Annotated in this window: 54 protein-coding genes, 1 tRNA gene and 3 pseudogenes (1 of these 58 only partly in view); 27 read left to right on the forward strand and 31 right to left on the reverse strand. The window is 69.6% G+C overall.

The annotated features are described in order from the left end of the window. A protein-coding gene (locus tag IE212_RS13835) for a bifunctional polysaccharide deacetylase/glycosyltransferase family 2 protein (protein ID WP_190198106.1) crosses the window boundary here: on the reverse strand, positions 1–238 show its 5' portion. Its footprint begins 1,862 nt before the window's first position; the window shows 238 of its 2,100 coding nt (coding positions 1–238); the start codon lies at positions 236–238; the stop codon falls past the left edge of the window. 435 nt (positions 239–673) lie between these two features. Further along, positions 674–961 (reverse strand): DUF4190 domain-containing protein, encoded by a 288-nt coding sequence (locus IE212_RS13840; RefSeq protein WP_190198107.1) that lies wholly within the window; start codon positions 959–961, stop codon positions 674–676. A gap of 332 nt (positions 962–1,293) precedes the next feature. On the opposite strand from IE212_RS13840, the gene IE212_RS13845 reads away from it, so the two are divergent. Further along, positions 1,294–1,656 (forward strand): hypothetical protein, encoded by a 363-nt coding sequence (locus IE212_RS13845; RefSeq protein ID WP_190198108.1) that lies wholly within the window; start codon positions 1,294–1,296, stop codon positions 1,654–1,656. A 222-nt stretch (positions 1,657–1,878) separates the two neighbouring features. Here IE212_RS13845 and IE212_RS13850 read toward each other — a convergent pair whose 3' ends face one another. Then, complete coding sequence (locus IE212_RS13850) at positions 1,879–2,208, reverse strand: TfoX/Sxy family protein (RefSeq protein ID WP_190198109.1); 330 nt, start codon at positions 2,206–2,208, stop codon at positions 1,879–1,881. A 9-nt stretch (positions 2,209–2,217) separates the two neighbouring features. After that, on the reverse strand, positions 2,218–2,667 hold the full coding sequence (locus IE212_RS13855) for an SRPBCC family protein (RefSeq protein WP_190198110.1): 450 nt from the start codon (positions 2,665–2,667) through the stop codon (positions 2,218–2,220). Between the two features lie 276 nt (positions 2,668–2,943). On the opposite strand from IE212_RS13855, the gene IE212_RS13860 reads away from it, so the two are divergent. Beyond that, positions 2,944–4,092, forward strand: a complete 1,149-nt coding sequence (locus tag IE212_RS13860) for a right-handed parallel beta-helix repeat-containing protein (protein ID WP_190198111.1) — start codon at positions 2,944–2,946, stop codon at positions 4,090–4,092. A gap of 85 nt (positions 4,093–4,177) precedes the next feature. Here IE212_RS13860 and IE212_RS13865 read toward each other — a convergent pair whose 3' ends face one another. The 5 genes from IE212_RS13865 to IE212_RS13890 form a co-directional block, all read right to left on the reverse strand. Beyond that, a complete protein-coding gene (locus tag IE212_RS13865) occupies positions 4,178–7,396 on the reverse strand; it encodes an FG-GAP-like repeat-containing protein (RefSeq protein ID WP_229864287.1) in 3,219 nt (1,072 codons plus the stop codon). Positions 7,397–7,642: 246 nt separating this feature from the next. Next, a complete protein-coding gene (locus tag IE212_RS13870; RefSeq protein ID WP_190198113.1) occupies positions 7,643–8,416 on the reverse strand; it encodes a polysaccharide deacetylase family protein in 774 nt (257 codons plus the stop codon). A gap of 429 nt (positions 8,417–8,845) precedes the next feature. Beyond that, a complete protein-coding gene (locus IE212_RS13880; protein WP_190198114.1) occupies positions 8,846–9,019 on the reverse strand; it encodes a hypothetical protein in 174 nt (57 codons plus the stop codon). A gap of 367 nt (positions 9,020–9,386) precedes the next feature. Then, positions 9,387–9,608, reverse strand: a complete 222-nt coding sequence (locus tag IE212_RS13885) for a hypothetical protein (protein ID WP_190198115.1) — start codon at positions 9,606–9,608, stop codon at positions 9,387–9,389. Between the two features lie 157 nt (positions 9,609–9,765). After that, on the reverse strand, positions 9,766–10,110 hold the full coding sequence (locus IE212_RS13890) for a helix-turn-helix domain-containing protein (RefSeq protein ID WP_190198116.1): 345 nt from the start codon (positions 10,108–10,110) through the stop codon (positions 9,766–9,768). Positions 10,111–10,512: 402 nt separating this feature from the next. On the opposite strand from IE212_RS13890, the gene IE212_RS13895 reads away from it, so the two are divergent. Beyond that, positions 10,513–10,887: a GvpU-like protein gene (locus tag IE212_RS13895; protein ID WP_190198117.1), complete on the forward strand. Its 375-nt coding sequence runs from the start codon at positions 10,513–10,515 to the stop codon at positions 10,885–10,887. 130 nt (positions 10,888–11,017) lie between these two features. On the opposite strand, the gene IE212_RS13900 is transcribed toward IE212_RS13895, so the two are convergent. The 3 genes from IE212_RS13900 to IE212_RS13910 all read right to left on the reverse strand — a co-directional run bounded on the left by IE212_RS13900 (position 11,018) and on the right by IE212_RS13910 (position 13,328). Then, positions 11,018–11,323, reverse strand: a complete 306-nt coding sequence (locus IE212_RS13900) for a CBS domain-containing protein (RefSeq protein ID WP_229864321.1) — start codon at positions 11,321–11,323, stop codon at positions 11,018–11,020. Positions 11,324–11,456: 133 nt separating this feature from the next. Beyond that, positions 11,457–12,947, reverse strand: a complete 1,491-nt coding sequence (locus tag IE212_RS13905) for a DEAD/DEAH box helicase (RefSeq protein ID WP_190198118.1) — start codon at positions 12,945–12,947, stop codon at positions 11,457–11,459. Between the two features lie 177 nt (positions 12,948–13,124). Further along, entirely contained in the window at positions 13,125–13,328 is a 204-nt protein-coding gene (locus IE212_RS13910) for a cold-shock protein (RefSeq protein WP_028799214.1), read from the reverse strand. Between the two features lie 522 nt (positions 13,329–13,850). On the opposite strand from IE212_RS13910, the gene IE212_RS13915 reads away from it, so the two are divergent. Together IE212_RS13915 and IE212_RS13920 are read left to right on the forward strand one after the other, a co-directional pair. After that, entirely contained in the window at positions 13,851–14,288 is a 438-nt protein-coding gene (locus IE212_RS13915) for a phage holin family protein (protein WP_190198119.1), read from the forward strand. After that, positions 14,285–14,734, forward strand: coding sequence for a DUF3618 domain-containing protein (locus IE212_RS13920; RefSeq protein WP_190198120.1), 450 nt, complete (start codon positions 14,285–14,287; stop codon positions 14,732–14,734). Before IE212_RS13915 ends, IE212_RS13920 begins: the two co-directional genes overlap by 4 nt. 267 nt (positions 14,735–15,001) lie before the next feature. Here IE212_RS13920 and IE212_RS13925 read toward each other — a convergent pair whose 3' ends face one another. Genes IE212_RS13925 through IE212_RS13940 form a run of 4 tightly spaced genes read right to left on the reverse strand, consistent with a single transcriptional unit; the run spans position 15,002 to position 17,928 of the window. Beyond that, entirely contained in the window at positions 15,002–15,607 is a 606-nt protein-coding gene (locus IE212_RS13925; RefSeq protein WP_190198121.1) for a hypothetical protein, read from the reverse strand. Positions 15,608–15,623: 16 nt separating this feature from the next. Continuing rightward, positions 15,624–16,322, reverse strand: a complete 699-nt coding sequence (locus IE212_RS13930) for a hypothetical protein (protein ID WP_190198122.1) — start codon at positions 16,320–16,322, stop codon at positions 15,624–15,626. Next, positions 16,319–17,602: a putative T7SS-secreted protein gene (locus IE212_RS13935; RefSeq protein WP_190198123.1), complete on the reverse strand. Its 1,284-nt coding sequence runs from the start codon at positions 17,600–17,602 to the stop codon at positions 16,319–16,321. The genes IE212_RS13930 and IE212_RS13935 overlap by 4 nt, the downstream gene beginning before the upstream one ends. Then, a complete protein-coding gene (locus tag IE212_RS13940; RefSeq protein WP_190198124.1) occupies positions 17,602–17,928 on the reverse strand; it encodes a DUF6317 family protein in 327 nt (108 codons plus the stop codon). The genes IE212_RS13935 and IE212_RS13940 overlap by 1 nt, the downstream gene beginning before the upstream one ends. A gap of 347 nt (positions 17,929–18,275) precedes the next feature. On the opposite strand from IE212_RS13940, the gene IE212_RS13945 reads away from it, so the two are divergent. From IE212_RS13945 to IE212_RS13960, 4 genes are all read left to right on the forward strand, one after another. Next, the gene (locus IE212_RS13945; protein WP_190198125.1) at positions 18,276–18,722 is read left to right on the forward strand and encodes a hypothetical protein; all 447 of its coding nucleotides are present in this window, start codon (positions 18,276–18,278) and stop codon (positions 18,720–18,722) included. 117 nt (positions 18,723–18,839) lie between these two features. Further along, complete coding sequence (locus IE212_RS13950; protein WP_190198126.1) at positions 18,840–20,087, forward strand: PucR family transcriptional regulator; 1,248 nt, start codon at positions 18,840–18,842, stop codon at positions 20,085–20,087. Positions 20,088–20,115: 28 nt separating this feature from the next. Continuing rightward, positions 20,116–20,358 carry a helix-turn-helix domain-containing protein gene (locus IE212_RS13955; RefSeq protein WP_190198127.1) on the forward strand — a complete coding sequence of 81 codons (243 nt, stop codon included), beginning with the start codon at positions 20,116–20,118 and terminating at the stop codon, positions 20,356–20,358. A gap of 51 nt (positions 20,359–20,409) precedes the next feature. Beyond that, positions 20,410–20,811: a hypothetical protein gene (locus tag IE212_RS13960; RefSeq protein ID WP_190198128.1), complete on the forward strand. Its 402-nt coding sequence runs from the start codon at positions 20,410–20,412 to the stop codon at positions 20,809–20,811. Between the two features lie 123 nt (positions 20,812–20,934). Here IE212_RS13960 and IE212_RS13965 read toward each other — a convergent pair whose 3' ends face one another. Then, on the reverse strand, positions 20,935–21,780 hold the full coding sequence (locus tag IE212_RS13965) for a DUF4394 domain-containing protein (RefSeq protein ID WP_190198331.1): 846 nt from the start codon (positions 21,778–21,780) through the stop codon (positions 20,935–20,937). A 365-nt stretch (positions 21,781–22,145) separates the two neighbouring features. On the opposite strand from IE212_RS13965, the gene IE212_RS13970 reads away from it, so the two are divergent. Together IE212_RS13970 and IE212_RS13975 are read left to right on the forward strand one after the other, a co-directional pair. Further along, complete coding sequence (locus IE212_RS13970; RefSeq protein ID WP_190198129.1) at positions 22,146–23,399, forward strand: PucR family transcriptional regulator; 1,254 nt, start codon at positions 22,146–22,148, stop codon at positions 23,397–23,399. A 176-nt stretch (positions 23,400–23,575) separates the two neighbouring features. After that, positions 23,576–26,506 (forward strand): type 1 periplasmic-binding domain-containing protein, encoded by a 2,931-nt coding sequence (locus tag IE212_RS13975; RefSeq protein ID WP_229864291.1) that lies wholly within the window; start codon positions 23,576–23,578, stop codon positions 26,504–26,506. A gap of 154 nt (positions 26,507–26,660) precedes the next feature. On the opposite strand, the gene IE212_RS13980 is transcribed toward IE212_RS13975, so the two are convergent. Then, positions 26,661–27,185 (reverse strand): GtrA domain-containing protein, encoded by a 525-nt coding sequence (locus IE212_RS13980; RefSeq protein WP_190198130.1) that lies wholly within the window; start codon positions 27,183–27,185, stop codon positions 26,661–26,663. A 548-nt stretch (positions 27,186–27,733) separates the two neighbouring features. Here IE212_RS13980 and IE212_RS13985 point away from each other — a divergent pair. The 4 genes from IE212_RS13985 (at position 27,734) to IE212_RS14000 (ending at position 31,089) form a co-directional block, all read left to right on the forward strand. After that, positions 27,734–28,252 carry a hypothetical protein gene (locus IE212_RS13985; protein ID WP_190198131.1) on the forward strand — a complete coding sequence of 173 codons (519 nt, stop codon included), beginning with the start codon at positions 27,734–27,736 and terminating at the stop codon, positions 28,250–28,252. Positions 28,253–28,335: 83 nt separating this feature from the next. Further along, positions 28,336–29,184: a DUF4097 family beta strand repeat-containing protein gene (locus IE212_RS13990; RefSeq protein ID WP_190198132.1), complete on the forward strand. Its 849-nt coding sequence runs from the start codon at positions 28,336–28,338 to the stop codon at positions 29,182–29,184. A gap of 76 nt (positions 29,185–29,260) precedes the next feature. After that, positions 29,261–30,274 carry an ATP-binding cassette domain-containing protein gene (locus tag IE212_RS13995; protein WP_373301387.1) on the forward strand — a complete coding sequence of 338 codons (1,014 nt, stop codon included), beginning with the start codon at positions 29,261–29,263 and terminating at the stop codon, positions 30,272–30,274. Then, positions 30,271–31,089, forward strand: coding sequence for an ABC transporter permease (locus IE212_RS14000; RefSeq protein WP_190198134.1), 819 nt, complete (start codon positions 30,271–30,273; stop codon positions 31,087–31,089). Before IE212_RS13995 ends, IE212_RS14000 begins: the two co-directional genes overlap by 4 nt. Positions 31,090–31,106: 17 nt before the next feature. Here IE212_RS14000 and IE212_RS34925 read toward each other — a convergent pair. The 4 genes and pseudogenes from IE212_RS34925 to IE212_RS14015 form a co-directional block, all read right to left on the reverse strand. After that, positions 31,107–31,214 (reverse strand): annotated as a pseudogene (locus tag IE212_RS34925) (DNA-binding response regulator); the annotation flags it as partial. A 127-nt stretch (positions 31,215–31,341) separates the two neighbouring features. After that, entirely contained in the window at positions 31,342–33,324 is a 1,983-nt protein-coding gene (locus IE212_RS14005) for an APC family permease (RefSeq protein ID WP_190198135.1), read from the reverse strand. Between the two features lie 358 nt (positions 33,325–33,682). After that, on the reverse strand, positions 33,683–33,904 hold the full coding sequence (locus IE212_RS14010; protein ID WP_190198136.1) for a hypothetical protein: 222 nt from the start codon (positions 33,902–33,904) through the stop codon (positions 33,683–33,685). 17 nt (positions 33,905–33,921) lie between these two features. Next, positions 33,922–34,872, reverse strand: coding sequence for a helix-turn-helix domain-containing protein (locus IE212_RS14015; protein WP_190198137.1), 951 nt, complete (start codon positions 34,870–34,872; stop codon positions 33,922–33,924). Between the two features lie 66 nt (positions 34,873–34,938). Here IE212_RS14015 and IE212_RS35770 point away from each other — a divergent pair. The 3 genes and pseudogenes from IE212_RS35770 to IE212_RS14030 form a co-directional block, all read left to right on the forward strand. Continuing rightward, positions 34,939–35,264: pseudogene (locus tag IE212_RS35770) on the forward strand (tyrosine-type recombinase/integrase); the annotation flags it as partial. A gap of 878 nt (positions 35,265–36,142) precedes the next feature. Beyond that, a complete protein-coding gene (locus tag IE212_RS14025) occupies positions 36,143–36,931 on the forward strand; it encodes a calcium-binding protein (RefSeq protein WP_190198138.1) in 789 nt (262 codons plus the stop codon). 117 nt (positions 36,932–37,048) lie between these two features. Beyond that, a pseudogene (locus IE212_RS14030) lies at positions 37,049–37,721 on the forward strand (sensor histidine kinase); the annotation flags it as partial. Positions 37,722–38,052: 331 nt separating this feature from the next. Here IE212_RS14030 and IE212_RS14035 read toward each other — a convergent pair. Continuing rightward, a complete protein-coding gene (locus IE212_RS14035) occupies positions 38,053–38,688 on the reverse strand; it encodes a TetR/AcrR family transcriptional regulator (RefSeq protein WP_190198139.1) in 636 nt (211 codons plus the stop codon). Between the two features lie 280 nt (positions 38,689–38,968). Here IE212_RS14035 and IE212_RS14040 point away from each other — a divergent pair, with 280 nt between their 5' ends. Both IE212_RS14040 and IE212_RS14045 read left to right on the forward strand, forming a co-directional pair. Beyond that, positions 38,969–40,366: an MFS transporter gene (locus IE212_RS14040; RefSeq protein WP_190198140.1), complete on the forward strand. Its 1,398-nt coding sequence runs from the start codon at positions 38,969–38,971 to the stop codon at positions 40,364–40,366. Beyond that, entirely contained in the window at positions 40,363–41,583 is a 1,221-nt protein-coding gene (locus IE212_RS14045; protein WP_190198141.1) for an FAD-dependent monooxygenase, read from the forward strand. The genes IE212_RS14040 and IE212_RS14045 overlap by 4 nt, the downstream gene beginning before the upstream one ends. A 446-nt stretch (positions 41,584–42,029) precedes the next feature. On the opposite strand, the gene IE212_RS14050 is transcribed toward IE212_RS14045, so the two are convergent. Both IE212_RS14050 and IE212_RS14055 read right to left on the reverse strand, forming a co-directional pair. Continuing rightward, positions 42,030–42,344, reverse strand: coding sequence for a hypothetical protein (locus IE212_RS14050; protein ID WP_190198348.1), 315 nt, complete (start codon positions 42,342–42,344; stop codon positions 42,030–42,032). A 292-nt stretch (positions 42,345–42,636) separates the two neighbouring features. After that, on the reverse strand, positions 42,637–43,767 hold the full coding sequence (locus IE212_RS14055; protein ID WP_308430208.1) for a threonine synthase: 1,131 nt from the start codon (positions 43,765–43,767) through the stop codon (positions 42,637–42,639). Positions 43,768–43,910: 143 nt separating this feature from the next. On the opposite strand from IE212_RS14055, the gene lipB reads away from it, so the two are divergent. Both lipB and IE212_RS14065 read left to right on the forward strand, forming a co-directional pair. Then, entirely contained in the window at positions 43,911–44,612 is a 702-nt protein-coding gene (gene lipB, locus IE212_RS14060; protein WP_190198143.1) for a lipoyl(octanoyl) transferase LipB, read from the forward strand. A 465-nt stretch (positions 44,613–45,077) separates the two neighbouring features. Further along, positions 45,078–45,314 (forward strand): hypothetical protein, encoded by a 237-nt coding sequence (locus IE212_RS14065; protein WP_190198144.1) that lies wholly within the window; start codon positions 45,078–45,080, stop codon positions 45,312–45,314. A 559-nt stretch (positions 45,315–45,873) separates the two neighbouring features. Here IE212_RS14065 and IE212_RS14070 read toward each other — a convergent pair. Together IE212_RS14070 and IE212_RS14075 are read right to left on the reverse strand one after the other, a co-directional pair. Next, a complete protein-coding gene (locus tag IE212_RS14070) occupies positions 45,874–46,416 on the reverse strand; it encodes a flavoprotein (protein ID WP_190198145.1) in 543 nt (180 codons plus the stop codon). Continuing rightward, positions 46,413–47,627, reverse strand: coding sequence for a helix-turn-helix domain-containing protein (locus IE212_RS14075; protein WP_190198146.1), 1,215 nt, complete (start codon positions 47,625–47,627; stop codon positions 46,413–46,415). The genes IE212_RS14070 and IE212_RS14075 overlap by 4 nt, the downstream gene beginning before the upstream one ends. A 107-nt stretch (positions 47,628–47,734) precedes the next feature. Here IE212_RS14075 and IE212_RS14080 point away from each other — a divergent pair, with 107 nt between their 5' ends. The 3 genes from IE212_RS14080 to tgmB all read left to right on the forward strand — a co-directional run bounded on the left by IE212_RS14080 (position 47,735) and on the right by tgmB (position 49,926). After that, complete coding sequence (locus tag IE212_RS14080) at positions 47,735–48,316, forward strand: hypothetical protein (RefSeq protein WP_229864293.1); 582 nt, start codon at positions 47,735–47,737, stop codon at positions 48,314–48,316. Positions 48,317–48,592: 276 nt separating this feature from the next. Further along, on the forward strand, positions 48,593–48,904 hold the full coding sequence (tgmA, locus tag IE212_RS14085; protein ID WP_190198148.1) for a putative ATP-grasp-modified RiPP: 312 nt from the start codon (positions 48,593–48,595) through the stop codon (positions 48,902–48,904). Then, complete coding sequence (gene tgmB, locus IE212_RS14090; RefSeq protein WP_229864295.1) at positions 48,901–49,926, forward strand: ATP-grasp ribosomal peptide maturase; 1,026 nt, start codon at positions 48,901–48,903, stop codon at positions 49,924–49,926. Before tgmA ends, tgmB begins: the two co-directional genes overlap by 4 nt. Positions 49,927–50,222: 296 nt before the next feature. Here the strand turns inward: tgmB and IE212_RS14095 are convergent. Continuing rightward, a tRNA-Gly gene (locus IE212_RS14095) sits at positions 50,223–50,296 on the reverse strand. A 528-nt stretch (positions 50,297–50,824) separates the two neighbouring features. Between IE212_RS14095 and dcd the strand changes: the two genes are divergently transcribed. Beyond that, positions 50,825–51,400, forward strand: a complete 576-nt coding sequence (gene dcd, locus IE212_RS14100; RefSeq protein ID WP_030245554.1) for a dCTP deaminase — start codon at positions 50,825–50,827, stop codon at positions 51,398–51,400. Positions 51,401–51,412: 12 nt separating this feature from the next. Next, entirely contained in the window at positions 51,413–51,910 is a 498-nt protein-coding gene (locus IE212_RS14105) for a phosphoribosyltransferase (protein WP_190198149.1), read from the forward strand. Positions 51,911–51,976: 66 nt separating this feature from the next. Here IE212_RS14105 and IE212_RS14110 read toward each other — a convergent pair whose 3' ends face one another. From IE212_RS14110 to IE212_RS14120, 3 genes are all read right to left on the reverse strand, one after another. Further along, entirely contained in the window at positions 51,977–53,038 is a 1,062-nt protein-coding gene (locus tag IE212_RS14110) for a YIP1 family protein (protein WP_190198150.1), read from the reverse strand. 87 nt (positions 53,039–53,125) lie between these two features. Next, positions 53,126–54,556, reverse strand: coding sequence for a VCBS repeat-containing protein (locus IE212_RS14115; protein WP_190198151.1), 1,431 nt, complete (start codon positions 54,554–54,556; stop codon positions 53,126–53,128). Positions 54,557–54,599: 43 nt separating this feature from the next. After that, on the reverse strand, positions 54,600–56,033 hold the full coding sequence (locus IE212_RS14120; protein WP_190198152.1) for an FG-GAP-like repeat-containing protein: 1,434 nt from the start codon (positions 56,031–56,033) through the stop codon (positions 54,600–54,602). Between the last annotated feature and the right edge of the window lie 26 nt (positions 56,034–56,059).

The raw sequence follows: 56,059 nt of genomic DNA on the forward strand, positions 1-56,059 counted from the left end.
CCGCGGCGGACGACACCTTGTCGCCGTCGATACCGCGCAGCACGGGGCCGCTCTCGTCCACGGACTCGGGCACCGGTCTGGTGCACGGATGGCGCGTCTTGGCGGCGTCCACCTCGTGGATGGTCCAGCCTTCGAAGAGCAGGGTGACGAAGATGACGGGCAGGGTCAGTGCGAGCAGCCGCCAGTGTCCGCGGGGGTCGCGGGACCGGGCGTGCCGGCGTTGTGCCGTGCCGCTCACGCAGCCGTCCCGGGTATGGGATTGATCACAGCGGAGTCGGGCCCTGTTGGTCCGCACGCATCATCCGAAGCCACCGGTCTGACCATGCGGGCGACGGTTTCGGCCACCCCCCACGCTCTCTTCACATGCTGGTCGACACCGTCGAGGCCCGATGGACGATGGCGCGTTTTCTTGCGGTTTGTCTGTGGGTCGAGCTCCTGCATGGGCGGCGAGTGTACTCACAGAAAAACCGGTGAGCGCGCCGGAAACAAGCTGGGTGATCTGCCGCGACGACGGGTGTGACACTTGGCGCCGTCGGTGCGCTGGAGTGGTGGGGTGCGGGGCAGTGTGTCTTCACATCTGCCCTTGCCGGAGCCGGCCTTCCGAAGGGCCACGGCCGCCGTCGCCGGTGATTTTCGGCCACCAGGTCGACGGCGGACCGTGGATCGGTGGCCGCTAGCCGCCCACGTACCAGCTGAAGCCTCCGTTGCTGGCGGCGACGGCCAGGAGCACCAGCCACAGGACGATGTCGACGACACCGAGGATGATGCCGGCCTTCGCCATTCCGGCGCCGTTCTTGACCGCTGCCTGACGGCGCGCGACGGCACCGAGGATGATGGCCACAGGGCCCAGGATGATGTTCAGGAAGATCAGCCCGATGACGCCGCAGCAGAGGCTCGCGATCGCCAGGCCGTTGGTGCGCGATCCGGAGGAAGCGGCAGGGGAACTGCCGTAACTCGTCATTGGATACTCCCGGTTGTCGGTTGCACGGACCGAACGGGCCGCACTCTCCTTACTGTTGAGTCGCTTGCTTCCGAATGCCCCTCCGAGGCGTTCCCATGTCAGCGAACTCCGGGCGGGCCGGGCCCGCGGGGCGCGAGCAGCAACCCGAACCGTTTCCTGCTTTACACCCGAAAATGGTTCTGACGTATGAGAATTCGGGTTATCGCGGGCGGCGGTGTAACGCGATGACGCTTGCCCAACGCAGAAGCAGGGAGAAGCGGTGCGACGATCCGGGGCGCAATTGTGATCCGGGGTGAGCGCGCCGGAACGGCCCCCCTCAGATCGGAATTCCTGTGAGCAACATCGACCCGGCTCCCGGATATCAGCCGTACGACCAGCCCCCGCAGAGCCCCGGCCCGGACCGCTCCGTACGGCGTCAGCACACCGGTCGACGCGCGGCCCTCACCATCTGCACGATCGCCGACATCGCCGCGGCCCTGCTCGGCCTGTGGATTCTTCTTTTCCTTCTCGAGGCGAACCAGGCAAATGTGTTCGTCGAGTTCGTGAGAGGGGCGGCGGACTGGCTTGCCTGGTGGTCTCAGGACATTTTCACGATGGACACAGAGGGTCTACGAGTCATCCTCAATTACGGTCTTCCGGCCGTCATGTATTTGCTGATCGGTCATGGGATCGCCGCTCGGCTGAACCGAGCCTGACAGCGGCTGACGCGTCCAGCCCGGCCTGGCGTCGATCACCGGTCGGCGCCGGACCGCGGCCGGGACGCGTGGTCCCTACAGCAGCGTCGGCGCGTATCTACCCGGACACCGTGCCCGCCCAGACGGCGCTGGTCGCGGGACTGCTGGGACGGCTGACGGAACCGCCGCACGGCTGAGCACGCGCCCCCCTTCGGCGCAGGCGCATTCCGCAGCGGCCGGGCCTCACTTGGCCGGCAGGCTCCCGGCGAAGGCGCGCCCCTCGTCGAGCCATGCGCCGAGCGCGTCGTCCTCCGCGACCGCCGCGCCGTCGACCACGACCCAGCCGCGCATCGGCCGGCCGGTCATGTCGAAGACCCGCGCCCCCGGCCGGGCCAGGGCCGCGTCGGTCGCCTCGGGGCCGACCCGGACCATGAGGTCGTCGCCGGTGACACCGACGGCCATGTTGCCCCGGTACAGGAACGCCACCCCGCCGAACATGCGCTTCTCGCTGATGGCCGGGTCCGCCCCGAGCCGCTCCCGGATCCGCTCCGCCAGCCCCTCGTCGTACGCCATCGCCGTCCCTCACTCCTGTTCCACGAGCCGCGCTTGAAGGTCGCGCAGGTCCTTCACGAGGTTGCCCCGCACCTGCCGGGCCAGCAGCGGCGCGGCCAGCCGGTAGAGGCCTCCCGGGCCGCCCCGCACGCGGATGCGGGCGCGCGTACCGAGCGGGTGGGACTCGAAGGTGTACGTGACGTGCATGGGCATGGGACCGGCCACGGAGATCATGTCCAGCAGCCATGGCGGCTCGTACGAGGCGACCCGCAGGACGTAGTCGATGCGCCGGCCCAGGAAGTACGCCGTACGGGTCACCTCGGCTCCGCGGCCGAAGCCTCCTTCCGGCGCCTCGCCGGTCAGTTCGGCCGTACGGATGCCCTGGGTCCAGTCGGCGTCGTGGCGCCAGTCCATGGCGTACGCGGCCACGCGTTCGGGCGGCAGGGGGATGACGCGCTCGGCCGTCACGTCGATCGTCATGGACCTCAGCGTGCGCCTGTCCAGCAGAAGTCACCACCGGGTGGGGACGCGGGAGCGTCCGGACGGCTCATGGAGAGTTGCCGCCCTGTTCCCCCTACCGGAAAGTCAAAACAGATCGGCGAGCCGAATTTTCCGGATGCCCATGTGTGCCGTGGCTCAGCGGCCGCGCCTTCGGCGTGGCTGTGATCGCCGGTTTCCCCAGCGACGAAGGAGTAACGCGTGAAGAGGCGGCTTATTGTCTCGGCGTGTGCGGCACTTGCTGCGGCACTTTCTGCGATGCCCAGCCACGCGGCGCAGACCACGCTCGTTGTCGATGACAACGGGGCGCAGTGCCCGGGCGCGGGTTTCACATCGATCCAGGCGGCGGTCAACGCGGCGATACCAGGCTCGACGATCAGAGTCTGCCCCGGGACGTACAACGAAGTGGTCACCGTGAACAAGGCGAACCTGCAGCTGGTGGGGCCGCGTACGCCCGCCGACTGCACACAGCCCGGAGCACCGAACCCGGCCACTGACGCGATCGTCCAGGCGGACAACGCGGCCGGCGGTGTCGTCAACCTGGTGGAGAACGGCATCCGTTTCCAGCGCTTCACGGTCCAGAACAACACGCTCGGCCCCGGCGTCTTCACCGGTGCCTCGTTCTCCGGACACGGAGTTCAGCAGAATCTGGTGCAGAACAATGTGCTCGGGGTCTACTTCAACTCCGACGGCGCGACCGATTCCACGGTCACGCGGAACTGCATTCGCCAGAACAACCAAGCAGGGGCGGCCTCCGGTAACGGAATCTACTCCGACCTGGGTCTGAGCGACGCGGACATCGTGCAGAACGCCTTCTTCGACAACGACTCCTCCGCGCTCGTCCTGACCGGAGGGGCGCCGGGAGCCGTGGACGCCGTCGACATCGACACGAACACGTCCCAGCAGGACGGTTCGCTGCTGGCCGTCTTCAACTCCACCGACACCAGGGTGCGGGGGAACACCGTGAGGAACGGCACCGGCTCCGCGATCTTCGTGGGCAACGACAACACCGCACTGCAGATCCTCTCGAACAACATCACCGGAAGCGGCCGTGGCGTGCGGACCAGCATCGACTTCGGCGGAGGGCCGAGCAGCAACGTCAGAATCACCTCCAACGTGATCAGCGGCTCCACCAGCACCGACGGCATCAGCGTGGGCCCGAACTCGCTCACCGGCTCCTTCATCTCGTCGAACCTCGCCTTCAACAACCCCAGGGACGGCATCCGCGTCGACGCGGGCGGCAACGCGGGCAATCAGATCACCGGCAACGTGCTCAGGAACAACGCCGAGCACGACTGCCATGACGACACCGTCGGCGCGGGAACCGCCGGCACGGCCAACACATGGCGGAGCAACGCGGGGCTGACCGAGAACCGCCCGGGCCTGTGCCGCGGCACGCCGTCCTGACCTGAGTGACGGGCAGCACAAAGGCCCAGGTCCTCGACCTGGGCCTTTGTGGGGAGCCGGTGCTCCCCGCACGATCGCGTGCTTCTCACATGACGGCCCGGTACCCCTGCCAGCCGGTCGCGATCTTCGTGCGGCCGCCGAACGACCCCTTGCCGTCACCGCTGTTGCGGTACAGGTTGCCGCTGGTGTCGCGCGAGACGAGGTCCGTCCTGCCGTCGCCGGTGATGTCACCGGCCGCGACGACCGCGTTGTAGGAAGCGCCCCAGTTCGAGAACACCTTCACGCGGGCCCTGAACGTGCCCGTGCCGGTGCCGTCGTACCGGTACAGGTTGTTCGACGTGTCCTGCGCGAGCAGGTCGCCGACGCCGTCTCCGTTGAGGTCACCGGCCCCGACGACCTTCTTGTACGTCTTCCAGTCGTCGTACAGCTTCACGCGCGCCGACAGCTTGCCCGTGCTGGTCCCCTTGTACAGGTAGACCGTGCCGGTCGAGGCGTTCCGGGCGACCAGGTCCGGGCGGCCGTCCCCGCTCACGTCACCGGGCGCGGTCAGCACGTCGTACTGGGTCCAGCCGGAGGTGCCGAGTGAGGTGTACGGCGTCGAGGGCGTCACCGCCGTGCCGCAGGCCGGTCGGTGGGCGCGCAGGGCGCCGCTGCTCAGCCGGACCAGGACGTCGTTGCAACGGTCGCCGCTGAGATCGCCGAACGGCACGAACTTCGCGGTGGTGGGCCAGCCGGTGCCGGAGACCTTGCCGCTCAGCGTGCCCGTGCCGGTGCCGCGCTGGATGGTGAGGGTGCCCGAGGAGTTGAGGGTGAGGACGTCGCCCGCCCCGTCCTGGCCCGCGTGGTCACGCGGTGCCGCGGCTCCCGCCGTGACCGCGACGGTGCCGGAGAGGCTGAGGGCGGCGCCCTGGCCGTCGGCGGGCTGGGCGGTGAGCGTCCAGACGTAGGTGCCGTTGCTGACCAGGTGGCCCGCCGAGTCCTTGCCGTCCCAGGCGGCCTTCAGCAGACCGCGGGCCTCGGAGCCGGACACCGTACGTACGGTGGTGCCGGACGCCTTGTGGCGGATGGTCACCTTCCAGGAGGCGGCTGGCTTCGACAGCCACCAGGTACCGGACCAGCTCGCGGCCCCGGACGTGACCGTGGAGTCGATGGCCGACAGCGCGGACGCCGGAACGCCGGTCGGCACCAGGTGGACGCGCTGCTCGCGGTCGGCGTAGGCCACGCCGCCGCCGAAGCGGTCCACCGTCCAGTTCAGGCCCGCCCTGAGATTGTCCTGGCCGATGTCGGTCCAGTCGGCCAGCTTGCGGCTCGGCAGCTCCTTGTGATCGCCGCTGGACGGAAGCCCGTCGTGCAGGTCGATGAGGTTCAGCCCGCTGCCGGACTGGGAGCCGCCGACGCGCTCGACGAGATAGCCGTCGCCGAGGAGGACCCTGCTCGCCGGGGCGGTGGCGGTCCGCTTGGACGTACGGTCGTACACGCCGGAGCCCCGCACGTCGCCCCAGTTGTCCACGCAGGTCCAGTACACCCAGCGGCCCACGGCCTGGAGGTCGGACGGAGTGCAGCCGTTGCGGGTGGTGAAGGACTCCACCGCGGTGCCGGACGGCAGCCGGGTCGCCGTGACCTTTCCTCCCGTCGCCGCGCCGCTCCACAGGGTGTCGCCCCAGACGGCCGCGGCGACCCGTTCCCGCTTCTGCAGGACCTTGCCCGCCTGACCCTCGGCGAACTCGCCGAGGTACTGGGCGCCGGAGGAAGCGCCGTCGACGACCGCGTACCGCCCGGAGAGGTCCTTGAGCCGCGGGGTGGAGTCGCCCGTGTCGAGGGTCGGGCCCCAGTTCGTGGCGCCGTTGGCGCGCAGCATGGTCAGGCCCGACTCGGTGGCGTTGTGGCGGCCGTGGTGGCCGGTGCCGTCGGCGAACATCCTCAGGCAGTGGGTGGAGCCGGGATCGCAGTCGCCCTCCCGCCCGCCGACCAGCCCGTCCACGGTCGCCTTGGTGACGCCCGGAGTGCCGGTCGTGGTGAACCAGGTGCTGCGATAGGCGCCGATGATCGTGCCCGGCTCGTACAGCGTGCTGTTGCCGGCCGTGGTGAGGATGCCGCTGCCGAGGGAGAGGCCGTGGACCTGCGCCGGCATCGACCGCACGGCTGTCAGGCGCTTGCGCGTGACCGTGCCGTCGCCGGCCCGGGCGACCCGGTACACGCCCCAGTCGAGGTCGCCCTGGTCGACGTACCGCGCGGCGCCCGCCACGAGGACCGAGCCGTCCGGTGCCTGGACCAGTCCGTGGGCGGCCGGATTCATCACCTCGGTGAGGTCGGTGTCCGTGCCGTCGGAGCTGAGGGCGTACAGCGGCTGGCCCCGGTACTTGTTGTCGCCGGGGGACACCGGTTCCATGCCGAGCAGCTTGTCGCCGATGATGCCGTACGCGGCCTGGTAGGTCAGGGCGGCCGTGTCGAAGGTGCGGGGCGCGGCGGACGAGTCGTCCCGGTCGTACAGGTCCGCCTTGCCGCGCCCGCTGCGCAGCCGCAGGATCGAGTCGGTGCCCAGCCGGAAGCCGGTCACCTCCCAGTCGTCCTCCGGGTCGACCCGGTCGGGCAGCTCGCCGAACACGCCGAGGGAGAGCTCCACGATGCCCCAGTGGGTCTGGCTCTCCTCGCCGTCGGCGGTCTTGTAGCGGACGATGAGGGACCGCGCGTCGCCGTCCTCGACCACCACGTCGGACGCACCGTCCGGCAGCCCGGCCACGGGGGTCCGTACGACCTGGCCGTCGGCCCGGACGCGGGACAGCTGGTAGGCGTTCGGGTTGCCGTTGGCCCCGCTGGTGCTGGTGAGGACGGTGGCGCCGAAGGTCCCCTGGTAGGTGTGGCCTTCGGGCACCGGCACAACGGCGGTGCCGCCCGACGTCCCCGCGCCCTGGAGGAGGGTGACCTGACGGTCCTCCTCCGAGTAGAGGGCCACGGTGTCGGAACCGTCCCCGTAGTAGCCGGGCTTGAAGGACGCGGCCTGACGGAAGTACCCGCTGTCGATGTCGTACTCCACCGGCGCGTCCAGCCGCTGCTTCAGCTCGGTCGTGGTGCCGGTGGCGTACTCCGTCCACAGCAGCCGGTCGTCGCCCTCCTGGCCCCAGAGGAAGCCGCTGGTCCCCGCGTTGAGGATCTGCGTGGCCCTGGGGACGGCACGTGCAGCGGCGGGCAGCACGAACTCGCCGGCCGTGGTCGGCAGCGGTGCGGCCGCCGCCGGGTACGGCATCGCGGCGAGCGGGAGGCTGAGTGTCAGGGCGGTCGTCAGGACGGCCGCGGTACGTGCCACCGGCGGGCCGAGGCGTACTGAGCGTGAACCATGAACCGGTCTGTGTCCGTGCCGGCCGAGTCGGGCCACCGTTCCTCCTGGAAGGCAAGAAGAAGGCATGGCGGGACGTACGGCAACGCCCTGGCATTTCCCCCGGCCCCCCGGCCGCTCCCCCCACGCGCGTGCGGGGAGCCTAACAGCATGTCCATGACTTCCACACGCGTCAACCGGCCTGCACGGGGCTTCTCTTGTCCGCGGGCCGGCAGCTCAGCGCACCGGGAAGCCGCACGAGTAGCCCCGCTCCTTGAGCCAGGGGAGGATCCGGCGCAGGGCCTCGACGGTCTGGGAACGGTCGCCGCCCGCGTCGTGGAAGAGGATCGTCGGCCCGTTCGGCAGCTCCCGCTCGACGGTGGCGACCATGGCGTCCGCACCCGGCCGCTCGAAGTCCTTGGAGTCGACGTTCCAGCCCAGCGGGCGCATACCCCGGGAGGCGGCCAGCTTGCGGCTGTAGGGGGTGAAGGCCCCGCCCGGCGCCCGGTAGTACACCGGCCGCACGCCCCCTGACGCCTCGATGATCATGCGTTCGGCGTCGAGGATCTGCTGCGCCTGGTAGGCCTGGGACTTCCGGTCCATGGTGGTGTCGTGCGACACCGAGTGGTTGCACAGCCGGTGCCCGGCCGCGACCACCTTCTTCACGAGGCCGGGGTGAGCCCGGGCCTGCGTCCCCACCATGCAGAACGTGGCCTTCACCCCGTGCTCCCGCAGCACGTCGAGCATGGGAGGCGTCCACACGGGGTCCGGGCCGTCATCGATGGTGATGTTGACGCCGCGCGCTCCCTCGTCCGAGGCGTGCGCGATGGTCACCGCGACCGGCTTGACGCCACCGCCCGGCGTGGCCGACGCGGTCGCCTTCGGCGACGAGCCGCCCTCGGCACCGGCCTGCGCGGTCCACACCGAGGCACCGGTGGCGAGCAGCGTCACCCCGAGCGCCGCTCCGAGCACCTTGCCGTACCAGCCCCGCCCGCCGCCGTGTCGTGCCATGTCCGCCCCCGCTTTCGCGCAGTCCCTCGCCGGTCCTCGGTCACCTCGTGACCACTTGGCAGGACGAGGGGCGGCGGCCGAGGGATGCGTCCGTTACCGATCACGGACAATCTCGACGGAGTTCGCGCACAACCCGTCGGCGGCGGCGGCCGGAGCCGGGCCTGATCCGCCGGATGAGCGGCTGACGCCCTGTGGGACGCCCGCCTCACGCACCGAGGCCGTCGAGCAGCATGGCGAGCCCTCCCCGGAACGCCTGGTCGGCACCGACCCCGCGGGCGCGCCGGGCGGTCTCGGTCATGAGCGGGAACTCGTCGGGCGGCAGCTCGGAGAGGGCTGTCGTTCCCCGGACCGGACAGCGGCCCGAGATGTTCCAGTGGGAAAGGCGGCCGTACGCGGAGTTCGGTGTGGAACGGTCACCCCGCGCGCTGCTCAGTCCGCGAGCCTGGGGACCGTCGTCCGGGCCGTCGTGAGCGGCGTGCGTGAAGTCGCCCGTGGGCGGGAGTACTTGCCGGGGCCGGTCGGTACGAAGGGCGGCTCGGCCTGCCCGCCGACTTCCTCGTCGCGTCCGGCGGCCGGGTGCTCGCCGCCGAGTACGGCGAGCACGTCCACGGCCGGTGGCCGGTCGGCGAACTGCTGCGACTGGCGGCCGGCGCACCGCGTACGCCCCGCCCGGATCCGACGGCTCGGTGAGACGTGATCCCCTTCGGCCGGTCCGGGAGGTCTACGCCGTCCCGCGTGGCGCCGCGTGGGTGCCCGAGGCGGTGTCCTGCGCGCCCTCGAGCGGCCAGTTCTCCTCCTGCCCGAAGTCGGGAGCCTGGAAGGGACTTGTCGTCGGAGTGGGCGATGCCGCTGGGGAGCGGCGGGGTTCCCCGTACGGGGCGGAGAACAACGGCTTCAGATCGATGGGAGAGCTCTCTTTCGGTACAGGTCCCCTGAGGGGCCTGGTGTGCCGTGACCGGGCACAGCGGTGCTACAGCTTGGTCATCTTTGCGTACGGGCTGAGGATCCGCATCTGCGACGATCCGAAATCCACCAGTGCGGCGATTCCGTCCTCGATGCCGATGACCCGGCCGAGGCCGTACACGTCATGGGTGACCTGATCGCCCAGTGCGAAGTGCTTGGGAACCGGTGTGACCGGGGCCTTGAAGGGGCTGGTGGGCAGATGACGCTTCGGTGCCGCAGGCTTTGTCATGGTTCAGTATGCGCCCATGTGGCCGACGCTCGTTGTGGCGCTCGGCACAGATCAGGACGGCGACCATGGTGCCGCGCCACTGACCTGCGGTTTCGGAGACCGGTGCGGCGAGAATCGATCGCGGTTCTCCTCCCGGCCACGGCCCCCGCCTTCGTGTTCAGCCGGGGCCGGGGCGGCCGGCCGACTCGCCGGCGGCACGGCGGTACTCCGCGTTGATGCGCTGCGCTTCCTCGAGCTGGTCCTCGAGGATGACGATGCGGCACGCGGCCTCGATCGGTGTCCCCTTGTCGACGAGCTCGCGGGCGCGCGCGGCGACCCGCAGCTGGTAGCGGGAGTACCTGCGGTGTCCCCCCTCCGAGCGGAGCGGGGTGATGAGACGAGCCTCCCCGATGGCTCGGAGGAAGGCGGGGGTGGTGCCGAGCATCTCGGCTGCCCTGCCCATGGTGTACGCGGGGTAGTCGTCGTCGTCCAGACGATCATTCAGATGGTTGTCCGATGTCATGTCACCTCGCTGTGCAAACGCGTCGAGGGGCCCTGGTGCCGTACGGCACCAGGGCCCCGAAGGAAATCCAACACCATCTGTCGGCCCTACTGCGGTGCCGACCTTCTGTTTCCGCTACCCGGCCCAGCAGGGCGGAGCGGGGGATCGCAGCTGCTTGACCGGGGACCACCATCCATTCCGGGGTCTTGCGGTACCCGGACCGACTGTCAGCCGGGCCCGGGCGATCCTGATGGCGTCTGATCCTCCGTTCCTCTCAGAACCAACCACTTCTTGCCTACGACAGGAAGCGTACTGCCGTCGCAAACGAAAGTCTACCGTCGCAAGAGCAGATTTTCCGGTTCGGCCTCCGGAAGAACTCGCACGGGCGACTCAGGGCGGGCGGTCCGCATAAGCTCTGCTGTCATGTCGAATCCTGATGAGCTGCTCGTCGCCATCTCCGCCGCGGTGGAGTCCGAGCGAAGCAATCAGATGTCTCTGACCGTGGTCGTCGGCGGCGCCGTCATCACCGGCCGGCTGGCTCCGGAGGCCGTGTGGAGGGAGCGGGTGGCGGAGGTCCTGAAGGACTCGGACCGGCTCGGCCCGTTCTCGGACGTCTTCGCCCGCGCCCCGCGGGGCGACCGGCCCGGCCGCGGCGACGCGCCCACGCATCTGCACTTCCATCTCGCCCGCATCCTGCAGGGAAGCCTCGGCATCCCGGAGACCGGTGGCATGTACCGAGTCGCGATCAAGGACGTCAGCGCCTGGACCGTGGGGGACCTCAGCTACTCCGACCGGTGAGACGCGGCCCCCGCCCCGCCGTCCGGCCGGCGGCTTGTGAGCGGACGGCGACACAGCGGTGGGGGCCCTGCCGACGCGCGTCGGCAGGGCCCCCACCGGGCTCCTGGAGGCGGTTTCCCGCCCGTCCTTCTTACGGCACCGGGACCGGGGCCGCCGAGCAGTGCCGAGGCGACCCGTCCGAGGGAGTACCGAGCGACGCCGGCGATCCGTGGAGGAGGTCCCGCAGACGGATCCGGTCCGTGTACGCCGGACTGTCGCGGAGAACGGCGAGCCGGACCCGGGTGACCAGCCCCGTGCTCCGGTCGTCCCCGTCGCACACGGTCAGATGATCGACCCGGGCGCCCGCCATGACGGCCAGAGCCACCTCGACGGTCATGTCGTCACACACCCGGGGCCCGTTGTCGTCGACGCCGGTCACGGCGGCGGGGTCCGGCATGTACTGCGTTCGCACCGGCGTCAAGGGTGTCTCCGTTCGGGAGGGATGGTCGGCTCGGAAGCACTGCGCCCCGCCTCCGGGAGACCGCTGCGGCTGCAAGCCGCTACGGAATGCCCTGAGGGGATTGGCCGGCCTAAGCGGCCGAGTCGTTCCCGGGCCGCCGCTGTCCCCCGCGGCGCGCCCCCGCGCCGGCGGGCCGGCCGTGGCCGGTGCGTGACCGGCCGCCCCTGGACGGCGAAGAGGCACGGCGGGGGCGTTCCACCGCGGGCACGGTGACGACCACCGGGACGCCGGAGGGCGCCTGAGCGCCCGTGATGCGGCTCAGCTCCGCCTCGCCCGAGCGGACCGGGGTGATGTGCGGGGTGATGCCGGCCGACGCCATCAGCCGGGTCATGCCCCGGCGCTGACCGGGAGTCACCAGGGTGACGACGCTGCCGGACTCCCCGGCGCGGGCCGTACGGCCGCCCCGGTGCAGGTAGTCCTTGTGGTCGGTGGGCGGATCCACGTTGACGACCAGGTCGAGGCTGTCGATGTGGATGCCGCGGGCCGCGACGTTGGTGGCCACCAGGACGGTGACGTGACCGTCCTTGAACTGCGCCAGGGTCCGGGTGCGCTGCGGCTGGGACCGGCCACCGTGCAGGGCCGCGGCGCGGACACCGCTGCTCAGCAGGTGCTTGGTCAGCCGGTCGACGGCGTGCTTGGTGTCCAGGAACATGATGACCTTGCCGTCCCGGGCCGCGATCTCGGTGGTGGTGCGGTGCTTGTCCGCCTCGTACACGTGGAGCACATGGTGCTCCATCGTGGTGACGGCACCGGCCGACGGATCGACGGAATGAACCACCGGGTCGGTCAGGTAGCGGCGGACCAGCAGGTCGACGTTGCGGTCCAGGGTGGCCGAGAACAGCATCCGCTGGCCCCCGGGGCGCACCTGGTCGAGCAGGGCGGTGACCTGGGGCATGAAGCCCATGTCGGCCATCTGGTCGGCCTCGTCGAGAACCGTGACCCCGACGTCGGTGAGACGGCAGTCGCCCCGGTCGATGAGGTCCTTGAGCCGGCCGGGCGTCGCGACGACCACCTCGGCGCCGGCGCGCAGCGCACCGGCCTGCCTGCCGATGGACATCCCGCCGACGACGGTGGCGATCCGCAGGCTCACGGCACGGGCGTAGGGAGTGAGCGCGTCGGTGACCTGCTGGGCCAGCTCACGGGTGGGGACGAGGATCAGGGCCAGTGGCCGCCGCGGCTCGCCGCGCCGGCCCGCGGTGCGCGCCAGTGCCGCCAGGCCGAAGGCGAGGGTCTTGCCCGAGCCGGTGCGGCCGCGGCCGAGTACGTCACGGCCGGCCAGGGAGTTCGGCAGGGTCGCCGCCTGGATCGGGAACGGCACGGTCACACCTTCGCGGCCGAGCGTGGTCAGCAGCGGCGCCGGCATGGCGAGGTCGGCGAACGAGCCGACGGCGGGCAACGCGGGCGTGACCGTCTTCGGAAGCGCGAACTCGCCACCCGCGGGCTGCCGCTTTCCGGAGCCGCTGGAGCGGCGTGGGCCCCCGGACCGGACTGCGGCGGCACTTCCGCCGAAGCGGTCGTGTGTGCGATTGGTGCGTACGCGAGGGGAACGTGTGCGGTTCATTCGGAACCTTCCTCGATGCGGGCACGTATCAAGGAATTTCCGCAGCAGAACGAGCGGCGCAGGGAATCGCGAGAACGGGCCGAAAATGACAGGGCAGACTCACCCTGAGAAAAAACGAGCCGGGGCCCGCACCCCAGAGTGCGGGCCCCAGCTGCGAAGAACGCGTCAGTGCGCGGATCAGGCGGGAACGATGTTCTCGGCCGTCGGGCCCTTCTGGCCCTGCGCGATGTCGAACGACACCTTCTGGCCTTCCAGCAGCTCGCGGAAGCCCTGGGTGGCGATGTTCGAGTAGTGGGCGAAGACGTCGGCGCCGCCGCCGTCCTGCTCGATGAAGCCGAAGCCCTTTTCCGCGTTGAACCACTTCACGGTGCCAGTAGCCATTTTGTTTCTCCTTCGGAAACGGTGCCAGGAACGCGCCGTGTGCGCATCCCGTGTCGCCGTGATGATCGGCCGTCGGAAAAACCTTCTGGCAACCACACCTGCAACTGGTGACGACAGTAGCACGTCGGCTTCGAGTATGTGCGCTGAGTAATTCTGCGCCCGCCGGGGCGGCAGGAATGCTCGCCGTGCGCCGCGTCGATTTCTTATGTCGTCACTACAGATATTGTTTCCCGGAATGAGCGCTGCGGCGGAAAGGATGCCGGCCGCCGCGGTGGGCGACGCCGAGGCCGAGGCCGCCGAGTCGCCCCGGGCGCCGCGCCGGGAGCGGACGTCCGGCGCTTGAGCCCGCCTCGGCACCCGTCAGGGGCAGCCGGACCGAGGGCGCCGCCACCGGCGCCCGCCGTCGGCCTGCCCGGCGGACCGGTGTCGTTTCCGAACTCGGGGTACTCGCGGCTTCACCAGGCGGACGGGCTCCGAGACGGCCCGGCCAGGCGCAGCCACGAAGAACGGGAGGTGATCACTGTGTCGACTGCACAGCCGCGCTCTGCCGGCCCCGGCCGACAGACGCGGGACCCCGGCGCGGAGCCGGTCAGCGAGCTGGTGCAGCGGGCGTCGCAGCAGCTGACGGAGCTGGTGCGCGGCGAGCTGAGGCTCGCGCAGGCGGAGATGAAGGAGAAGGGCAAGCGGTACGGCAAGGGCGGCGGGCTGTTCGGCGGTGCCGGCGTCGTCGGCTTCCTGACCCTTGAGGCGCTGGTGGTCACGGCCATCGCCGCCCTCGCGGTGCCGCTGCCGGTGTGGGCCGCGGCGCTGATCGTCACCGCCGTGCTGGGCGCGATCACCGCGCTCATGGCCGTCACCGGCAAGAAGCAGATCAGCGAGGGTGCACCGCCGGTACCCGGGCAGACGATCGACAGCGTGAAGGCCGACGTGGCCGAGATCAAGGAGAGTGCACAGCGATGACCCAGCCGCCCCACGACGAGCAGACGGCTTCCAGCCCTCAGGAACTGCACGAGCAGGTCGAGGAGACCCGCCAGTCGCTCGGCAGGACCGTCGAGGCGCTGGCAGCCCAGACCGATGTCAGGGCCAAGGCGCAGGAGAAGGCGGCCGAGGTCAGGCAGCAGGCGGCCGTGAAGGCCGGGCAGCTGAAGACCAAGGCGGCCGAAGCCGCGCACCAGGTGCAGGACAGGCTGCCGGATTCGGTGAAGGAAAAGGCGGCCGGCGTCGCCGAGCAGGCCAGGGCCGGCACTTCCCGGGCCGGGCACCTGCTCCAGGAGAAGGCACCCGAACCAGTGCGGCAGAAGGCGGCCCAGGGGGCGCGGGCAGCGCGGGACAACCGGACCGTGCTGCTGGCGGCGGGCGTCGGCGCCGCCCTCGTGTGGCTGGCGTGCCGCCGAGGGAAAGCGTGAGCGGGCGAAAGCCCCGTAGCGGCCCGTAGGCCCCCGTGGGCCCCCGTAGACCCCGGTGGGCCCGGGCCCCCGTAGACCCCGGTGGGCCGCTCACCGGCCGGCCGGTCCTGCTCGGTGAGGTGCTCCTCCAGTCCGGCGAGCACCTCACCGGCCGCCGTCAACGCCGGCTGGGATCCAGGTCCGGGTTCTTCATGAGCTGCTTCGTCAGCTTCGGGCGTTCCTTGACCAGGTCGCCGAACCAGCCGCCGCCGAGCCACGTGCTACGTGCTACGAGCGAAGAGAGACGTACCCCTTGATGCCGGCCTGTTCGGCCTTCGCGACGCGGTCCGCCGGAGCGTTCGCTCGCTCCGCGGACGTCAGTGGCCAGTCGTGAGGTTGCATGAACAGCAGCTCGCCGCTGGTGGGTACGAGACCGACGCCTCCGAAGAGATCGTCGCCGGCGTACCAGACGCCCGCACTGCCGCTCGCCGGCCATCCTTTGCCCGACAGGTTTCTGCCCGCCATCGTGGGCGATCCCGAACTCCCACCGCCGAGCCTGATGACGAAGCCGTTGTTCCTTTCGAGGCTTATCCGCTGGACGGGGCCGCGGAAAACCATCGGGTAAGTGCGGAAGACACGTGAGCATCTCCGGCCCCACCAGAGGGCGCTGAACAGCAGGAGTGGCGAGACGAGGACGCCGAAGAACCCCATCAGCGCGATGGGGAGCAGATACTCAGTACGCGTCACGAAGATCTGCAACCACATGGGCCCGAAGACCGCCGCACGTTTGGCGAAACGCTTCAGCGCCGCGGTGCGGTGATGTTTCAAAGCGCCCTGGAAATCAGTTCCGTCGGTCGCGTAGGGCGCGCGACTCACCTCCTGCACCACGATCACTCCCGCGTCTCCGTGCTCACCCGAAGTCGGACCGCACGGCCTGAGCCGCGGAACCGGGAACCACCGGACCGGCCCCCCGGTCCGCTTCGGCCGTCGGATCCGTGAACGTCAGCGTGCGGGCGGTGCCGAGCAGCACCGAGCGGTAGTCGTCGGCCAGTTCGAGCGACGAGGTCACCAGTTGCACGACGATGATCGACGATGTGCGGGGCTCCGGTACCGCCACCGTTCCCTGCCAGATCGACCCCTCCACGGGCCCCTCCTGACCTTCGGGCGGGACGCCGGGTGCCACCGTCTTGCGCACCTGCTCGGTCAAGAACCCGATGCCCACGGGCAGTTCGATGGGCCGCATACCGTCGCTCGCGTTGCCGCCCACCATGCCGGCGAGGACGCGCGTCGGGTTCGCACCACCGGACGGGACCGCGGAAAGGGTCAGGACCGACGTCGAGGCCTCTCCGTCGCCGCCGGGGTGCATACCGAGCGCGCACACCGCCACCGGCTGCTTCCGCAGCAGCAGCACGGTCGTGGCGTACAGACGGAATGCCTGGTCGGCCCGTTCGCGGGCCTCCCCGGGAAGTCCGCTGATCTGCCGCGCCAGTTCCGCGACCCCGTCCTCCGTCGGGTTCAGATCCAGTTCCAGATACCCACGGGGGAGCCCGTACCAGAACTGCGGCCTCGGTCCGGTGTCCGTCTTCGTGCCGCCGGGTTGGTTGTTCACAGCCGGATGCTCCCTGCGAGTTCAGCGATGTCCGTGCCGAAGGTCGCGAGCGTGCCCGTCGCGCCCGACAGGGCCACACCCGCCTTGGTGGCCTCGGTGGAGTCATGCCCGATGCCGTCTTCCGGCAGCAGACCGGCGGTCTCCGCCGAGGAGACCACGTTCGCGGTCGCGTTGACCCCGTTGAGGGCCCAGTCGCGCAGCTTGCTGGGAGCGGTGGCCACGTCCACGGCCCTGTCCCAGTTGACGGCCCTCACTTCGGTGGCGAAGGTGGTCGCCCTCGAACCCAGCGACATGGCCTCACCGCCCTCCCGGGCAACCGCTGCCGCCAGGCCCACCTCGCTGCCCGCCCGGGCCAGGATGCCGACTCCGGGTACGACGCCCAGGGTGTCACCGACGACGGAACCCCACGCGGTCAGGCCCGCTTTCCACCCGTGCTCACCCATGAGCGAGTCCCTGAAGTCCTCGCTCGCGAGATTCTTGCTCAGCGCGGCGGCGCTGGCCACCATCGCGATGGCGGCGAAGGCGGGCGCGAGGGGAGTGGGGAAGAGCGCGAGCAGGCCGGCGATGGCCCCGATGGTTCCGGCGTGGTCCAGCAGGAACTGCCCCACCTCCTTGAGGGCCGTTCCGATGGCCTCAAGAGTCTTGCCGAACCACCCCGGCTCCTTGGGCGCCAGCTTGTCGTCCGCCTCGTCGAGCTTCTTGGCGACGCCCTCTGCCTTCTCCTTGTTCTCGTTTTCCAGGGTGCGGGCCTTGGTGAGAACGTCCTCGTACGCCTGGTTGGCGTTGTTGAGCTGGGTCGTCGCCTCGTTCAGCGAGCGCTCGGCCGCGCGCAGGCGCGCTGTCGCGGCGTCGGCCTCCTGCTGGCTGGGATATTCCTTCCCGCCCAGTTGGAGATCGGGGTGCTTGGCGGCCTCGTCGTGGCGTTGCTTCGCCTTCTCGGCTGCGGACTTCTTCTCGCCCGCTTCCTCGTCGTACTTCTTCGCCAGCTCGCGATGGGAGGACAGGTCGCCGTTCCAGGCGTCGAGCGACGCCGCTGCCTTGTCGAGCGAACGCGCCGCGTTCTTCATGTAGTTGGGAAGTTCGCCGTCCAGCGCGTCCCGGAAGGCGTCCGCCGCGTCCCCCTCCCAGTGCGCGCTCTCCCCGAGCAGTCTCTCGATCTGGCGGTGGGAGCTGTCCAGCGCGTTCGCCGCGGCCTTCACCTTTCGCTGCAGCGCGGCAACCTCGGCGGGGATGCCGGGCACCGGATTCCAGCCGAGATTCGGGTACGGGTTCGTAGCCATCAGTTCTTCCCCCCGCCACCCGAAGTGGCGGACTCCGCCATCTGCTTCAGGGTCTTTTCCAGATTCTCCTCGAATTCCTCATAACTCAGCTTGTTGGCCTTCACGCCCTCGCTGATGTCGCCGATCATCTCGCTCAACTGCTCGGACCCGTATTTCCATCGCTCCTGGAACGTGTCACAGGCCTCGTCCAGTCGCGCTGTACCGATCTCGGCGCTGCGGACATGTGAAAGCGCCTTACGGGCGTCATCGAGGTCCTTCGTCGCCTGCTGCAGCGATTTGACGAACTGGTCCAACTGGTCGATATCAACCTTGAAGTGGTCCCCCACTGGTACCCCCGTAGCGGCGGAAAAAGGGCATCTAGGGCAACACGGGCAGAAGGATTCCCCTTGTGCTGCCAGGCTGGGCGGCAGCCTATATGTCAGTAGAGTGGTGTGTCGATCGAGTCCCGAGCGCTTCCGGAATCCATAAACGAGGAGAAGTTGTGAAAGAGAGCGGTGGGGGCCTTCCCCTCGACAAGTCCGGCACACAGGCCGATCGGGGACCTGCTGATGCGCCCGCTCCTCTGCACAAATGCGCTTTCGACCACCCGGAAACGCGGGCCGCTTGGGAGAAGGCCCGAAGCAAAGCGAAGAGAGGCCGCTGGATCTGGCACGCCCTGTATGCCCTCTCCTGGGTGGCGTACTTCGTGCTCTTCGGGAACCTCTCAAGCGATAACGCCAGGGAGCGGGCCGCTGGAGGCATCGTCCTGGTGTCATTCCTCTACCTGATTCTTCTCTATCTGCGCCGTGACGTCATGGCGTCCCTGAAGCGCATCCGGCGCGTGCTGGAGCAGCACCCGTGGCAGCCCATCCCCGCGGCGCACCGGCCCGCCGGCGTCAGGGACGTCATGGGCGTGCCCGTCCAACTGCGCTACCGCGAAGGCGAAGAGCTGACCGGCCTCATGTCCGCACGGAATCCGCTTCGCCGGCGCCACTGGCCCGAGGAACTGGAGCACGGCGCCTGGTACGCCGGCGAGGTATGGCGGGAAGGAGGCGCCAGGACGCGCGGCTTCGGTGTCCTCACCGTCCCGGGTGGCGGCGAGCTCCTGGAGGTGTCGCGAGAGACGGCGGTGCGGCGGTAAGCCGGGGAGGGCACTCGGCCGGAAGGCCGGCTGGTGGACATGGAGGGAACCGGCGATCGATAGGGTGCGCTGCACGTTCGAGGTGAACGGCCATGGATCCGCGGGGGAGTCGGAGTGGTGTCAGCGCACGGGACGCGCGCCGAAGGGCTCGACGAGTTGCTGCGGGTGGTGCAGCGGGACGGGAGCCAAAGCGCGGTACTGGAGTGGCTCGGGCGGCGGATCGGCGCCGATGTCGCCTGGATCGGGCCCCGGGGCGGGATCGACGCGGCCACACCGGCGTTCCCGGACACCGTCGTGGCCGCACTGCCGGAGCACCTCGAACGCCTGGCCGACGGCCGGCTCGGGGCGGCCGCGACCCGGCTCGGCACGCTGGAGATACACCTCGAGGCGTTCGGCCCCCGCGCACCGCGGCGGCCCGTGCTGGTCACGGTCGGCGCGAACCCGCTGACCCGCGAGGCCGCGTCCCTCGCCTCGCAGGCGGGCGGACTGCTGAGGCTGCTGGGCGCCGCCTCGGCCGCCGCCGACCGCAACCGCGCCTACCAGTGCAAGGCACGCGACGTGCGGTTCGCCGTGCTGACCGCGCTGATGGGCGGCGACCTCACGCTGGCCCGGCGGATCACCTGCCGTGACGTGCCACCCCTGCTGGACGCCGAGTACGTCCGGGTCCACCTGCTGCAGTGCACCCCGACCGACCGCGACCGCCTGGCCGAGGCCTACCAGGACGGCTCTGGCTACCACGGCTCCGGCCTGATGGTGCACTGTCCGGCCTTCCGGGACCACCTCATCTGCCCGATCCCCGACACACCGGACCCGCCCGGCGACCGGCTCCGCGGCGGACAGGAACTGCGCCGGCTCGTCGACGACCACCCCGGATACTTCCTGGGCGTCAGCAGACCCCACCCCCTCACCGACCTCGGCGCCGCCTACGGCGAGGCCCTGCACGCCCTGGCCGTCGCCCGCAACTCCCCGGAACGCGTGGCCGTCTACGAAGGCCGGCCCTCGCTGGCCGGCGTCCTGCCCCGGCCGGCCGGCACCGCCTGGGCCCTTTCCCGCACCGCACCCCTGCGCAACGAGCCGAAACTCACCGGTGACATCGTCCGCCTGGCCGTGACCTTCCCCCGGGCCGCCGTGGCCCGCCTGCTGAGCATCAGCCGCACGACGGTCGCCGCGCACTGCCGCCGGGCCGAACGAGTCCTGGGGCCTGGGCGACGTCCGCGCCCGCGCCGAACTCGACCTGGCCCTCGCCCTCGCGGACCTCCCGCCCGGTCCCGCGCCCGACGTTCCTCAGCCACCGGCCTTCCAGGAACTGCTCAGCACCACACCAGCGACCGCATGGGCGGCAGCGTTCCTCCGCCCGCTTCATGAGACACGGGACGGCGACCTACACACCACGGTGAAGGCGTGGATCGACCACAACACCGACGCCCAGCGCACGGCCGAATCCCTCTCCCTGAGCCGCAACACGGTCCGCGCCCGCCTCCGGGCCGCCGAGAACCTGCTCAACCGCGACCTGCTGACCACCGGCTCCGGCCTCCACGACCTCGTCCACGCCCTTGTGGCGGCTGAGCAGTGTGCACACTCGAGGGACGAAACTGGCCACCGTGCACCGTGGTACGAAGGGGACAACGCGGCCTAGCGTGTTCACACGGGCCGCGAGGTCCGGAGGTTCACGACCTGGGGGGTTTCCATGAACAAGTTCCGCGTCGGGGGAGTCGTCGCCGCGGCGGCGATGATCGGCTTCGCGGGCTCGCCGGCGTTCGCGCAGACCAACGCGACCGTGTACGGCGAGAGTGCCCGGCCCAACTGTGCGCACAGCTCGAAGGGTGTGTTCGAGGCCGAGGGCGAGTGGTTCCACCTGACCGACACCTGCGCCGACGGCTGGGACGTCGTCATGAAGGTCGACGTCGCGCCGTACCGGTCCGACGGTGGCTACGACTTCAGCATCTGGAACACAGGCGGCAGGGGCTCGACGAAGGACGTCAACAAGGCCTACGACGAGGGCACGGGCGTCTGCGTCTGGGCGGGCTACGGCGAGGCGAGCTCCGGGGAGTGGGCGGGCTTCGGCCCGGGCAGCTGCGGCGTCGCCTGACCCCGCAGGCCACTCGCCGGCACAGACGAGGAAGACGGCCCGGGCGACGGGGGACAACGTGCGCCGGGGGCCGTCTTCCTTGCACTTGTATTCCGCGGCGAGAAAGTGACCTGCGGGAGGGCCTCAGCTCCCGGTGAGGGAGATGGCCAGGTCCGTGATGTTCAGGGGGAACCTGGCGTTGGCGGCATCGGCCACGGGCGTGGCCTCGCCGGTGAGGAGGTCGATGCTGTAGAGGGAGGGCCGGCTGGCGCCGGGGGCGGTGAGAGAGGCGAAGGCGGCGTTGCCGACCGTCTTGCCGCCCGACAGGGTGCTGAAGATGTCCATGCCCGCGTTGACCTGCGCGTCGATGCCGAGGCTGCCGGTCGGTGCCAGCGTGCCGTTGTTGGCCGGGGACTGGATGACCACCTGGTCGCTGGTCGTGTTGATGTCGAACAGCGTGGTCCCGGTGGCCCCGTTGAGGTCGTTGTTCGTGTAGGCGGCGGCGGAGACGCCCTTGGTCGTGCCCTCGATCGGCGGGGTGGTGAGGTTCAGGTCCTGGATCGTGGTGTGGTCGTTGAGGTTGTGCCGCAGGTTCTGGCCGTTGTCGCTGATCACGCGCAGCCGGTCGGCGGCCGGGTTGAAGTCGACGCCGAAGTTCGTGCCGTGCAGCGAGTACTGGAGCTGGGACACTTTGGTGATCACTACGTCGGTGGTGGCCGGCGGGGTCTTGATCGTGTAGATGCCGCCCTTGTTGCCGACGCCGTACATCAGGCCGTTCTGCACCCGGAAGTCGATGCCGATCAGAGCCGTGTCGCCAGTGAGCCCGACGACGTCCCTGACCCAGTCGAGCACGTTCGGCCGGTCGGTGGTGAACGTGGCCATCTGGGTGCCGTCACCTGTGATCCCGAACGCGCGCAGACTGGGAGTGGCGGCGGGAGCGGCCGAGCCACTGCCCGGCGCGCTCAGCATGAGCGCTGTCGACACGGCCATGACCGCGACCGCCGCCGCGGCTCTCTTTCTTGTTCCTGCCTTCATCGGTGTTTCCCTCCCGTTTGAACAAGCACCGTTGAGCGGCGCGCGGATGAGAGATTCCCGTACCGATTCCCGCGCTCATCCGCAGTGGTGGCCGGAATGATTGCCGTGATGTTCCCCCACGGGCTGGTACGCGCTCCCCATTAAGGCCAGTTCACAGCGTCTCCACAAGTGGAGCAGTCGATGGGAATGCCCCGATCCAGGGATTTTGCGCACTGTGACAAAGCGCCCCAGACGCGGTCGTCTCCGATGTGCGCAGAGTGATGAACGCCGTCCGGATCTCCCCTGTCGGCTTCTTCGAACGCACTGGCATGCTCCGGCCCATGGGGAGCTTCTTCGCCGAGTTGGCCCGGCAGGCGTCGGCCAACGCGCGCCGGGAGGTCGAGGCGTACGCGCGCGAGATTCCGGAGTTCGGGTTCCTGGACACGAACTCCCGGGCGCGCGCCGAGACGCTGGAGTACGCGTTATGGCTGCGCCGCCGTACGGTCGAACTGTCCCCCGAAAACGGCGAACTGAGCGACGACGACCTCGGCTACATCGCGGCGATCGGTGAGTTGCGGGCCGCAGCGGGGATGTCGCTCTCCGCGCGGCAGCGGGTCCTGCGACTGCACACCTCACTCATGCTGCGCGAGATCAACGAAGCGACCGAAGCCCAGCGCGGCGCCGGCGTCGACGAACTCATGCGGATGATGGGCTGGTTCGCCCCGCAGGGAGAGCGCGGTATCCGTGCCTACAGCCAGGGATTCGTGACGGCGCTGCGTCACCGTCTGCCGTACGTCGAGCAGGCCGCCCTGCTGGCCGAGTCGTTGCTCAACTCAGACCCCATATCGGCGGAACTCGCCTCGGCACTGGGCATGGAACTGCCCGAGCGCTGCGCGGTGACGGTGATCCGGGTGCCGGACCGCCCCGGCGGCGATCGCGACCTGGAAAGCGAGATCGAGGCGCTGGTGAGAACCCACCACGCGCCCGTCACCTGGTGCCCGGGCAGTGGAAGCAGGAGCGGTGAGCTGATCGCCCTGATCCCCTTGCATCCCCCCACACCCCAGGCGTCTCCGGGGCCCCGCACAGCCGAGACCGTACAGCCGCACTCCGTACCCGACCTCCCGCCCGGCCCCGTATCCGATCTCGTGCGGGACTTCGCCCAGGCCCTCGGCCGCCCCTGCGCCGCCGGCACCGCCACCTCACCGCTGTCCGAGGTTGCCGACGCCCTCGACCTGGCCCGGCGGATCAGCAGGGCGGCACCCCTGCGACGGGCGTCCGCTCGGCTGCGGCCGCACACCGTGTCGGACGTGTTCGTCGAACTCGCCGTCTCGGACGCGCCGTTCATAGACGAATGGCTGCACGCCGTGGGCCGGAGCCTGCAGCCCGGCCCGGACCTCTTTGTCACGCTTGACGCGTACTATCGCCACGACATGCACCGCGGCGCCACGGCGGCAGCCCTCAACGTCCACCCCCGCACCCTGGACTACCGCCTCCGCCGGGTGCGGGAGCTCACCGGCATCGATCCCGGCTCGACGCGCGGCGTGCGCATTCTCAGCTCGGTCGTCACGCGGCACCTGTCGGAAGCGTGGCACTGAACCGGGCGATCACCCAGAGCCGAAACACGTGCCGGGACGGGCAGCCGGAGGGGACGCGGCCCCCGCAGGCGCGTCGGCAGCACCCCCAGTCGTAGCGAAGCGCACCCGCGTGCTCACTGTCTGCTGCTATACCGGTGTGGGCAAGCGGCGTAACAGTGGATGCATCGGGGGAGTGCGTGGCAGAGAACCACTATGCCTTCAGACAGGCAGCCGACAACGGCATGCTGGACGGGCCGCCGGGAACAGGCGAATTCCTGCGACTGGTGCAGTCACTGGTGAAAAGGCCCCGGCGCGGTGAACGGTGGTTGCCGTCCCTCGCGATCGGTGGCCCGGGCGCCCGGGCCGTCCAGGCCGCGCTCAAGAGCCGACTGGGCGAGGCTGCCCGGCCCGTCCCCCATTGCGTGGTGCCGCTGCCGGATGCGGATGACCGTCCCGACGGCAGCGGTGACCACCGCGAAGCCAACGACGACCACTCCGACGGCGGCATCGCCCGGGCCGGTGCGCCGGGCCACAGCCGACCCGATCCCGCCGGCGACGCACGCGAGCCCGGGACCGGCTCCGGTACGGCGCTCCTGCCCGACGGAGCCGCCCGGGCCGATCACGCGGTCGGCCATCAGGACGCCGACGCGCTGCGTGATCTTCTCGCCCAGATCTGCCACGGCCTCGCACCGCAGCGAAGCGGACAGCCGCGTCTGCGGTTCCGGCACTTCTCGCTGGTGAACTGGGCCATGGGGGAGCGGCTTGCGAACGACGGCCGTCACGACAGACATCGCACCGAACTCGCCGGAAGACTGCGCGACTTCCTGCGCGGAACCCGCCCTGCCGCCGACCACGGCGGTATCGGTACCGGCATCGGCGCCCTGCACCCGTTGCTCCAACTGCTGTGGAGCGGGCTGATATTGCTGGTTCCGCCCGCGCTGTTCCGAGTCGTGGCGAGCGGGCGGGTGCCCGGCCTCGGGCGCGGCTACTGGTGGTTCATGCGTCAGCCCTACCTCAGGCCGGAGCTGTCGGGAGACTTCCTCGGCCTGGCCGAGCGGCTGACCGTCGGCTACCGGGCCGAGGAACCCGCCGATCACGTGGCCAAGTTGCTGGTTCACGCCTTTCTCGAGGACCTGCGCCGCGCATTTCGGCGCGGTCCCTGCCGATGGCGCGGATGGCGGCACACGGCCTATCCCGTGGTGGTCGTCCAGGGCACCCGAGCGACCGACGCGGGTCGCACACTGCTCAGACTCGTGGAACAGGTACGCGAGGAGACCGGGCGGCCCGTCCCCGTGCTCCTCGTGCACGTCGACCACCGACACAGCGGTGACCGGGAGCCGTCCGCGCCCGCCGACGCTCTGAACATGAGGGACGTGCCCGCGATCGGCCACACGCAGTGGGCCCCCGTCTCCTACAGCAGTCGTCTGCGCCGGCGACGCTCCGTACCGCCGGCCCGGGTCCGTGCGCAGCGTCGGTTCTGGGTGGACGACTCCACGGAGACGGAACGAGTTCCCGCTTCCGTCGTTGTCACGGCCCCCGTGCCACCATGGTTCAGCCGGCGTGTCGTCATTCTCGCCGCATGCCTGGCGCTGCTCGTTCCCACCGCTGCGTGGTCCGGCTATCAGCTGGGCCTGCCGGGTTGCCCGCACCGGCCCCTCGCCGGTGAGGTGACCGTCAGAGACGTGGGCGGACAGTGCATCGGCATCAGCGACGCACGCGCGCTCACCTTCAACGACGAGCCCGGGCAGGAGCGACTGCACGACATCCAGCAGCGCATCTTCGCTCAGAACCGGGACGCGGAGGACCTCTGGGAGCGCGGCGGCCGTCGCCGCCCGTACGCCACCATCGTGTACCTGGGCACCCTGACCGGCCGTGCCACCCGCCGCGGTGAGGAAGCGTACGCGGCCGAACGCGAGGGACTGGAAGGCATGGCCGTCGCCCAGCACATCGGGCTGCGGGCGCCGGTGAACAACTTCTCCGTTCCGTTGCTGCGCATCGTCATCGCCAACGCCGGCTTCCAGATGAAGCACGCCGACATCGCTGTTGACATGATCGCCGAGCTGGCGCGCCAGGAGTCCGATGCCCCCGTGGTCGGTGTCGTCGGCCCGGTCGAGAGCCGGAGGGCCAGCGCCGCCGCCCTGCGTCAGCTCAACCAGGTCGGTCTGCCCGCCATCGCGCCGGCCCTCTCCGCCGACCACCTCGACAAGAACTCGGCCCTCTACCTCCAGATCGCGCCGCCCAACCGGGATCAGGCCCGTCTCGTGGCCGACTACGCGCGCCGGAAGGGGTGGAAGGGGCTGCATGTCTACGCCACCTACGGGGAGGGGTCCAGCCGCGAGGACGACCTCTACGTCGCCACACTCCTGGAGGACCTTCGGTCAGAGTTCAAGGGCACCCATGACCTCACCTTCCGTGACTGGCACAGCGGGCTGCCCATGGCACGGGAGTGCGGTTACCAGGGCATGCTCTTCTTCGCCGGTCGGTGGTCGGAGTACGGAGACTTCCTGCATGGTCTGGCGAAGGACTGCCGCAACCAGCACTGGCCGCGCCATCTCGTGGCCGATGACTCCGTCAACCGCTTCATGGCCAACCCGACGCTGCGCGAGGCGGCGCCGGACAATCTGACCATGCTGTACGTGTCGAAGTCCGGTCTGGCCACCTGCGAAGCGCTGCGCCGTCGCAGTGGCTCGGACGCGGTGGCCAGCCAGTTCCTGGCCGCTGTGGGAAGGCCCGGCCTGCTCCGCTCCGCCAGGTGTGTCCACGGACCCGGTGCCCAGGAATGGCTGGGGGAGCACGTCGGGCTCGCCTACGACGCCACCATGCTCCTGGCCCAAGCGGTGGAGCAGCTGGCCGGACGTGTCCGTGTATGGCCGCAACGATGGGAGGGACGGATGCTCGACCCGGCAGCCGTCCACACCGAGATCCTCCGGCAGAACCAGGCCGGCGGCTGGCCCGGGGTCACCGGCCACCTCGTCTATCCCCCGGACTCGGGCGAGCCCGTCGGCAAACCGCTGTCGCTCCTGCGCGTCGACCGCATTCCGTCAGTGAAGGAGATGCCGACCGAGGTCTTCAGCTGCGGCCCGTACGGCCGCCACGGCCAACACACCTGTCGCGAACCGCGCGCGTGACCCGACCCGCAAAGAACCCCCGGGTCTCCGACCTGGGGGTTTCGCACGGAGCGGGGAACAGTCCGGCACCCGGCCGGGGCCCGTGTGGAATCTGGTCGAGTGGTCCTCGGCCGCGCTGGCCACGGCCCGCGCGGCACGCCGCCCGGTGGACCGGTCAGGCGGCGTAGCTGAGCACCGCGCGGCGTGCGGGGGACGCGGCGGGGGCCACGGTCGCGTGCACGGTACGGGCGGTGCGAACAGCGGGCGCGGCCTGTGCGCGGTTCCGCGCGAAGACGACGAGGCGCAGCACCGCGAACCGCGCGACACCGGCGAGTGCGGAGGCGGACAGGTAGACGACCTGCTCAAGCACCGCACCGGGCGCCGCCACCAGCTGCTGCAGGACAAGCATCGCCGCGCAGGTCACCGCGTATGCGGCCGCCGCGGACCCGGCCGATTGCGCATGCTGGCGCCAGGTCGCGCGCCCGCCCGCGCCGAAGGTGAAGCGGGCGTGCAACTCGGTGGCGAGGAGCGTGGAGACCACGGTGATCAGGGCGTTGGCCAGAGCCCAGGGCATCCAGGAGGCGAGGGCCGCCACGGCGAAGCCGGCGGTGATCCCCACTCCACCGCCACAGAGCACGAAGCGGGCGAAGGAGGTGCAGGCGGCGGGTGCCGCCTGCACCTGGCTCTGTGCTGTCTCCATGATCCGCCCCTTTGATGGCTCACTCCGCGAAAGCGCGCCCCCTCGCCCTGCGCGGCCGAGGAGTTGCTGATGGCGCCACTATGGCACATGAATGACGCCACATCGAGCCTAAATAGCGCCACGGAGTGGACGCCGGTCGCGAAAGCGCAGGCCAGGGACTCATCACGGCTTGGGCGCGCGTCGCAGGCGTGGTGAGGTCGCGGCATGGGTCAGCGCATCCGCCCGCTCAACGTCGGCTGATACCGACGGCTCAGGGTCCGTCCCCTGTGTCACCGAGTTCCGGCCTGGATTGGCCCAGCCGTGAACCGAGAGGCGGCGGATCACCTTCTCGCGGCATCCGCGTGGCGCCAGCTGGCCACGGTGGCGCCGGGTGGCGTCACCCGGCACCAATACGCGCTCCCGGAAGCGCGTGAGCGTGCATGGCGCCGCAATGACTCGGGGCGCCCTGCCCACGTTCCCGCAGCTCAGGGTGGTCACCCCCAAGTCCGCCTCACATGAGGCACCACTCGGCCTTGCTTGTGGCGCCATTTCGGTGCCATGATGGCGTCATGGATCTCACCCCGTATGTCGAAAACCTCCGCCGCGAACTCGCGGTGGCCGCCGAAGCCGGCGGCGACGAAGCCCGAGAGCTGGCCGAGAGGCTCATCGCGCCCCTGGAGTCGGTGACCCGCCTGACCATGCTCAATGTGCTCTCCGCCGCGATGGACGAGATCACGCGCGAACTCGCCCCCGGCTCGGTCGACGTACGGCTGCGCGGGCTCGAGCCGGACTTCGTGGTGACACCGCCGCCCACCGACGGCGGCGCCCCCGCGGAGCCGGCCGGGTCCGTCGAACCTCTCAGGACCCCACTCCCGGCCGACGGCGACGAGGGCGGCACCGCCCGCGTCAACCTGCGCCTGCCGGCCCACCTCAAGGTCCGCGCCGAGGAGGCCGCGAGCCGCGAGGGCCTGTCGGTCAACGCGTGGCTGGTGCGCGCCGTGTCGGCCGCGGTCGACGGCGGCCCCCGGCCGCGTACGACGGAGAAGACCCAGACGGTCGGACAGAGCTTCACGGGCTGGGTGCGCTAGCCGCGCCCCCATTCAGCGCCACCTCACCCACACCACGTCCCACCAGCAGGGGCGGCTCAAGGACTCAAGAGGACGGGACAGCCATGCCTTCTTTCGACACTCCCGAAACGATCTCGGTCACGGCGCGCGTGGAGGCCGGTTCCCTCCAGCTCACCGCGGGCGACCGCCGCGACACGGTCGTCGATGTGCGGCCCCGCGACCCGAAGAAGGACCTGGACGTACGGGCGGCCGAGCAGACCGAGGTCACCTACGCGGGCGGCGTACTGACGATCAGGACACCCAAGGGCAATCTGCTCGGGCTCGGCCGCACCGGCACGGTCGACGTGACGGTCGAACTGCCCGCGGGCTCGCGTGTCGACATGACCGGCGCCTGGGCCCAGATGCTCGGCGAGGGCCGCCTCGGCGAGGTCAGGGTGAAGACCTCGTCCGGCGACGTCCGTCTCGACACGACGGGTCCGCTCCAGCTGACCGCGTCGCACGGCTCGATCACCGTGGACCGCGTCGAGGGCAGGGCCGAGATCACCACCAGCTCCGGCAGTCTGCGCGTCGGCCTCGTCGACGGCCCCGCCGTCCTGAAGAACTCGCACGGCACCACGACCGTCGACGCCGCGATCGGCGAACTGCGGGTGAGCGGCGCCAACGGTGACATCGAGATCCGGCGCGCCGAGGACTCGGTCACCGCCACCACCGCCCACGGCACCCTGCGGGTGGGTGAAGTGGCCCGCGGAACCGTCCAGTTGGAGACCAACTACGGCGCCATCGACATCGGCGTCCGCGAGGGCACGGCCGCCTGGCTCGACATCAGCTCGAACTCCGGCCAGGTACGCAACACGCTGACCGCGTCCGAGAGCCCTGAGCAGACCGACGACACGGTCAGGGTCCGCGCCCGCACCAAGTACGGCAACATCGACGTCCGCCGCGCCAGGGTCTGAGCACCACATCGTCAACCGGCCCCTTCTCCCACTCACTTACCAGCCTTCGATCGGAGGGCCCATGCCTTCATCTGTCATGCCCACGTCCAGACGGGGTGAGGATTCGCAGTCGTCGGCCGCCGTCTCCACCGTCGGTCTGCGCAAGTCGTACGGCGACAAGACCGTCCTGGACGGCATCGATCTGCATATCCCCGCCGGGTCCGTGTTCGCGCTGCTCGGGCCCAACGGCGCGGGAAAGACCACCGTCGTGAAGATCCTGTCCACGCTCATCACCGCCGACGGCGGACAGGCCCGGGTCGCGGGCCACGACGTCGCCACCTCCCCGGACGGGGTGCGCGCCGCGATCGGTGTCACCGGGCAGTTCTCCGCCGTCGACGGACTGATCACCGGCGAGGAGAACATGCTCCTCATGGCGGACCTGCACCACCTGTCCAGGAGCGAGGGGCGGCAGGTCGCCGCCGAGCTGCTGGAGCGGTTCGACCTCACCGAGGCCGCGAAGAAGCCCGCCTCCACCTACTCCGGCGGGATGAAACGCCGCCTGGACATCGCCATGACCCTGGTCGGCAAGCCGCGGATCATCTTCCTCGACGAGCCGACCACCGGCCTCGACCCGCGCTCCCGCCACAACATGTGGCAGATCATCCGCGAACTCGTCACGGGCGGCGTCACCGTCTTCCTCACCACCCAGTACCTGGAAGAGGCCGACGAGCTCGCCGACCGCATCGCGGTGCTGAACGACGGCAGGATCGCCGCCGAGGGCACCGCCGACGAGCTGAAACGGCTGATCCCCGGAGGGCACGTCCGTCTGCGCTTCACCGACCCGTCCGCGTACCGGAGAGCCGCCTCCGCGCTGCGTGAAGTCACCCTCCCCCACTCTCGGCTGCGCTCGAGCGGGGGGACCCCCATCGACGAGGCGCTGGCGCTGCGGATCCCCAGCGACGGCAGCCAGCGCGAGCTGCGTTCCATCCTCGACTGGCTGGACTCCGCCGGCATCGAGGCCGACGAGCTGACCATGCACACCCCCGACCTCGACGACGTGTTCTTCGCCCTGACCGGCGGCACCGACCAGCCCAAGGAGGCTGTCCGATGAGCACCCACCTGGCGTCCGCCCGCCCGGCCCGGCTCTCCCTCGCCCTGCGCGACTCCGCCACGATGCTGCGCCGCAACCTCCTGCACGCGCGACGCTACCCGTCCCTCACCTTGAACCTGCTGCTCACGCCGATCGTCCTGCTGCTGTTGTTCGTCTACGTCTTCGGCGACGTGATGAGCGCGGGCATCGGCGGTGGCGGCGCCGACCGCTCGGAGTACATCGCCTATCTCGTTCCGGGCATCCTGCTGATGACCATCGGCGGCACCCTGGTCGGCACCGCGGTGTCCGTCTCCATGGACATGACCGAGGGCATCATCGCCCGCTTCCGCACGATGGCGATCCACCGCGGTTCCGTGCTCATCGGACACGTCATCAGCAGCGTGGTGCAGTCGGTCATCAGCGTGACTCTCGTCGGCGCCGTCGGCGTGGCCATCGGCTTCCGGTCCACGGACGCCACGGTCCTGGAGTGGATCGCGGCATTCGGGCTGCTCGCTCTGTTCGCCCTGGCGTTCACCTGGATCGCGGTCGGGATGGGCATGGTCAGCCCCAGCGCCGAGGCAGCCAGCAACAACGCGCTGCCGCTGGTCTTCCTGCCGCTCATCTCCAGCGCCTTCGTCCCGGTCGACGCGATGCCGGGCTGGTTCCAGCCGATCGCCCGGTACCAGCCGTTCACGCCCGCCATCGAGACCTTGCGCGGACTGCTGCTCGGCACCGAGATCGGCGACAACTGGTGGATCACCATCGTCTGGTGCCTGGGCCTGGCGGCGCTCGGCCACCGCTGGTCCAAGGCGGTGTTCAACCGCGACCCGAAGTGACCGCGCGGACCGCCTCCGGCGGTTCGTCCGCTCGGGGCGGCGTAGTGACGCGCCTGCAAGCTGATGACGAAGGCCCGTAGGAGCTGAGGGTCGTCCTCCACCACGAGCACCCGGTCATGCGTCAGTGCCTCTCTTTCAACTCGTCAACTATGGGCCACGAGGTCCTTGAGCGCGATGTCGAGTTGAAGTGCCCTCACGTCTGTTCCCCTTCGGTCGACGGTCCGCCGCGTCTCCCAGGCGGAGGCGACGGGCTCAGCCGCCGACGTGGATACCGGGGCGCCGGTCGGGGTCGGGTTCGTTGCTGCGGATGATCTCGCGGGTGACCGGGGCGGTGTCACCGCGACCGAGGAGGAAGTACCGGATCATGTGCACCAGGGGGCTGCCTTCGGCCCAGGCGAAGTAGCACTGCGGCCGCACGCCGGTGGCGTCGCGCAGGGCGAGAAGGATGGCGGCGATGGCGTTGGGGGCGGCCGGCGCCTCGGCGCGCAGGACGCGGTAGCCGTCGACTTCGACGCCGTGCACGGTGAGCGTATCGCTGAAGTCGGACGGGTCGACCACGTCGATCTCCAGGAAGAGCACGTCAGCAGGACCCGGCACCGGGTTGGTGCCGCGTTGTTCACGTTCCTTGGCGCTGTACTCGGCGAGGTCGCCGGCCTCGCGGCGGTTGGCGATGATGTTGATGGACTCGTCGTGGGCGAGAGTGTCGGCGATGAACCCGCGGGCGTTGTCGTCGAAGACGATGCGGTCGGCGCGCAGTTCGGTGGTGCGCGAGACGCGGGAGATCAGCGACACGATGATGATGCCCATGATGAAGAAGCCGGAGATGGCGATGCCGTCGGGCTTGTCGACGATGTTGGCCACCAGGGCGTAGAGCAGGACCGCGGTGAGCAGGGCGAAGCCGACGGTACTCGCGCGCCGGCGGTTGCGCGCCACGAAGACGGTCACGGCGAAGGAGCCGGAGACCATCATCGCCAGGATCCCGGTGGCGTAGGCACCGGCCTGGGCGTCGACGTCGGCGTCGAAGGCGATGGTGATCAGGATGCAGAGGGCGGTGTACACGATGACGACCGGACGCACCGCGCGTCCCCACTCGGGGGCCATGCCGTAGTCGGGCAGGTAGCGGGGAACGATGTTGATCAGTCCTGCCATGGCGGAAGCGCCGGCGAACCACAGGATGAGGATGGTGCTGATGTCGTAGGCGGTGCCGAACGCCTCACTGACATGCTCGTGGGCCAGCCAGGCCAGAGCCCGGCCGTTGGCCGCACCGCCGGGCTCGAACTCCCCCTCCGGAATGAGGACGGTGGTCACGAAGCTGGCGGACAGCAGGTAGACGCTCATGATCACAGCGGCCGTGGTCAGAAGCCGGCGGGCGTTGCGGATCCGCGAGCGCAGCCGCTGCTCGGCGTCGGCGCCCTCGGCGGCCACGAGCGGCATCATGCTCACACCGGTCTCGAAGCCCGACAGCCCCAGCACCAGCAGCGGGAAGGCCAGCAGCGCCGGGCCGGCGAGGTCACCGAAGCCGCCTCCGCCGTCGACGAGCGCGTCTGTCCAGGCCGACAGCGCACCGTCCGTCGTGAACACATGGACCAGGCCCACACCGATGACCACCGCGTTGAGCGCCAGGAAGACGGCGACCAGCGGGATGGCGACACTGACCGCCTCACTGAACCCGAGCAGGAAAACACCCCCCAGGATCAGCAGCAGTCCTACGGTCAGGGCGACCTCGTGTCCGTGGAGGACGGAGGGGAAGAAGGGGTTCTCCACCACGTGTACGGAGGCGTCCGCCGTGGACAAGGTGATGGTGATGATCCACGAGGTGGCCACGAACCCGAGCAGGACCAGAACGAACAGCTTGCCCCACCAGAAGGGCAGCAGATCCTCCAGCATGGCGACCGAGCCGGCGCCGTGCGGGCTCTCCCTGGCCACCTTCCGGTACATCGGCAGCATCCCCAGCAACGTCAACGCCACGATCAGCAGCGTCGCCAGCGGAGAGACGGCCCCGGCGGCCAGCGCGGCGATCGCCGGCACGTAGGCCAGACTGGAGAAGTAGTCGACCCCGGTCAGGCACATCACCTTCCACCAGGCATGCGGCTCGGCATGGCTCTCCCCGGCTGCCGGCCCGACCGGCTGCACCTGGTGACGCAGCAGCCACCGTGCCGCCTTGCCCGCCGGCGGCGTCCGCAGAGCCGGACTGTCCACCGACTCCGGCATTATCAGCCGGTTGCCACTACTCATGTCCCCCATGCCCTTCCTTGTCCGACCACCGAATCGGTCGCAGCGGCCACCGCACTGACGGCACCGCAACGATCACCGAGTATGCGGTTTCCCTACCCGGCCACCTAGTACCGAGTCATGTGTGAGCCGGCCGACGGTGGGCCTCAGGTGGGGGTGCGAGGAGCGAATCGGCTCCCCCATGGCTCCCAGGTAAGACGTCCTGCTCTGAGGGCTCTCAGGGGGAGGGGCACCAGTGCACCACCGACATCCCCCCGCCATGTGCTGGGACCAGAACGTCAAACATCATCTGGGACCAGACACGTGCACAGGGCTTTGCACTGTCTCGGCGTGCCTGCCGCGTGCTCCTCCAGTCGACCTGTCAGCTTCTGCGCCCGACAGCCTTCGCTTTGCTGCGGGCCCAGCCCGAAACAACCGCGCCGATGGCGACGGCGGCAACGTGGACGGTGACGCTCGCCGCGAATCCGCCCGGCAGCCAGCCGAGCAGGCCGGCGTTGCCGTGGTCGACGAGCTGACGGATAGCTCCCTGCCCCCCAAGGACAACGAGAGCCACACCGAGGATCTGTAGAACGCCGTACTTCACGTGATGCCCTCCGGAGCTCAAGACGTCGCTGCGGTGGCAGAAACACCGCGGAAGGCGGTGGTGAACCACGTGTAGACGGGAGCGAGTGATGGTGATGCAGGCCATCCATTGGTCGTCGCCAGGAGCTGCCAGTAACGCCGGGTTTGCGGGTCGGCGGTCGGCTGCAGGCGGGCGAGGATCCAGCGGCGGAGGTCACCGTCGCCGGCACTCTCGAATGCGTGGCCGTAGAGCCCGCCCAGTAACTCGGCAAGGGGCGAGGTGGTGGCGGAGGCCGGGAGGATGCCGGTGGATACGGCTTCGTCGATTCGTTCACGCATCGCTTGGTTGAGACCATCGTGCAGACCGCTGACGTCCTGTGGGGACGGCTCTTCCGCCTGGTCCTCAGCTATGCGGCGTACTGCGGTACGGAACTCTGCGTTCTGGCAGAGTTCGGTGAGTTCCACCCAGGCCCCGACCTGTTCGGGTGTGGGATCGTCGGGGAGTTCGGGAATTGCGGATCGCATGAGGGCAACGAACTCGGGGTTGGCGTGGAAGCCCTTGAAGGCGTCGTCGATGAAGTCGGCCACCAGCCGGCGTTGTTCGGCCTGGGAGAGCGTGGCGAGTCGATGCATGAGGTCCATCTCCATGGTGGTGGGGCCGCGTCTGGCGACTGCTCGAAGTACTGCCCGGCGCAGGCGGAGCGTCTGGATCTGTACGTCCAGGGCGTCGGCGTGTGCGTCCGCGACTTCCTGTACGGAGGCCTCCCGGTCCAGCACCTTGCGTACGGTCGCCAGGTCGAGCCCGAGATCGCGCAGCGTGCGGGCCAGGTCCAAGCGTGCGACGGCGTCGAGGCCGTAGAGCCGGTAGCCCGCCGGGCTACGGCCGGTAGGCGGGACGATGCCCTTGTCGGAGTAGTACCGAATGGTCTTCACCGTCAGGCCGGTCCGGCGGGATAGTTCTCCGATGGAATAGAGCATGTCGCTGTCCATGCCCCCAGCTTGCTGTCTCCCCTCACAGGAGACTCAACCGTGGGCCAGAAACTCGCTGTGAGGGCTGTCGGCGAGAAGGGCGTCCCCTTCCGGCGTACCTCCTTCGGTCGGAAGCGGCGCCGTGTCCGCGCGGTCGTCGGTCTCCCGGACGGCTTCCGCTTCTACGACCTCCGCAACACCGGGCGCCCCCTCTCGACCCGCTCCGGTACCACCCTCAGGACGGAGGTGCGTGCCGGGCAGTCCTCCGAGGAGGTCGCGCTGATCCACTAGCACACCGACGAGAGCGGCAACGGGGAGTGGCCGCCGGGCTCGACGACCTCGTGCGCGCCGAGCGTGCGAAGTCCCACAAGGACGACCCCGCGCATCAGAGTGACGAGGCTGCCGAGGGCTGATGGTGCGGTTACGGTGCACGACCGGCCCACCGGGGTGGACAACAAAGAACCCCTGGGCCGCTGACCTGGGGGTTTGGCATGGAGCGGGTGACGAGAACCCAACTCGCGCTCTCAGCTTGGGAAGCGACGACGCTTGCACGGCCGCATGGCTGCTGACCTGTGCTGATGCGTCGCTCAGGCGCCGTCGTGCGGGCCCGATCGCGCTGCTGTTGACCGTGGTTGTCCGCTCTTACGGGCACGCCTGGGGCACGCCGTCGAGTTCTGCGGTATCGCCGGGCGGCTGACCGCTCACACATGGGGGCGTGCCTGGATCCGGGAGCGCTTCGGGGATGCCGTTCAGTGCGCACTTGGGCGAGAGTCGCGCCCGTGCCGCGGCCGATTGCCCAGTACCTGACGCGGATGCGGTAGGCGCCGAAAGGACCTCACCGAGCAGGCGGAGGCGGGCCGTGGCGACCGCTTGTCCGCACCGCGCTGTGACGTTCGAGTATGCAGGTGCGCTGGATACTGCGGGCCAGTTCTGTGACCGCTGTGCCTGAGGCCATGACGTTGTGAACTGGGGGATGAGGGTGCGACGGCGACGGCATGCTGGTCTTCCACCCGGTCGTTGCCAAGGCGACGCCTCCGTACAGCAACGCGAAGGCCAGCGCCCGCCTGGTCAGCCGCTCCGGTGCGTTCGGCACCGCGAAGGCGCTCACGTCGGGCGGCCGGGAGCTCCAGGTCGACGCCCGCCCGAGTTCCCAGTTCACGGTGATCTGCTGCAGGAGACCTTCCCGTACACGATCAAGGCTGTCACCGGCCCCTGACCGGCATCAACTGCCCCGCCGCGCTCCGTTCGGCGGCTCCCACTCATCGCTCTCATTGCTCCGTGAAGGAGATACATGCGCAAGCGCGCTGCCCTTGCCGTACTCACCGCCGTCGCCGGACTGGCAGGCTTCGCCGTCCCTGGTGCCTACGCGGACGACAACGTGGGCGACATCCAGGTCGACAGCGTCGTCGTCAACGGCGGTAAGAACATCGTGGTCGACACGACCGACAAGACGGTCACGGTCTCGGTGACCGCCACCGACCCGTCGGGCATCTGGGACGCGGACTTCCACCTGTGGCGGGGCCCGGACGGCACCGACCCCTACTTCAGCGCCGACAGCTTCGTCGAGCCCAACGAGAACAACACCCCGGCGGACTGCGTCGCCTCCAGCAGTACGACGTCGACCTGCTCGAAGACCTTCACCTTCGAACCGGACTGGTGGCTCACGAACGCCGACGCCGGCACCTGGAAGGTCGAAGTCCAGGTGTCGGCCAACGACGGCAGCTACACCGATCGGTGGGCCTACACCACGACCCGCCTCCAGCGGTACTCCAAGCTGACCGCCAACGCGAGTCCTGAGCCGATCGCCAAGGGCAAGACGCTCACCATCACCGGCAAGCTCACCCGCGCCAACTGGGACACGCTCGATTACCGGGGCTACGCCAACCAGCCGGTCAAGCTCCAGTTCCGCAAGGCCGGTACCGCGACCTACACCACCATCAAGACCGTGTACACCTCCAGCACCGGCAGCCTGACGACCACAATCCCCGTGTCCGAAGACGGCTACTGGCGCTGGAACTTCGCAGGCACATCCACCACCCCGGCCGTCAAGGCCACCGGCGACTTCGTGGACGTGCAATGACCCGACCGCCGCTCCCGACGGCTCACGCTCGCACGGCGACCACATAAAAGTGCCCTCGCTCCCTTGCAAGGGAGCGAGGGCACTCTCAGTTGTTGCCCTGTCCCTTACTGGCCCGCGATGCACGACGTCGTCTCCCACCAGGTCAGCCTCATCGCCGTACAGGCCGGAGCCCCCTGCAAGTCGCCGCCAAGGACCCCGACGCCCGCGACGCCGCCCGCACCATCCGCAACCTGAGCGTGAACACCCTCGACGAACTCCGCCCATGGTCACCCTGCTGCGCGCCTCCGGCGGCGGCAAGGAAACCGAACTCGCGCCCCAGCCCACCCTCGCCGACCTCCAGCAGCTGATCGCCAACAGCGGCACCTGGGCCACCCTGACCAGCAGGCTCCCGCCCGGCATCAGCACCACCGCCCAACGCGCCGTCCACCGCACGGTCCAGGAAGCCGTCACGAACGTACGCAAGCACGCCCCCGGCGCCCGCGCCGAGGTACGCCTGTGGCACGACGCGCAGCACTTCGGCGTCACCGTCACCAACACCGCCCCCACCCGCCAGTCCGTCGCCCTGCCCAGCGCCCGGCACGGCCTGATCGGCCTGAGAGAACGCGCCGAACCGCTCGACGGCACCCTCACCGCCGAACCCACCCCACAGGGCGGATACACGATCGAACTACCGGCCCTCACCTGGCCCGCCCGAGCACAACCCGCCCGACGCAGATCGGCCCTGCTTCGCGGAACGCGACCTCAACCCCGTTGGGAAGCGACGGCGCTTGCACGGCCGGATGGTTGCTGACCTGCGCTGATTCATTGGGCCGGCATCGTTGCACGGGTCTGATCACACCGCTGTTGACCGTGGCTGTCCGCTCTTACAGGCACGCTGTGGGCACGGCGCGCGAAGACCGGTGGGCCGAGCGCATGCACGGACGGGCGCTGTGTTGGGCGGGCTCTGTCGGACATCCATTTGATGAAGCCCGTTTTGCCTTGCAAAGCCGATGGGCGCGGCATCCTCGGAAACGGCCGACGCTCGCCATTGGTTCGTTTGCCCGCGTCGGGGCCGGTGGCTTGGCTCTGTGGAGGAGGAAACGTGGGCTGACGGCGCACTGTTCTTTCGTACTGCCCCAGCCCTACATGGTTGTTCGGTATGCCCGGAGAAAGGTCCGCACTCCCTCGACGATGAGTGGCCGGACGCGGGTGTCCTCCGCGGCATTCGCGGATCCGAGCCTGTCCAGCGCGACGCCGAAGGTCAGCGCGATGAACTGGTCGGCCGCGAGTCGGGCGTCGGGGACGTCGAGCAGCCCGGCCGCGGCGAAGGCGGCGAACCGCTCGGCAAGTGCCTCGTCGGGGGTGTCGGCCATGGAGTTGTAGCCCCGGTGCGGCAGGTGGCCGGATTCCGCCCGGACCAGTCGTTGCAGCGTTGCGTACTCCGCTGAGCCGAGCATGTCGGTCGCGATGCACATCGCGAACGTGACCAGGGCGTCCTCGAGGGCGGCGGCCTCGGTGAGGTCGGTGAGAGTGTCGTCGAGAGTGCGCCGGATCGTGGTGATCAGTGACTGGCCGACGGCGTCGACGACTGCTTGCAGCAGCGTCTGCTTGTCGCCGAAGTAGTCGTAGACCGTCCGCTTGGACACCTCGGCCCGGGCGGCGACCGCGTCGACGCTGGTCCGGTCGAAACCGTCGGCGAGGAACAGCTCCCGGGCCGCGGAGAGGATGGCGGCCCGCTTCCGCGTGGACCCCTCGCGCAGTGTCTTCGTGGTCGGCATGGGCATATCCTAACTGTCTACACTGCACGGTGTAGTGTAATGTCTTGCTCATGGCGCGTGCCGCACTCGTACACCCGCTCCGCCCGGCGGAGCCGCGCATGCGCCCCTCGAGTACCGCTGCCCCCGGTTCACCCCGCCGGACGCCTCGGACCTGTCCGCAAGCACCATGCACACTGCGCCCGGCGTGAATGGCCGCTGTTTCCGCGCCGGGCCCGGCGAGGCGTCAGCGCTACGCGTACGGCCGACCCTCACTCGCCCGGCAATGACGGAAAGGACGTCCATGACCGCAACTCTGGCTCCCCCGGTCCGCATCGGAAAGGCCGCTGTCGGCGCCCTCGGCATGCTGGCAGTCGCCACCGGTGCCTTGGAGTCGGTGGTGACGCCGACGCTCCCGCTCCTGCAACGCGAACTGGACATGAGTCCAGCCGAAGGGGCGTTACTGAGCGTCGTGCTGCTCATCACCGGCGCGCTCGTCACACCGATCGCCGGCAAGTTAGGCGACCGCTACGGCGGAAAACGAGTCCTGATCCGGCTGATGGCGGTGGTCTCGGCCGGTGGCCTGGTGTCCGCCCTGGCGCCGAACCTGCCCGTGCTGCTGCTCGGCCAGGTACTGCAGGGGGCGATGGTGGGCGCGCTGCCCCTGTCGTTCATCCTGGTGCGCAAAAACCTCCCCGCGGAAGAGTCGAAGGTTGCCATCGGGGTGGTCAGCGGGCTGTTCGTGGGCGGCGGCATGGCGGGAACGCTGTCGGCCGGGCCCGTGGCGGAAGGGCTGTCCCGACACTGGATGTTCGCCCTGCCGACGATCGCGGTCATCGGGTCCACCATGCTGGTGAACAGGCTGATGCCGCATGACCCGCCGGGCCGGTCGGACGACGCCGGGGTCGACTGGCCCGGCCTGCTTCTCCTGAGCGGGACGCTGGTCACGCTCCTCCTCGTGCTCGCGCTCGCGCCCGACATCGGCTCGCAGCCACTCGTACTCGGCGCCCTCGTCGTGGTTCTGGCGGCCCTTGTGACCGGATGGACAGCCGTTGAGCGTCGTGCGGCCTCGCCGATGGTCGATCCGCGCATGCTGGCACGGCCTGCGATATGGAAGTCGTCCGTGCTGACGTTCGTGATCTGTGTCGGTACCTCGATGGCGGTCTATCTCGTCCCGCAACTGTTCGATGTGCCCGCCGACGAGTACGGCTTCGGGGCCAGCGCCACCCAGGTGGGCTTCTACCTGCTGCCCGGCGCCGTGGCCGCGTCGCTGGCCGGGCCGATGGGCGGGATCGGGGCGCGGCGTTTCGGCTCGCGTGCCGTAGTCACCGCCGGGATCGTCCTCATGGCCGCCGCCCTGATCGCCCTGGCAGCCGTGCACACCGAGGTCTGGCACCTCGTCATCGGCAAGATGATGATCTCGCTTGCCAACGGCCTGTGTGTGACGGCGCTGGTGACCACCACCGCCACGTCCGTCGATCAGAGTGACACCGGCATCGCCACCAGCCTGGTCCTGGTGACTCGCGTGCTCGGCTACGCCGTGGGTGCGCAGATCGGTGGCGCGCTCCTCACCGCCGGGACCCCTTCCGGGTCGGATGTCCCGGCCGAATCGGCCTTCGTCACCGGCTTCGTCATAGCCGGCGCCGTCACGGCGCTGTCCCTGCTTGTCGCTCGGGCCCTGAGCAAAGGAGTCAAGGAATGACCCGCACTGGTCTGTTGAGGGATACCCGTACCACTCCGAGGCGCAAGGTCCTGATATCCGGGGCCGGCGTCGCGGGGTCCGCCCTCGCGTTCTGGCTGAACCGCTACGGATACGCCGTCACAGTGGTCGAGAAGGCGGGCACGCTTCGTGACGGTGGTTACCCCATCGACGTGCGCGGCACCGCACTCGAGGTCGTCCGGAGGATGGGACTCCTGCCGCGCCTGCGGGACGCGCACATCGACCTGCGCCGGCTGACCTTCCTCGACGGGGACGGCAGCGAGGTCGCTTCGGTCACCCCGCACATCATCACCGGCGGTGTCGCGGGACGGGACCTGGAGGTGCGGCGCGGGGATCTGACCGGCGCTCTCCACGCGGCGGTCCGTGACGACGTGGAGTTCTTGTTCAACGACTCCATCGACACCCTGGACCAGTCCGGCCACGGGGTCGACGTCACCTTCCGCGGGGGCAGCAGGCGTACGTTCGACATGGTGTTCGGTGCGGACGGTCTGCACTCACGTACCCGCGAGTTCCTGTTCGGCCCCGAAGAGCAGTTCCACAGGTACCTCGGTTACTGCTTCGCCGTGTTCACCCTGCGCAACACCTTCGGGCTCTCGCACGAGGCCGTGATGTGGAACACCCCGGGTAGGGCCGCTGCGCTCTACGCCGTGGGCGACGACGACGAAGTGCACGCCTTCCTGACCTTCGCCCACCCGAAGCCGCCGTTCGCCGTGTTCCGGAACCCGGAAGCCCAACGGGACCAGGTCGCCGCGGTCTTCGCCGACGCGGGATGGGAGGTCCCGGGCATGGTCGCCGCCATGCACGACGCGGACGACCTGTTCTTCGACGGGGTCGGCCAGATCCGCATGCCCCGCTGGTCCAGCGGCAGGGTCGCGCTGGTGGGCGACGCCGCGTACGCTCCTTCGTTCCTTACCGGACAGGGCACCAGCCTCGCGCTCGTCGGCGCGTACATGCTCGCCGGCTCCCTGGCCGACCGGGAACACGCCGCGGGCTTCGCCGCCTACGAACACAACACCCGTGAGTTTGTGACCGTGAACCAGGAGCAGGTCGGCGAGGGAGACGCCACACTCTTCCCCACCACCGCCCGGGCCCTGAAGCAGCGCAACGACATGCTGCTCAAACTCAGCACCATGCCCTCCACGGAGGGACGACCGGCCCATTCGGCCCTCACCCTGCCCGAATTCATGCCCATGACGTGAGCCCGGGACGCGCGCCGATGACGGGCGTCACGAGCGGTCGGGGCCGGAGGTCCGGACCCGGCGCTGGTGACGGTGGGTGCGGTGATCGCGGAACGCTACTGCTTCAGGCCGCGAGTCGGCGACCGGCCGATTCCTTCTTCCCGTACCAGTGACGACGATGGTCTCTGCGCTGGCCCGCGCTCGCAGTACCCGGCAGAGCCCGGGCGCCGTGGGTGCGCACGGCGACGCCCACTGGTCTGGGCAACAAACAACCCCCAGGTCTCTGACCTGGGGGCTTTTCGTGGAGCGGGTGACGAGAATCGAACTCGCGCTCTCAGCTTGGGAAGCTTGGGTCCTCCACGCTCGATAGGCGCGCTGACCTGCTGCGCAGCGACGTCACGACGTGTGGACGTACTCGGTGAGCGACCGCTGTTCCCCGTGGCTCCCCGCGCTATCTGGCACGGTGCTTACCGTGGCCCTGGCGGCTTGGGGACATCCTTGTCCATCAGCGCGTTGGTGAACTCAACCGCGAACCGGTGTGTCTCGGGTGACACGTCGGCGGGCTCGCTGGCGTACCGGCGGAAGGTGTCCGGGTCTCTCTCAGCCTCGTTCAACCAGCGGGCCAGGCGGTGAAGCTCTCCTTCGTTGAGCCTGGTGGCGGCCTGATGAACCCACGTCTCATCTGGCCCGGTGTACGTCCCCAGAGCCATAACGGCCAGCTCCACCACGTCCGGCGCGAAGACGGACCGGCAAAGATCACGGGTACCAGGAGAGACCGGCATACGCCGAGGATGTGGTGTCCAGGGTGGCAGGGCAATGGAGAGTCGTCGCCGACTTCGCACCCCTGACGCTGGCGGGACTGTACACGTGACCTCTTTGTCTCGAAGCAACTCGGAATACTCACTGTCCTTGAGCTGGTGGTCCTTTACCTGCGCTGATGGTCCGCAGACGTCCACGCTTGTGCGCGGCTGTGTGTCGTCTGGCTTTATCCACGAGATCGGGCAGCAGTTGTTCAGCACTTCGGACAGCACTCAGCCCTGTCGCCGTTCGATTATGTGGTCAGGGGAGCGTGCATCAGTCGCGAATTCCCGCCGCGTGCAGTCTGCTGCGTACGTCGTCCCAATCCGGGGCGATCGTCTCGGTTCGACGGAGGCCAACGCTGCGGTTCTTGAAGCCGCTGGAGGTGGAGATACAGACCACCGGGCCGTCAAGGTCTACGACGGTGCGTAGTCCCGCGAGTCCGGCGGCGCTGGAGAGTTCGGTCCACAGGCCGGCTCGGGCGAGCTCTTGGTTAGCGGTCTCGAGTTGTGCGTCGCTGAGTTCGAGGACCTGGCCGCCGCTGTCCTGGATGGTGACCACGCCGCGGTAGCCACTGACCGGGGAGACGATGGAGTATGCCTCGGTCAGCCCCACTGTGACGTGAGCCGCTGGTGCCCCGTGCCGCATGGCCTCGGCTAGCGGCGCAGCCGCGGTCGGCTGGCACGCGTACATCCGCGGCAGCCGCTCGGTCAGGCCGATGCGCCGAAGTTCGGTGAATCCCTTCCAGATGCCGAAGAGGAGTTCGCCGTACGCCGTGGGGACGAACACGGCTGCGGGGACGCCGAGGTCCTGGTGGATCTCGTAGGCGATGGTCTTGTACCCCTCGGGACCGAAGGCGTGGCCGGTGTGGGTGGTGGTGAGGCTGCTGACCGGATGCAGGCCCGTGCGGTCGACGATCCGGCGCATCAGCGGCCACCTCGCTTCCCAGGGCACGGGCAGAACCACCGCCTCGTAGGCGTTCAGGAAAGAATCGACGGCAGGCGGCAGTTCGGGGCCCGTGATGACCACGCAGCGCAGGCCGGCGCGGGCAGCGTAGGCTGCCGCAGAGGCCCCGTGGTTGCCGGACGACGCCACGACAATTCCCGGGGCTCCGGAGGCGACGGCGGCGCTGACGGTACACCGGTTCATCCGGTCCTTGTGGCTCCAGGTGGGGTTACGAGACTCATCCTTGATGAAGACGCCGGTTTCCACCTCGATCAGTGGTGTGCCGCCTTCGCCCAGCCCCGGTGCGGCGAGCGGCGGCAGCAGCGGCGCCCAGTGATCCAGGCTGCTGCCCCGCCCCGTGGCAGTGGCGAACAGGACCGGGTCAACCTGGTCGTAGGCGTAATCGACCTCGACTGGATAGGAGATTTCGTCGGTGCTGGTGCGCGGGCATCCGCTGGTCATCGGTGGCCACAACGGGTAGCTGAGCGTGGGGTCGCCCAGCGAGCGCTGAAGAGTTGCCAAAGACTGTGCTGGCGTCACATCTTGAGCTTATCGATCTTCTCGCGTACGAAGACCGTGATGGGCGCTCAGGAGGAGGAACAGCCGTGAACGAGCAGTGGCTGGAGCGGGTCGACTTGGGGAAGGTCCCGTATTCCGACGCGGTCGCGGAGATGCAGCAGTGGGTCCGGCAGCGGCAGGAAGGTGTCATCAAAGACCGGCTGGTCCTGCTGACCCACCCTGCGGTGATCACCTACGGCGCCCGGACTCCCGCCCACGAGCTTCCTCGCAGTACGTCCATCCCCCTGATCGAGGTGGACCGTGGCGGCCAGGCGACCTACCACGGCCCCGGACAGCTCATCGGCTACCTCGTGATCAACCTTCGTGAGCGCGGTCCCGCGGACGTCGTACGGTGGTTGGAGAACGGCCTGATCAGTGCGTTGGACACTCTCGGCTTACCCGCGGTGCGCCGCGACACCCCACCGGGGTCGCAGAGCCTCGTGGGAGTATGGACCCCTACGCACGAGAAGATCGCTTCCATCGGCATGCGGATCCGCGGCGGGGTGACCAGTCACGGATTTGCCCTGAACGTCGCGCCGGATCTGAATGCCTTCTCGGCGTTCACCGCATGCGGTCTGCCCGAGGTGACCATGACATCCCTGGCACGCATGGCGGCGGCCGTCGGCAGGCCGACCCCGACGGAGGAGCAGGTGCGGGACGCCGTGGCCGATGCCTTGGGTGCTGTGCGTCCGCTCGCCCCCGCAGTTGGGCATCAAGGGCGGACCTCCGCCGGAGGCGAGTCCGGCTGATCCCTGGCCTGGCCGAAATCCGGCGAGCACGCCAACAAATTCAAGTAGGCGGGTGGGTAGGCAGCTACGTCTCCTGGGGCCGCTTCAAGTACTCACGCTTCAGCAGCTTGCTGTTCGAATCGGGAGATCTCCAGAGTGCTGTCCGAAGTGCTGAACAACTGCTGTCCGATCTTGTGGACAAAGCCATCTCAGGCCAACACGATTTCCAACTGTGGTGGTGACGCCTTGGGTTGGGTGCAGGGGCGTTCACCTGGGTCCATGGGCGGCTGGCGGCCGGTGCGGGAACGGCTCCGGATCTCGCCTGAACGGCCGTGAACGGGGCTGAATGAGAAGGGAACTGAGACGGACGGAGGCAAGGTGCCCCGACCGGGTGACGTTCAACTGGTTCGACATCGGTGACGAGCGGGGGCGCCCTATCGTGCGTCTCGCTCTTGCACACTCAGCTCACCGAGGAGTCGACGCAGCATGGCGACACCGCAGGATCAGCAGCCGGCTCAGACGTATGGGCAGCCGCCGACGATCATCATCAACAACAGCAGTTCCGCGGCAGCGTCTGCCGCAGCTGTCATCGGCGGAGCAGGCCTGAGGCGTCGGCGTCAGTCGCTGTGGGCCCACTTCTGGCTGCTCATGTTCACTGCGGGCATTGGCAACGTCTTCTACGCGATGCACGTGAGCCGCTGGAACAGAGACCGAGGCCTCTGACGACTGACAGAGGGACCCTTCCGAAGCGAGATCTCCGGGAGGGCTCCGTCATGTCTCCAGCATCTGGTCGCACCGTGGCCAGTACCCGCTGTTCCCTGTGGTTTCCCGCAGGATCTGGCACGCGAATGGAAGGACTCGTTTGCCACGGAGAACCCTGGGTGACAACTCGGTCTTGGGGCCTGAGCCTCAGCTGTCGACCGTCAGCCACGATGGCGGGTGCGTCGACCGATCAGGCGCGCGTGTGTCTCGCTGCACCCCCACCGGTCTCAGCCACGCTACTGGCTTGTGTCATCGGCCAGCGTGAACGCGACGGTCGGCCCGTGACAAGAGACCTGGACCCATCGAAGGTTTCACCGCGTATCAGTGTGCGTGCGCTGTCAAGCCGCCCTCGGTCGCTGTGTGCGCAGCGCGGGCGCCGGCCGGGCTGGAGCGGGGCGGAGACATGAGCGCAGGCCCGGCCGGGGGCCGGGCCTGCGCGCGGCGAGCGGAGCGAGCCGACTTGAGAGCTCTTGCCCACTCTCGCCTTCGGGCGGAAGGAGGCGTTTCGTCGTGTTCGGGGTCAGCGAGCGCCGGTCTGTCGCCGAACGCCGGCGAGCGCCTTCCCCCAGGGATACGCCTGCGGGTTCCCCCGCTTCGGAGGGTGCGACTGGTATCCGTCCGGGCCATCGAGGACCAGAATGCCCTGCTCGCGCAGGACAGCAATCGACCGTGCCACCGCTGGCTGCGCGCCCTGAGCCTGGTTGAAGTAGGGCATCGCTACGACTGGCACGCCCATGTGCACCGCTTCCGACGGAATACCGATGGCGACAGTGTCCGAAATGCCGGCCCCCCACTTGTTCAACGTGGTGCACGACATCGGCGCGACCAGCATCGCGTCGGCCTTCGGTAGGGCGTCTTTCTCCGACGGCAGCTTGTACCGCGACCGAACAGGGTGCCCGGTCAGCTCGACGAGTTCCTCCATGCGCGGCTCCCACCAGGTCGCTGCGGACGGGGTGAGGATGAGGCACACGTCCCAGCCGTCGGCCTGCGCGGCGCGGACGCCGTCGTCAATGTGCTGGGTCGGGCCAGCGGCGCAGGCGATGAGGTAGAGCACTTGGGTCATGGCCGCAGTCCACAATGCTCGGCGAGCGTGCGCAAGGCCGGTCCGGGGTCCCGGGTAACGCGGACCACGTCCTTGACGAGGTTCACCGTCTCCGGGCGTCCGCGCACCTCCTCGGGCGCGAGTTCGTCGGCCTGGAGGAGGGCTGCTGCGGCGGCGCCCTTGCGCCGGGTCAGCAGCGAGGCGCGCGCGATGGCGACCCGGTGCCCGGCTTGCCGCTCCCGGGTCATTCCCGCGAGTGCTTCGGGCCTCGCATCCGCTGCGGCTTCGAGCGCGGACCATCCGTCCTCGAAGCGGAGCAGTACGTCCATCCTGTGCAAGGTGACGTTCGTCGGCCCGAATTGGGTGTAGTCCTCGTCCAGGTCGGCGCCCTGCCGTGCGGCTACGTCCCCGGCCTCGTCCACGTACCCGCCCGCCGCCGAGACGCGCCCGGGGGTCCGCTCCTGCGAGGACTCGGCGAGCGCGGCGGACAGGTACAGCATTCCGAGGGTGGACAGGCCGAGCGCCCCGCGGTCGGTGAGCCCGTCGGCCAGGCGTCGCGCGGCCGCCGTCGCGAACTCGACCGCCGCGGCCGGACGCTGTTGGTGTACGAGGCTCTTCGCGACCCGCCGGGCGGCCGCGCCCATCTGCACCGGGTCACCGGACCGCTCGGCGGCGGCCAGCGCCCGGTCAGCGGCGAGCGCCGCCGGGATCGCCGTCGCGGCACCGTACTTGTGCAGGTACGAGGTGACGAGCTGGTACACGCGGGAGAGCAGCGCATGCGCCTCACCCTGCTCGCCGACGGGCGCCGCGTGCACCGCCCGCCCGGCGTCCCCGATCAGTGCGGGCATGTCCCGGGAGAGCGCAGCGTAGTGGCAGGCCTGGAATGCCACGCAGCAGTAGTCGAGGCGACGTTGCAGAACGTCCCGTGGGGGCACGTCGTCGTCGCGGTCGGGGCCGTACAGGGCGTCGATGACGCGGAGAGCGCCAGCGGGCGGGGCGCTGTCTGCGGCCTGCTGGGGCGCAGTGTCGGTCAAGAGCTGCTCCAGGGGGACGCGGAGGATCTCGGCCGCGCGCATCAGTACCGAAAGCCGCGGGTCCTGTTGGCGCTTGCCGCCTTCGATGTCCTGCACCCAGCGTTTCGTCTGGCCCATGAGGTGGCCGAAGTCCGACTGGGTATAACCGCGTTCGGCTCGCCAGTAGGCGATGCGCCGGCCGATGCCTGAAGTGTCCATCCCGGAGCCCCCGTACAAGGCACGCACTGTGCGTGCCCACCTCTGTTGTACCGCGCCCTACGGTCCCATGTGTGAGGCGGACCACATACGACAGGGGAGGCGCGAGCATGAACAGCGATCACAGCCATCTGGCCTTACGACCGATCGAGGCTGCACCGGGCGTGCTCATTCACCCCACCGCTGACCGGCGGTTGGCCTCGGAGCAGTGGCTGCTGGCAACACTTCCCGCACCGAGCCGTGACCGCGCCAGGCTGGAATGGGACCAGTATCAGGTGACGCTGCTGCCGCTGGGCACCCTGTTCTCCGCTGTGCGGATCCCCGGCCGCCTCCTCGTCGCCCTCACTGGCATCACCGAGGCCCCCAAGCTGGACCAGTTCCTGCGCGAAACCCTCGACGGCGGCCCGGTCATCTGCGATCCGCGCTTCCGCCGGTACTACGCCCTGGTCCCCGCGAGCATGCCGAGAACCTGTCACCAGGCCCTCGACGACTGGCGGGCCATGGACGTGGACTGCCTGGGCCGCGGCAGCTACCTCGGTGTGCCGAGAGTGGACGCCGTGCAATGGACTCGTCCCCGCGCCACCTACTGGTCGGCGCCTATGGACTCGCCCTCGACGCTGTGCTCGCCCGTCGAAGTCGCCCGCTTGATCGCTGCCGGACGGCACTGCATGCCCGCGGAGCCGGAGGCATGAGCGGCCGCGCGTATCCGTCGTCCGTCGACGCCGCCTGGGCAGCCGCGTTCGAGCGCATGGCCGCCCACTGCATGACGTGCCCGACGTGCACGACCACTGACGACCAGGCCGTGAACCTTCGGCTGACATGCCCGGAAGCCGTACGGCTGAGCAGGGAATGCCGGAACGCACGCCGCGCCGCCCGACCCAAGGAGACTCCCGCACCGGCCCCCGACCCAGGACAGGTCGAGCCCCGGGGCGGGCTCGTCAAGCAACGGAAGAAGAGAGGAAGAACTCTTGTTTGCTCACTCCGATCGGCTCCCGACCGGGACGCCTCTGCCGTCCGGCGCCGCCACGCCGTCCCCTTGGGGCGTGCGGCGCATGGCTCCGTATCCGGCGATGGCGTCGGGCTACGCCCGCGTCGAGCTCGACCCAACTACCCAGACGGCTCGCTACGTCGACGCCGACGGTCATGTACTGGAGATGGGGAAGCACGGCACCAGTAGTGGTACGAACCCGGCGACCAACACCGGTAACCCGTCAGACGGCTCTGGCGGCGGTGGCAGCGGTGGCGGTGACCAGGACACCGGGAACGACACCGACCAGTGAGCGATCTCGGTCCGGTGCTGGTCGTCACCAATCTGGACGACCCCACGGCCGACGTGGTGATCAGTGAGCTGCACGACCGGGGTATCCCCGTCGTGCGGTTCGACTCGGGGGACTTTCCTCACGCCCTGTCGGTCACGGCCACGATCACATCGAACGGCGTGGAAGGAACGCTGTCCACGCCGTCACGGACCGCCGACCTGACACAGGTCCGGTCCCTGTACTACCGCCGGCCTTCCGGCTTCACCTTCCCGCACCTGGACGAGCAGGACGCCCGGTTCGCGGTCACTCAGGCCCGCTACGGTCTGGGGGGAGTCCTCGCGTCGCTTCCCGGCTGCCTGTACGTCAACCACCCGCACCGCATCGGGGACGCCGAGTTCAAACCGTCCGGCCTGGCCGCCGCTGCGGCTGCGGGGTTCCATCTCCCTCCGACGGTCATCACCTCGAACCCGGGTGCCGCGGGATCGTTCATCGAGCACTACGCACCGGTGATCTACAAGCCTCTCTCAGCGCCGCTGTACCGCATCGACGGGGTTTCCTGCACCGTGGAGGTCGCCGAGGTGGTGGCAGATGACATCGATGAGGCCGTCTCCGGCACCGCGCACCTGTTTCAGCAGCGGATCGAGAAGACCGCGGACGTACGCGTGACCGTCATCGGTGACCGGGTGTTCCCTGTCCGTATCGACTCGGACCTGCTGGACTGGCGCACCGACTACAGCAGTCTGCGCTACTCCTTGGTCAGCCCGCCGCCCGGGATCGTCGACGCCCTGCACGCGTACCTGGCCCGCTTCGGCCTTGTCTTCGGCGCTTTCGACTTCGCCATCGACCGCGAGGGGCAATGGTGGTTCCTGGAGTGCAACCCGTCCGGGCAGTGGTACTGGCTGGAACCGGAGACCGGCTTGCCGATGCTCGAGGCCATGGCCGACCTGGTCAGAAGCGCATGTCAAAGGCCCCGGACCGTGATCGGTCCGAGGCCTTTCGGCTGGTGCCCCCGGCAGGATTCGAACCTACGACACCCGCTCTAGGAGTTCGATCGGAGCCCGTTACGAGTGATGCCGCCGAGTCCCGCCGTGTCGCCGGACCCGGTGGTTGTGCGGGTGTGTGGGGAGTGCGAGATCTGATCTTGCGAGTGCTGGTGACGCGGTGACGCGGTGACGTGTGAGCGTGTCTGTGTCGCGCCTGCGTCCACAAGCTGTGGACGCAGGCGCGCGGCCCCTTGTGGTGGTGGGAAGCTGGTGCGGATCTGGCGCGCTTTTGGCATACGCGGACTGATCAGTGCAGACAACAACAAGGCCCAGGTCTCTGACCTGGGCCTTCATGCTGGAGCGGGTGACGAGAATCGAACTCGCGCTCTCAGCTTGGGAAGCTGATGTTCTACCATTAAACTACACCCGCGTAAGACGCCGACGGAGTCGGTGTCCGGACGGTCGCCACTTTACCTCATGTCAGGCTCCCGGTGTTCAAGCCGTGGGGCCTGAGGGTTTTTCAGGCCCGGGAGAGGCATGGGATGCGACTGCGGGGTACCGGAGTTGGGGCGTACGGTGGGGTGCCGGCGAGGGCCCCGGGCGGGACCGGAGTGCCGCCTTCAAGGCCGTCCTTTTGATCCCGTACTGTGGCTTTTGCCGTCCGGCAGCACCAGCCGGACGCGGCTCTTGGGGAAGGGACTCTTGGACTTGATGGAGCGCACCGTCGTCCGTTGTGCCGATGGGCACGTGTTCAGCACCGCTTCGTTCCCGATGCAGCAGGCCGAGCGGCTCGGCCCCGGCCGGCTGCTTCGGTGCCCGCGATGTGCGCGGCTCCGGAGCGTCGTGCCCGTCAGCTACCAGAAGCGGTAGCGGGCCACAGCAGCACGCAGAAGGCTTGCGCAGGCGCGCGGAGTCGTCCGGTTGTGGGCGCTCCGCGCGCCTTGCGTATCCTCGGGGCGTGCTTCTCTCAGACAAAGACATCCGGGCCGAGATCGATGCCGGGCGGGTGCGGATCGATCCGTTCGACGACGTGATGGTGCAGCCGTCGAGTATCGATGTGCGCCTCGACCGCTATTTCCGGGTGTTCGAGAATCACCGGTACCCCCACATCGACCCCTCCATCGAGCAGGCCGATCTGACCCGGCTCGTCGAGCCGGAGGGGGACGAGCCGTTCATCCTGCACCCGGGGGAGTTCGTCCTCGCGTCGACGTACGAGGTCATCACGCTGCCCGATGATCTCGCCTCCCGGCTGGAGGGCAAGAGCTCGCTCGGGCGGCTCGGGCTGGTCACCCACTCCACCGCCGGGTTCATCGACCCGGGGTTCTCCGGGCACGTCACCCTTGAGCTGTCCAACCTCGCCACCCTGCCGATCAAGCTCTGGCCGGGCATGAAGATCGGGCAGCTGTGCATGTTCCGGCTCAGCTCGCCCGCCGACTTCCCCTACGGAAGTGAGCGGTACGGGTCGCGGTACCAGGGGCAGCGCGGGCCGACCGCCTCCCGGTCCTTCCTCAACTTCCACCGGACCCAGGTGTGAGCGGCCCCGGACGTGAGTGAGCCGCGCGAGAACCTGACCTACGAGCGGTTCGGCGTCGCCGTGCGCGAGCTCGCGCAGGTCATCGCCGACGACGGGTACGAGCCCGACATCGTGCTCAGCATCGCCCGCGGCGGTGTCTTCGTGGCCGGCGGGCTCGCCTACGCCCTCGACTGCAAGAACATCCACCTGGTGAACGTGGAGTTCTATACGGGGGTGGGGACGACTCTCGAGATGCCCGTCATGCTCGCCCCGGTGCCGAACGTGATCGACTTCTCCGAGAAGAAGGTGCTGATCACGGACGACGTCGCCGACACCGGCAAGACGCTCAAGCTGGTGCGCGACTTCTGTCTCGACACCGTCGCGGAGGTGCGCAGTGCCGTCATCTACGAGAAGTCGCAGTCGCTGGTGAAGTGCGAGTACGTGTGGAAGCGGACCGATCGGTGGATCAACTTCCCGTGGTCCGTCGAGCCACCGGTGGTGCGGCGGGCCGGACAGGTGCTGGACGCCTGACAGCGGCCAAGAACCGAAAGGCAAGGGGCTCCCCGAGGGGAGCCCCTTGTTCGTGCGCGTGACGCCTCAGACCGTGCCCAGCTTCACGATCGACAGCAGCGCGATCAGCTGGATCGCCGACGCGCCCAGCGCCTTCGGCCAGGGCAGGTCGTGGGAGCGGCTGACCATGAGGGTGAGCAGCGCGCCGCCCGCGACCCAGGTGGCCCAGCCCAGGATCTGCACGAACGTCGCGTCGCCGCCGGCGAACATCGCGAAGACCAGGCGGGGCGCGTCCGTCAGGGACATGATCAGCATGGAGAGGCCGACCGTGGGCTGCCAGGCGCCGTCGCCGCCGAGCTGGCGGGCCAGGGTGTGGGTGACCACGCCCAGGATGAACGCGCTGATCACCATGGCGACGGCCGTCGTCAGGACGATGGGGACCGCGTTGGAGAGTGTGGCGTTTATCGCATCGGCGCGGGCGCCGTCGAAGCCGAAGACGGCGAGCAGGCCGTAGAGGAACGTGACGACGAGGGCCGGGCCCCACATCGTGTAGTCCCGCATCTGGAGGAAGGTCTGGCTCGGGGAGAGGACGATCCCGCGGAGCAGGGCCTTCCAGTGCAGGCGCGGGCCGACCGGGCCGGGGGCCGGGGCCGCCGAGCCGGCGCGGTAGGTGTCGCCCTGGGTGTAGGGGTCCTCGCCGACCGCGAAGGCCTGGGTGTGGCCCGGGTTGTTCGCCGCGTACGGGTCGTGCGGGCCCTGGGGGCCGTGCGGGTACGCGCCGTCGCCGAAGTACTCCGGCTCCCCCTGGTCGCCGTAGCCACCACCGGGACCGCCCGGACCGCCCGGACCGCCGGGGCCGCCGGGGCCCGCGTGCGCCTGCGGCCAGGTGGGGCCGCCGGGGCGGCCGCCGTTGCCGTGCGGGTGCTGCTGCCGCGGGTACGGCTGCTGGGGCGCCTGCGGGTAGCCGTACGACGGCCCCTGCGGCGTCTGCTGCCCGTACGGGGGGTTTTGCGGTCGCGTCTGAGGAGCGCCGTTGTTCCGGCCGCGTCCGATCCTGAATCCAGCCACGTCTTCGAACGTACCTGGTCCGCGGCGGTGGTGTGCCGGGCCCGGGCATCCGGGCCCGGCTTTGCGGCCGAGCTGTGACATCCCTTAAGGGGAAGGCCCCTTGAGTGTCCGTGAGGGATCAGGGTTCGGCCGTACGGGCATCCGCCTGGCCCCTCACGGGGGTGCCGGCTAGAGCATGTCCTGGCCCAGCCGCAGGTACCCGGTCGTCGACATGCCCAGTGAACCGGGGCCGAAGCTGATCGCGTTCTTCCCCGTCACGCCCGAGGCCGTGCCGCGCAGGCTGTGGATCGCGCCGGAGGGGTGGTTCTCGCCGTCGGCTCCGACGGACAGGTCGGCCTTGCCATCGCCGGTGAGGTCGGACAGGCGGACGGACGCGCCGAAGCGGTCGGCGGACTCGGCGGTGCCGGGGACGCCGGCGGTGTTCTGGGTGAACGACTGGGCGCCGGTGGCGGTCATGCCGGCGGCCGAGCCGCGCAGGACGGTGACGCTGCCGGCGATCCTGGCGGCCCCGATGGTCTCGTGGAGCACGCCGACGGCCACTTCCGCGTAGCCGTCGCCGTCGACGTCGGCGACCGAGAGGTCGTTGCCGAACGCGTCCATCTCCTCGTCCGCGCCGGGGACGCCCGGGGTGTCCTGGTTGATCGCCGCCTGCGGCCGGGTGCGGACGCCGTTCGCGCCGCCGAGGTAGGAGCTGACCGAGCCGCCGAGGCTCTTGCCGTTGGTGCCGGGGGCCGCCGTGACCACGTCGTCGTAGCCGTCGCCGTTGAGGTCGCCGACCGCGGCGAGCTCCCACGCGTCGCTCCTGAGGAACGTCTGGAAGGTGAGGCCGGAGGCGGAGCCCAGGTAGATCATGTTGCCGTCGGCGTAGGTGGCCGCGTCGCCTCCGGTGACCACCAGGTCGTCGGCCCCGTCACCGTTGACGTCGCCGGCGGCGAGGTCCCGGGCGCCGCTCAGGCCGGGGCCGGTCTCCAGGCCGGTGGCGAGCTCGGAGCTGGACGCCGCGCCGGAGGCCTTCGTGAAGCCCTGGTGGATCCAGATGTCGCTGCCGGTGCTGCCCACGGCGAGGTCGGGGCGGCCGTCCCCGCCGAAGTCGGCGACCGCGAGGGACATGCCGTACTCGTCGTGGGCGGACACCGCCGGGTCGGACACGCCCCGGCCGCCGGACAGGCCGCCCTTGCCGCCCCAGACGACCGTGACGGAGCCGCCGTCGGTGTCGGAGCCGGCGTCCTCGCCGGTGCTGCCGATCATGAGGTCGGCGTAGCCGTCGGCGTTCAGGTCGCCGGAGGCGAGGGCCTTGCCGAACCGGTCGCCCTGCTCGGCGGTGCCGGGGATGCCGGCCGTGTCCTGGGTGAGGACGGTGCGGCGGGCGGCGCTGATGCCGCCGGCGGAGCCGTAGGTGACGACGACGGCGCCCGCGTCGGTCTTGCCGCCGACCGGGGCGTAGGGGGCGGAGAAGGCGAGGTCGCGGTAGCCGTCGCCGTTGAAGTCGTCGGCGTACCCGGCGGGGGCCGCGGAGGCCGGGGTCGCCGACACGAGCGGGGTGAGGCCGGCGGTCAGCAGGGCGACGGCGGTGAAGGTGGCCGCGGTGTGCCTGCGCATGAGTGTTCCTCCAGGTGAGAGGGGTGTCGGGTACGTCCGGAGGTCAGCTTGCGAGTACGTCGCCGAAGTACGCGTCACCCGCCGGGCCGCCCACGGTCGCGGCGCCGAAGGACTTGGAGCCGGTGGCGGTGACGCCGGACGCGGTGGACTTCAGCACCCACACCGCGCCGTCACCGGTGTTCTCGGCGGAGGCGCTCACCGCCAGCTCCGCGCGGCCGTCACCGCTCGCGTCGGTGAGCTGCACGGCGTGACCGAAGGAGTCGTACGCCTCGACGGCGCCGGGGACGCCCTCGGTGTCCTGGGAGAAGGACTTGGCGCCGCTGCCGGTCAGGCCGGCGGCCGAGCCGCGCAGCACCGTGACCGTGCCCGCCTGCTTCAGCGAGCCGATGACCTCGTACGGGGCGCCGACCGCGATGTCGGCGTAGCCGTCGCCGTCGGTGTCGCCGGCCGACAGGCTCCAGCCGAAGCGGTCGTTCCTCTCGGCGGCGCCGGGCACGCCCGTGGTGTCCTGGGTGATGCGGACGGGCGTGCGGGTGCTGAGGCCGCCGGCCGCGCCGTAGGTCACGGTGATCGCGCCGCCGGGGCCGCCGTTCGGCTCGTCCGCCGACTTCTCCATGAAGTTGCCGGTGACGATGTCGCCGAAGCCGTCCTTGTTCACGTCCGCGATGACGGCCGCGTAGCCCCCGGCGAGCTTGCCGCCCGCGGTCAGACCGGTCGCGGAGCCCTTGTACAGCACGCTGCGGGTGCGGTAGCCGTCGCCGGCCTGCTCCTGGCCCATGACCAGCATGTCCGACGCGCCGTCGCCGGTCACGTCGCCGGTGACGATCCGGTCGGTGTTGATGCCGGTCTGGGCGGAGGTGTCGATGCCGGTGAGCTCGGTGGCCTTGCCGGTGCGGGAGACCGGGCCCTTGAAGATGTTCAGCTCGGGGTAGGCGATGTTGGCGGCGGCCAGGTCGGTGTCGCCGTCGCCGTCGAAGTCGCCGGTGGCGACGGACCAGCCCAGTTCGTTCCGGTTCTCGGGAAGCGGTGCGGACAGGTCGGTCGCGGTCTTCAGGCCGCTCGCGCCGCCCCAGACGACGGTGAGCACGCCGGAGTCGCCGGTGGAGCCGATCTGCTCGGCGTGCACGCCCACGATCAGGTCCGTGTAGCCGTCGTCGTCCAGATCGCCGGTGGTGAGGCGGTCGCCGAAGTAGTCCCCCGCCTCGGGGACGCCCGGGATGCCGTCGGTGGCCTGGCTGATGATCTGGCGCTTGGAGCTGTCGAGGCCGCTCGCGGTGCCGTAGACGACGGCGACGTAGCCGGCCGCGTTCTTGCCGCCGATCTTGCCGAGCGGGGCGGCGATCGCGAGGTCGCGGTGGCCGTCGCCGTTGAAGTCACCGGAGAGGCCGGAGGGCGCGGCGGTGGCCGGCGTCGTGGGCAGGGCGGTGAGCAGGCCGGTGGTCAGGGCCGTCGCCAGGAGCAGGGTGCGCTTGCGCATGGAAGTCCCCGTTCAGGTGTGGAGTG

The organism is Streptomyces djakartensis, from assembly GCF_014651075.1.
Lineage (GTDB): Bacteria > Actinomycetota > Actinomycetes > Streptomycetales > Streptomycetaceae > Streptomyces > Streptomyces djakartensis.

Coding starts and splice junctions, on each gene's coding strand:
- IE212_RS13840 (WP_190198107.1), bottom strand. CDS start 961: ATGACGAGTTACGGCAGTTCCCCTGCCGCTTCCTCCGGATCGCGCACC.
- IE212_RS13850 (WP_190198109.1), bottom strand. CDS start 2,208: ATGGCGTACGACGAGGGGCTGGCGGAGCGGATCCGGGAGCGGCTCGGG.
- IE212_RS13855 (WP_190198110.1), bottom strand. CDS start 2,667: ATGACGATCGACGTGACGGCCGAGCGCGTCATCCCCCTGCCGCCCGAA.
- IE212_RS13860 (WP_190198111.1), top strand. CDS start 2,944: ATGCCCAGCCACGCGGCGCAGACCACGCTCGTTGTCGATGACAACGGG.
- IE212_RS13870 (WP_190198113.1), bottom strand. CDS start 8,416: ATGGCACGACACGGCGGCGGGCGGGGCTGGTACGGCAAGGTGCTCGGA.
- IE212_RS13885 (WP_190198115.1), bottom strand. CDS start 9,608: ATGACAAAGCCTGCGGCACCGAAGCGTCATCTGCCCACCAGCCCCTTC.
- IE212_RS13890 (WP_190198116.1), bottom strand. CDS start 10,110: ATGACATCGGACAACCATCTGAATGATCGTCTGGACGACGACGACTAC.
- IE212_RS13895 (WP_190198117.1), top strand. CDS start 10,513: ATGTCGAATCCTGATGAGCTGCTCGTCGCCATCTCCGCCGCGGTGGAG.
- IE212_RS13900 (WP_229864321.1), bottom strand. CDS start 11,323: ATGCCGGACCCCGCCGCCGTGACCGGCGTCGACGACAACGGGCCCCGG.
- IE212_RS13905 (WP_190198118.1), bottom strand. CDS start 12,947: ATGAACCGCACACGTTCCCCTCGCGTACGCACCAATCGCACACACGAC.
- IE212_RS13910 (WP_028799214.1), bottom strand. CDS start 13,328: ATGGCTACTGGCACCGTGAAGTGGTTCAACGCGGAAAAGGGCTTCGGC.
- IE212_RS13920 (WP_190198120.1), top strand. CDS start 14,285: ATGACCCAGCCGCCCCACGACGAGCAGACGGCTTCCAGCCCTCAGGAA.
- IE212_RS13935 (WP_190198123.1), bottom strand. CDS start 17,602: ATGGCTACGAACCCGTACCCGAATCTCGGCTGGAATCCGGTGCCCGGC.
- IE212_RS13960 (WP_190198128.1), top strand. CDS start 20,410: ATGAACAAGTTCCGCGTCGGGGGAGTCGTCGCCGCGGCGGCGATGATC.
- IE212_RS13965 (WP_190198331.1), bottom strand. CDS start 21,780: ATGGCCGTGTCGACAGCGCTCATGCTGAGCGCGCCGGGCAGTGGCTCG.
- IE212_RS13970 (WP_190198129.1), top strand. CDS start 22,146: ATGGGGAGCTTCTTCGCCGAGTTGGCCCGGCAGGCGTCGGCCAACGCG.
- IE212_RS13980 (WP_190198130.1), bottom strand. CDS start 27,185: ATGGAGACAGCACAGAGCCAGGTGCAGGCGGCACCCGCCGCCTGCACC.
- IE212_RS13985 (WP_190198131.1), top strand. CDS start 27,734: ATGGATCTCACCCCGTATGTCGAAAACCTCCGCCGCGAACTCGCGGTG.
- IE212_RS13990 (WP_190198132.1), top strand. CDS start 28,336: ATGCCTTCTTTCGACACTCCCGAAACGATCTCGGTCACGGCGCGCGTG.
- IE212_RS13995 (WP_373301387.1), top strand. CDS start 29,261: ATGCCCACGTCCAGACGGGGTGAGGATTCGCAGTCGTCGGCCGCCGTC.
- IE212_RS14000 (WP_190198134.1), top strand. CDS start 30,271: ATGAGCACCCACCTGGCGTCCGCCCGCCCGGCCCGGCTCTCCCTCGCC.
- IE212_RS14005 (WP_190198135.1), bottom strand. CDS start 33,324: ATGAGTAGTGGCAACCGGCTGATAATGCCGGAGTCGGTGGACAGTCCG.
- IE212_RS14015 (WP_190198137.1), bottom strand. CDS start 34,872: ATGGACAGCGACATGCTCTATTCCATCGGAGAACTATCCCGCCGGACC.
- IE212_RS14025 (WP_190198138.1), top strand. CDS start 36,143: ATGCGCAAGCGCGCTGCCCTTGCCGTACTCACCGCCGTCGCCGGACTG.
- IE212_RS14035 (WP_190198139.1), bottom strand. CDS start 38,688: ATGCCGACCACGAAGACACTGCGCGAGGGGTCCACGCGGAAGCGGGCC.
- IE212_RS14040 (WP_190198140.1), top strand. CDS start 38,969: ATGACCGCAACTCTGGCTCCCCCGGTCCGCATCGGAAAGGCCGCTGTC.
- IE212_RS14045 (WP_190198141.1), top strand. CDS start 40,363: ATGACCCGCACTGGTCTGTTGAGGGATACCCGTACCACTCCGAGGCGC.
- IE212_RS14050 (WP_190198348.1), bottom strand. CDS start 42,344: ATGCCGGTCTCTCCTGGTACCCGTGATCTTTGCCGGTCCGTCTTCGCG.
- IE212_RS14055 (WP_308430208.1), bottom strand. CDS start 43,767: ATGACCAGCGGATGCCCGCGCACCAGCACCGACGAAATCTCCTATCCA.
- IE212_RS14065 (WP_190198144.1), top strand. CDS start 45,078: ATGGCGACACCGCAGGATCAGCAGCCGGCTCAGACGTATGGGCAGCCG.
- IE212_RS14070 (WP_190198145.1), bottom strand. CDS start 46,416: ATGACCCAAGTGCTCTACCTCATCGCCTGCGCCGCTGGCCCGACCCAG.
- IE212_RS14075 (WP_190198146.1), bottom strand. CDS start 47,627: ATGGACACTTCAGGCATCGGCCGGCGCATCGCCTACTGGCGAGCCGAA.
- IE212_RS14080 (WP_229864293.1), top strand. CDS start 47,735: ATGAACAGCGATCACAGCCATCTGGCCTTACGACCGATCGAGGCTGCA.
- IE212_RS14110 (WP_190198150.1), bottom strand. CDS start 53,038: ATGTCACAGCTCGGCCGCAAAGCCGGGCCCGGATGCCCGGGCCCGGCA.
- IE212_RS14115 (WP_190198151.1), bottom strand. CDS start 54,556: ATGCGCAGGCACACCGCGGCCACCTTCACCGCCGTCGCCCTGCTGACC.
- IE212_RS14120 (WP_190198152.1), bottom strand. CDS start 56,033: ATGCGCAAGCGCACCCTGCTCCTGGCGACGGCCCTGACCACCGGCCTG.